The sequence below is a fragment of the Hymenobacter sediminis genome, assembly GCF_003231285.1.
In the GTDB taxonomy this organism is placed as follows: domain Bacteria; phylum Bacteroidota; class Bacteroidia; order Cytophagales; family Hymenobacteraceae; genus Hymenobacter; species Hymenobacter sediminis.
Window position 1 is genome coordinate 57,672 of the sequence record NZ_QKNS01000011.1, and the last position, 48,838, is coordinate 106,509.

At 55.4% G+C, this 48,838-nt stretch carries 44 protein-coding genes and 1 tRNA gene (1 of these 45 running past the window's edge); 18 read left to right on the forward strand and 27 right to left on the reverse strand.

Translation table 11 applies throughout. From position 1 onward, the window contains the following. Positions 1 to 63 carry the 3' end of a site-specific integrase gene (locus DNI29_RS22390; protein WP_110980430.1) on the forward strand. Its footprint begins 900 nt before the window's first position, so only the last 63 of its 963 coding nucleotides appear in the window; the start codon falls outside the window, past its left edge; it ends in the stop codon at positions 61 to 63. 81 nt (positions 64 to 144) lie between these two features. Here DNI29_RS22390 and DNI29_RS22395 read toward each other — a convergent pair whose 3' ends face one another. The 4 genes from DNI29_RS22395 to DNI29_RS22420 form a co-directional block, all read right to left on the reverse strand. Next, positions 145 to 2,775: a lanthionine synthetase LanC family protein gene (locus DNI29_RS22395; RefSeq protein ID WP_110980384.1), complete on the reverse strand. Its 2,631-nt coding sequence runs from the start codon at positions 2,773 to 2,775 to the stop codon at positions 145 to 147. Between the two features lie 246 nt (positions 2,776 to 3,021). Beyond that, the gene (locus tag DNI29_RS22400) at positions 3,022 to 3,381 is read right to left on the reverse strand and encodes a hypothetical protein (protein WP_110980385.1); all 360 of its coding nucleotides are present in this window, start codon (positions 3,379 to 3,381) and stop codon (positions 3,022 to 3,024) included. 649 nt (positions 3,382 to 4,030) lie between these two features. Further along, a tRNA-OTHER gene (locus DNI29_RS22415) sits at positions 4,031 to 4,101 on the reverse strand. A 16-nt stretch (positions 4,102 to 4,117) separates the two neighbouring features. Then, entirely contained in the window at positions 4,118 to 5,506 is a 1,389-nt protein-coding gene (locus tag DNI29_RS22420) for a hypothetical protein (RefSeq protein ID WP_110980387.1), read from the reverse strand. Between the two features lie 228 nt (positions 5,507 to 5,734). On the opposite strand from DNI29_RS22420, the gene DNI29_RS22425 reads away from it, so the two are divergent. After that, positions 5,735 to 6,721 (forward strand): alpha/beta hydrolase, encoded by a 987-nt coding sequence (locus DNI29_RS22425; RefSeq protein WP_110980388.1) that lies wholly within the window; start codon positions 5,735 to 5,737, stop codon positions 6,719 to 6,721. 177 nt (positions 6,722 to 6,898) lie between these two features. Here the strand turns inward: DNI29_RS22425 and DNI29_RS22430 are convergent, their stop codons facing one another. From DNI29_RS22430 to DNI29_RS22455, 6 genes are all read right to left on the reverse strand, one after another. Continuing rightward, on the reverse strand, positions 6,899 to 7,537 hold the full coding sequence (locus DNI29_RS22430; RefSeq protein WP_110980389.1) for a PM0109 family protein: 639 nt from the start codon (positions 7,535 to 7,537) through the stop codon (positions 6,899 to 6,901). Next, the gene (locus DNI29_RS22435) at positions 7,534 to 8,304 is read right to left on the reverse strand and encodes a hypothetical protein (protein WP_110980390.1); all 771 of its coding nucleotides are present in this window, start codon (positions 8,302 to 8,304) and stop codon (positions 7,534 to 7,536) included. Before DNI29_RS22435 ends, DNI29_RS22430 begins: the two co-directional genes overlap by 4 nt. A gap of 204 nt (positions 8,305 to 8,508) precedes the next feature. After that, complete coding sequence (hxsC, locus tag DNI29_RS22440; RefSeq protein ID WP_110980391.1) at positions 8,509 to 9,675, reverse strand: His-Xaa-Ser system radical SAM maturase HxsC; 1,167 nt, start codon at positions 9,673 to 9,675, stop codon at positions 8,509 to 8,511. Positions 9,676 to 9,682: 7 nt separating this feature from the next. Beyond that, entirely contained in the window at positions 9,683 to 11,173 is a 1,491-nt protein-coding gene (hxsB, locus tag DNI29_RS22445; protein ID WP_110980392.1) for a His-Xaa-Ser system radical SAM maturase HxsB, read from the reverse strand. After that, a complete protein-coding gene (gene hxsD, locus DNI29_RS22450) occupies positions 11,130 to 11,555 on the reverse strand; it encodes a His-Xaa-Ser system protein HxsD (RefSeq protein ID WP_162303718.1) in 426 nt (141 codons plus the stop codon). Before hxsD ends, hxsB begins: the two co-directional genes overlap by 44 nt. Before the next feature lies 1 nt (position 11,556). Continuing rightward, on the reverse strand, positions 11,557 to 12,267 hold the full coding sequence (locus DNI29_RS22455) for a peptidoglycan-binding domain-containing protein (RefSeq protein WP_123823390.1): 711 nt from the start codon (positions 12,265 to 12,267) through the stop codon (positions 11,557 to 11,559). Between the two features lie 387 nt (positions 12,268 to 12,654). Here DNI29_RS22455 and DNI29_RS22460 point away from each other — a divergent pair, with 387 nt between their 5' ends. The 3 genes from DNI29_RS22460 to DNI29_RS22470 all read left to right on the forward strand — a co-directional run bounded on the left by DNI29_RS22460 (position 12,655) and on the right by DNI29_RS22470 (position 19,151). Then, positions 12,655 to 13,902, forward strand: coding sequence for a DUF1036 domain-containing protein (locus tag DNI29_RS22460; RefSeq protein ID WP_110980395.1), 1,248 nt, complete (start codon positions 12,655 to 12,657; stop codon positions 13,900 to 13,902). Positions 13,903 to 14,142: 240 nt separating this feature from the next. Beyond that, complete coding sequence (locus DNI29_RS22465; RefSeq protein WP_110980396.1) at positions 14,143 to 15,795, forward strand: SNIPE associated domain-containing protein; 1,653 nt, start codon at positions 14,143 to 14,145, stop codon at positions 15,793 to 15,795. A 107-nt stretch (positions 15,796 to 15,902) separates the two neighbouring features. Next, entirely contained in the window at positions 15,903 to 19,151 is a 3,249-nt protein-coding gene (locus DNI29_RS22470; protein WP_110980397.1) for a DEAD/DEAH box helicase, read from the forward strand. Between the two features lie 79 nt (positions 19,152 to 19,230). Here DNI29_RS22470 and DNI29_RS22475 read toward each other — a convergent pair whose 3' ends face one another. Further along, complete coding sequence (locus DNI29_RS22475; RefSeq protein ID WP_110980398.1) at positions 19,231 to 19,764, reverse strand: hypothetical protein; 534 nt, start codon at positions 19,762 to 19,764, stop codon at positions 19,231 to 19,233. Between the two features lie 136 nt (positions 19,765 to 19,900). After that, positions 19,901 to 21,178 (reverse strand): hypothetical protein, encoded by a 1,278-nt coding sequence (locus DNI29_RS22480; RefSeq protein ID WP_110980399.1) that lies wholly within the window; start codon positions 21,176 to 21,178, stop codon positions 19,901 to 19,903. Positions 21,179 to 21,626: 448 nt separating this feature from the next. Here DNI29_RS22480 and DNI29_RS22485 point away from each other — a divergent pair, with 448 nt between their 5' ends. The 4 genes from DNI29_RS22485 (at position 21,627) to DNI29_RS22500 (ending at position 27,488) form a co-directional block, all read left to right on the forward strand. Then, positions 21,627 to 22,889 (forward strand): AAA family ATPase, encoded by a 1,263-nt coding sequence (locus tag DNI29_RS22485; RefSeq protein ID WP_110980400.1) that lies wholly within the window; start codon positions 21,627 to 21,629, stop codon positions 22,887 to 22,889. Next, a complete protein-coding gene (locus tag DNI29_RS22490) occupies positions 22,886 to 23,722 on the forward strand; it encodes an HNH endonuclease family protein (RefSeq protein WP_110980401.1) in 837 nt (278 codons plus the stop codon). Before DNI29_RS22485 ends, DNI29_RS22490 begins: the two co-directional genes overlap by 4 nt. A gap of 152 nt (positions 23,723 to 23,874) precedes the next feature. Further along, entirely contained in the window at positions 23,875 to 26,919 is a 3,045-nt protein-coding gene (locus tag DNI29_RS22495) for a DEAD/DEAH box helicase (protein WP_110980402.1), read from the forward strand. Beyond that, entirely contained in the window at positions 26,916 to 27,488 is a 573-nt protein-coding gene (locus DNI29_RS22500) for a hypothetical protein (RefSeq protein WP_123823391.1), read from the forward strand. The genes DNI29_RS22495 and DNI29_RS22500 overlap by 4 nt, the downstream gene beginning before the upstream one ends. Before the next feature lie 575 nt (positions 27,489 to 28,063). Here the strand turns inward: DNI29_RS22500 and DNI29_RS22505 are convergent. The 11 genes from DNI29_RS22505 to DNI29_RS22560 all read right to left on the reverse strand — a co-directional run bounded on the left by DNI29_RS22505 (position 28,064) and on the right by DNI29_RS22560 (position 38,368). Next, entirely contained in the window at positions 28,064 to 29,146 is a 1,083-nt protein-coding gene (locus tag DNI29_RS22505) for a sensor histidine kinase (RefSeq protein ID WP_110980404.1), read from the reverse strand. 107 nt (positions 29,147 to 29,253) lie between these two features. After that, positions 29,254 to 29,673 (reverse strand): hypothetical protein, encoded by a 420-nt coding sequence (locus DNI29_RS22510; RefSeq protein WP_110980405.1) that lies wholly within the window; start codon positions 29,671 to 29,673, stop codon positions 29,254 to 29,256. Positions 29,674 to 29,700: 27 nt separating this feature from the next. Next, positions 29,701 to 30,147, reverse strand: a complete 447-nt coding sequence (locus DNI29_RS22515; RefSeq protein ID WP_110980406.1) for a hypothetical protein — start codon at positions 30,145 to 30,147, stop codon at positions 29,701 to 29,703. Positions 30,148 to 30,445: 298 nt separating this feature from the next. Beyond that, positions 30,446 to 30,652: a hypothetical protein gene (locus tag DNI29_RS22520; protein ID WP_110980407.1), complete on the reverse strand. Its 207-nt coding sequence runs from the start codon at positions 30,650 to 30,652 to the stop codon at positions 30,446 to 30,448. Between the two features lie 441 nt (positions 30,653 to 31,093). Further along, positions 31,094 to 32,194: a PAS domain-containing sensor histidine kinase gene (locus DNI29_RS22530; RefSeq protein WP_162303720.1), complete on the reverse strand. Its 1,101-nt coding sequence runs from the start codon at positions 32,192 to 32,194 to the stop codon at positions 31,094 to 31,096. 62 nt (positions 32,195 to 32,256) lie between these two features. Then, positions 32,257 to 32,556 (reverse strand): hypothetical protein, encoded by a 300-nt coding sequence (locus DNI29_RS22535; protein WP_123823392.1) that lies wholly within the window; start codon positions 32,554 to 32,556, stop codon positions 32,257 to 32,259. A 191-nt stretch (positions 32,557 to 32,747) separates the two neighbouring features. Continuing rightward, entirely contained in the window at positions 32,748 to 33,362 is a 615-nt protein-coding gene (locus DNI29_RS22540) for a BLUF domain-containing protein (RefSeq protein WP_110980411.1), read from the reverse strand. A 206-nt stretch (positions 33,363 to 33,568) separates the two neighbouring features. Continuing rightward, positions 33,569 to 36,814 (reverse strand): PAS domain-containing protein, encoded by a 3,246-nt coding sequence (locus DNI29_RS22545; RefSeq protein ID WP_110980412.1) that lies wholly within the window; start codon positions 36,812 to 36,814, stop codon positions 33,569 to 33,571. Between the two features lie 436 nt (positions 36,815 to 37,250). Next, a complete protein-coding gene (locus DNI29_RS22550) occupies positions 37,251 to 37,490 on the reverse strand; it encodes a hypothetical protein (protein WP_110980413.1) in 240 nt (79 codons plus the stop codon). A 145-nt stretch (positions 37,491 to 37,635) separates the two neighbouring features. Beyond that, complete coding sequence (locus tag DNI29_RS22555; RefSeq protein WP_110980414.1) at positions 37,636 to 38,082, reverse strand: BLUF domain-containing protein; 447 nt, start codon at positions 38,080 to 38,082, stop codon at positions 37,636 to 37,638. A 70-nt stretch (positions 38,083 to 38,152) separates the two neighbouring features. Further along, positions 38,153 to 38,368 (reverse strand): hypothetical protein, encoded by a 216-nt coding sequence (locus tag DNI29_RS22560; RefSeq protein WP_110980415.1) that lies wholly within the window; start codon positions 38,366 to 38,368, stop codon positions 38,153 to 38,155. Between the two features lie 240 nt (positions 38,369 to 38,608). On the opposite strand from DNI29_RS22560, the gene DNI29_RS22565 reads away from it, so the two are divergent. After that, the gene (locus tag DNI29_RS22565) at positions 38,609 to 38,935 is read left to right on the forward strand and encodes a circadian clock KaiB family protein (protein ID WP_238388189.1); all 327 of its coding nucleotides are present in this window, start codon (positions 38,609 to 38,611) and stop codon (positions 38,933 to 38,935) included. Between the two features lie 67 nt (positions 38,936 to 39,002). Then, entirely contained in the window at positions 39,003 to 39,434 is a 432-nt protein-coding gene (locus DNI29_RS22570) for a hypothetical protein (RefSeq protein WP_110980417.1), read from the forward strand. A gap of 13 nt (positions 39,435 to 39,447) precedes the next feature. Here the strand turns inward: DNI29_RS22570 and DNI29_RS22575 are convergent, their stop codons facing one another. Together DNI29_RS22575 and DNI29_RS22580 are read right to left on the reverse strand one after the other, a co-directional pair. Further along, positions 39,448 to 39,864 (reverse strand): BLUF domain-containing protein, encoded by a 417-nt coding sequence (locus DNI29_RS22575; protein ID WP_162303721.1) that lies wholly within the window; start codon positions 39,862 to 39,864, stop codon positions 39,448 to 39,450. A 726-nt stretch (positions 39,865 to 40,590) separates the two neighbouring features. Further along, positions 40,591 to 41,022 carry a hypothetical protein gene (locus DNI29_RS22580; protein ID WP_110980419.1) on the reverse strand — a complete coding sequence of 144 codons (432 nt, stop codon included), beginning with the start codon at positions 41,020 to 41,022 and terminating at the stop codon, positions 40,591 to 40,593. Between the two features lie 104 nt (positions 41,023 to 41,126). Here DNI29_RS22580 and DNI29_RS22585 point away from each other — a divergent pair, with 104 nt between their 5' ends. Then, entirely contained in the window at positions 41,127 to 41,453 is a 327-nt protein-coding gene (locus DNI29_RS22585; protein ID WP_110980420.1) for a hypothetical protein, read from the forward strand. Positions 41,454 to 41,617: 164 nt separating this feature from the next. Here the strand turns inward: DNI29_RS22585 and DNI29_RS22590 are convergent, their stop codons facing one another. Beyond that, positions 41,618 to 41,977 carry a hypothetical protein gene (locus DNI29_RS22590; RefSeq protein WP_110980421.1) on the reverse strand — a complete coding sequence of 120 codons (360 nt, stop codon included), beginning with the start codon at positions 41,975 to 41,977 and terminating at the stop codon, positions 41,618 to 41,620. Between the two features lie 316 nt (positions 41,978 to 42,293). On the opposite strand from DNI29_RS22590, the gene DNI29_RS22595 reads away from it, so the two are divergent. Beyond that, positions 42,294 to 42,560 carry an STAS domain-containing protein gene (locus DNI29_RS22595; RefSeq protein ID WP_110980422.1) on the forward strand — a complete coding sequence of 89 codons (267 nt, stop codon included), beginning with the start codon at positions 42,294 to 42,296 and terminating at the stop codon, positions 42,558 to 42,560. Between the two features lie 81 nt (positions 42,561 to 42,641). On the opposite strand, the gene DNI29_RS22600 is transcribed toward DNI29_RS22595, so the two are convergent. Then, positions 42,642 to 43,250: a BLUF domain-containing protein gene (locus tag DNI29_RS22600; RefSeq protein WP_110980423.1), complete on the reverse strand. Its 609-nt coding sequence runs from the start codon at positions 43,248 to 43,250 to the stop codon at positions 42,642 to 42,644. A 257-nt stretch (positions 43,251 to 43,507) separates the two neighbouring features. Between DNI29_RS22600 and DNI29_RS22605 the strand changes: the two genes are divergently transcribed. From DNI29_RS22605 to DNI29_RS22630, 5 genes are all read left to right on the forward strand, one after another. Next, positions 43,508 to 44,710, forward strand: coding sequence for a PAS domain-containing sensor histidine kinase (locus DNI29_RS22605; RefSeq protein WP_110980424.1), 1,203 nt, complete (start codon positions 43,508 to 43,510; stop codon positions 44,708 to 44,710). Between the two features lie 535 nt (positions 44,711 to 45,245). Further along, positions 45,246 to 45,725 carry a MobV family relaxase gene (mobV, locus tag DNI29_RS22615; protein WP_162303722.1) on the forward strand — a complete coding sequence of 160 codons (480 nt, stop codon included), beginning with the start codon at positions 45,246 to 45,248 and terminating at the stop codon, positions 45,723 to 45,725. Between the two features lie 280 nt (positions 45,726 to 46,005). After that, positions 46,006 to 47,442 (forward strand): PAS domain-containing sensor histidine kinase, encoded by a 1,437-nt coding sequence (locus DNI29_RS22620; protein WP_162303723.1) that lies wholly within the window; start codon positions 46,006 to 46,008, stop codon positions 47,440 to 47,442. Continuing rightward, on the forward strand, positions 47,439 to 48,080 hold the full coding sequence (locus DNI29_RS22625; RefSeq protein ID WP_110980428.1) for a response regulator: 642 nt from the start codon (positions 47,439 to 47,441) through the stop codon (positions 48,078 to 48,080). Before DNI29_RS22620 ends, DNI29_RS22625 begins: the two co-directional genes overlap by 4 nt. Positions 48,081 to 48,287: 207 nt before the next feature. Then, positions 48,288 to 48,656, forward strand: a complete 369-nt coding sequence (locus DNI29_RS22630; protein WP_162303724.1) for a BLUF domain-containing protein — start codon at positions 48,288 to 48,290, stop codon at positions 48,654 to 48,656. The last annotated feature ends 182 nt before the right edge of the window (positions 48,657 to 48,838 follow it).

Genomic DNA, 48,838 nt, shown 5'->3' on the forward strand with positions numbered 1-48,838 from the left:
CGGCGCTATACTCGTCTGGATGATGTGCGGCAGCACAACGCAGCACAGAAGCTAGGACTATAATAATCGTTCGATTTTAAGGGTGCAAAACACTTATCTTTATTGTCTATCGACATCATGTTGATCATTAAGTAATATAAAAGATTAAGAATAATTACGAAGAGAGAGCAAATAACGCGAACTAAATAAGTTAAAGTCACGAGTACTTACTCTCAACAAGCAGCTTGCTACCCCGCTAAAGCCCACCATATAATCTGGTGTTAAGATAAAAGGATCCTCCGAAGGCCATAAAACACAACCGTCTTTTATCACCGATTTCATTTGTAAAACAACCGCAAGCTTGTTTATACTTTTTTTCCAATATTCATTACCAGTTATTTCGTATAAATCGAGAAGATATTCGATCGTTCCAGCAATTCCGTGACATTGCGTCACATTAAGCCAAGCACTGAAATTAGCCGCTAGCCTACCTGCCATTTCCGCCTTTATTAGAAATATTTGTTCTTTTAAAACCTCGTATAATGCTAAGTAGAACTTGCCTATACCCGTGCTACCATGACACCAGAACATACTGGTTATATTATCTTCGGTAATATTAGGCCAATTTAATCCATGCCCTTTATAAACTTTTTTTTCATACTTACTTAGCGTGTGGTGAATATCAATGCATACTTGCTTATAGTGGTCGTTTTTATTTATTGCGTGCAACTGAATAAGAAAATAGCCTATTCCCGCTATACCGTGGGCGAAGCCTAAAAACTTTTCTGTAGTTGCCGTAGGCCAATGTACTTCATCCTGTACTCGTATACAATGCTCTAGGATAAGGCCAGCGATTTGCTCTGCTTTTTCTAATGCTCTTACGTTTTTAGTCGCTTGATAAAGCAATAAAAAGTACATTCCAGCGCCAGACAACCCGTTGAATAAATCACACGCTGGTGCAGTGTCTAATACAAAATCGTCACAATAAGTTAGGCAGTAAGTCAGTAAAGCTTTCTCCTGCAACAGTAGCGCCACTTGGAGGATAGCCAGACGAACTCCAGCTTCTCCCACATACAATCCAAGCAGACTACTCTTCTCTGCCCTCATTAAGTACTGACAAGCATGGAGCAAGATATCTTTTGCCTTAGCGGAAGGCAGGTGTTTATATGATTGACAAAGAAATAGTATAATGCCCGCTGCTCCAATATTTATATCTATTCTTCCCACACCGGCATTGTAGGTATGGTTGCTTTCCCACATCACCCCGTTGTCACCTTGAAGGGCAGTTGCCAGCAAGTACTCCCGGACTTGCATAGATAATTGAAAGTACAGTAGTTGTCGTTTCTTGCCCATCCTAATCCTGAGGGGCAGCGGTACTTGAAGTTGAATAGCAGTTTGGGGTAAAGCATCAATCACTTCTTCTATGGTACGATAGCCGTTCAGCCAACAGGTATTGATAAGGACTTCATACCCGGGATGGATAGTGGGATGATAAACGAAAAGTGGAATTTCTTGTAAACTGTTGCTTCTAACAGCATTGGAAGGGTTGTGCCCAGTGATTAAACTATATAGAACAGAAGCAAACGCATATATGTCCTGTTGGAAGGGACTTTGCCGTGAGGTAACGGTACCAAACCCTCTAGTAGCAAGTTTATGTTGGTAACCATTAGAGGGGTTGTGAACTGCCGTTTCATAATCAACTAGATAAAGTCGTCCAGTATCACTTAGCAAAATGTTGGAGGTCTTTATGTCTCCATGTATAATGAATCTGCGATGAAGTTCCTGAATTATAGTAGCCAACTGCAAGGCTAGAATATTTAGTTTCTGGTTACTTAAGCGAACTCCATTTACCTGCAGTAATCTTATATATTGTTCTAGAGTAACTCCTTCAACGTATGTTGTTACAAGCTTATAGGTATCCTTATAACGGCTCAACTCTCGCTTTTTAGGCGCGAACATACAAGCAGTCAGCAAATCAAGAATAGCGGACTCATTTTGTATTAGATCATAGCTCGACACATTCTGAGCTACCTCGATACCATGGTTTGCTATTTTCAGGATGCATTTTTCAAAATCTTGATTTATATCCAAGGCTAAGTATACCCTGGTTTTAAAAGTAAAAGAAATATTATTTACAATTACATATCGATTATCAATAATAGAATTAATAATATCTCTGTTTTCTTCTACGCAAAACAAAGATGATTCTACAACCGGATCAGTAATATTGTCGGGCAGGATTGCGTATAAAGATCTTATATCTTCTATCACTTCATTTGTGACTGGGTCAATGATACTTTCTACGTACAACCCTAATTTGTTTTGTATTTTACGGGAAATAAATCCTCCGTAGCGATAGTATACTATGCTAGTTTCACCTATTGATCGATCCGAAAATATAGTTGGGGCATCAAAAGGACTGGTTATTTGCTGTAGTTCAACCAACAGGTTGATAAGAGATCTTTCGCTGCTTGGATATATTGTAATAAACTTTCCGATTTGAGATATTCCAAAATCTCCGTGGTTTAGTTTAATTAATTGTTGACTTGTGCCAACGTGTTTAAATGTTACTTGATTTCGAATTAATACGCCAAAAACTGCTGATAAAATTTTATAGGCGTTACTGTTTGTTGCCGCTATGTGAATTTTCCACCCTTGCGCCGGTAATGTTTGCGTTTTGCAATAGTATTGAATCCAGGCAAAGTTTTTATACTCATATTTTTCAGGCGCCAGTACTACATACTCGGTGGCTGTAGTTTGCGAGAGCAAATTTCTGCTTAGTTCGAAATAGTCCATTCGAATAAACGGTACGTGCTTTGAATATATTCGCGCTCACTTAGTCTAGTAAAAGTTACTTTTATTCAATACATCGTATGATTAGGTGCACTGGGTCCCGCGAACGATAAAGAAAACATACTCCTTAAGTTTCACAGGCATAGCTATATTATAGCCTTACTAATAGTATAAGGATAAAGTCAGCAATGCAAAAGATGCTATCGGTAATCAAAAAGGTGCAGCTCTTCTCAAGCTGCACCTTTTTGATTACCGATTTTTAACTGACAATACTTGCCATTTTTCGATTTCGTTAATCGCTGGTAAGCTATCCCAAAAATCCGCTCCGCAACTTACCGTAACAGAGCTACTGCAACAACAATCCGTGATTTTAGCGGCTGCCTCGCCTCTACCAACTCCGACAACTTTGGCCTTCGATTCAGCCATGATTCCAGCAGCAAGTTTAGCGCTAAGCCCAAACTGGGTCAGCATGCCAATTGGATTCTTTTTAAATGACTCCTGAAAGTCCGGATCGTTGGCAAGTAGATTCCGAACGTGAGCCGTGATAGCTTGGGTCTGTAACTTATTAATTTTTGTTACCCCTAAGTCTTTGAGTGAGATGGTTGGCATATAAGAACGGTTATGGTTAGTGCCCGTTTATTCAGATGAGCAAACCTCCTGGCACATAAGCATTTGCTTCACAGTGAAGATACATTGTCAAAAGAAAATATTCATCCGTTTTAATACCTATTTTTCACCTTTAACATCCTTGTAATGAAATCAGTAACGAAAAAAGCTCCCTTTCCCCTAAGCGAGACTTTTTCATGACTCGCTACATCGCCTACTTCCGCGTGAGTACCGCCCGCTAGGGCCAGTCCGGTCTCGGCCTTGAAACTCAGCAGGCCGCGCAGCTGGCGGTGCTGTTGCGGGCCACGAGGGTAATCTTGCGGGAGATTGCCGCTCGGCTCAATGAGTCGGGGTATCGGACGAGAAGAGGAAAGGTCTTTCACCCCATGGGCGTCAAGCGCTTGTTGCCCGTGTTAGATAAACTCAAACCTTCGCCTGATTCTTCCGGCAGCTAACTCGATGAAAATCTGAAACTAGTGAGTTGAAACGCGCATACTGTCTCTGTGCGAGTGCTATTGCCGCTACTACCCGGCCTACATTGGTTACGGCTAGCATTCTCTGTACCTCCATCAATGGCTCTGGTAGCAGGGCTCGAACCTGCGGCCACTCGGTCCTAGAGCCGAGCGCTCTTCCACTGAGCTATACCAGAGAGGGATAAGGGCAGGGATCGAACCTACGTCCACCCGGGTAGAGCCGGGCGCTCTGCCGCTGAGCTACCTTATCCAATACCGTACTTCACTCAATTCATGTCCGGCTGCACTGGCCGGTACGGCTTGCCGGAAAAGTACCGGTGCCGTTTCAAGACGGCCGCAAGATACGGGTTGGCCACCTCAACGCCATGCACCAGTTCCGGCGTGGGCCGAAACGCCACTACCCCGTGCGGCCGCGGCGCCAGCCAGCCGGACTTTTCCGGATCCAGGCCCACCCGCTGGCAGGCCGCGCGTACCTGAGTCCGCGTGCAGGTGGCCGTTCCCGTGAAGACCTCCCACGGCAACGGCAGGGCTGCCCAGACCTGGGTGTTGGGGTCCAGTCCCTGGCCGGCGCTCCGGTGCCAGGCGACCACATCGGCCGCCATCAGGCGCAGCGCTTTGCCCACACACAGCTCGTCCAGGACGAATTCCATGCCCAGGGCGTAGAGCAGATTGATCCACGCATCCCGCGCCTTGTTCCACGCCCCGGCAGCGGCATTCCACGTGGACGAGTCATCTCCCCGCTTGACGACCATGGACTCCCGCTGAAAGGTATTCCGGACCCAGACCTGCCGTAGATATAGGGCCATCTCGTGCAGCAAGCTGGTCCAGCGACCCAGCAGTTCGCCTTGCTGGGTGCTGCTCAGCTGCGCCAACACGTGGGGAGCGGGATACACGTGCGCAATAGCCCACCAGTTGGCTGTCGGGCTCGGGGGCTGAGTGGCCTTTCCCCACCACCGGGCCACGAGGGACGGCGTGTGGCCCGCACAGCGCTGGAAGAGCATATCCGCTACCTCATCATAGGGCCGCTGCTGCCCGGCGATGGTAAACTCGCTACGCACGTTGCAGCGGGCCGTGAAATAGGCAATAAAGGCCGCACTGTCCAGGTCTTGGGCAAATGCCTCGTAGCTGAGCTCCCGCACCAGCCCGTGCTTGGCCACTTGTTCGAACTCGATTTTGCGCTGCTGCTGGCGCATGGTTTCCAGCTTTTCCTCCAGGTGGCGAATCGTGCGGAAGCGCTTGTTGTATTTCCGCTTCGACAAGTCGAGCCCTGCCGCGGCGCGGGCCGCTCGATCCAGGCGATCGGTGCGGTAGTTGTGCTGGCCGGCCTGCTTGCCGAGCAAGGGATTCACCTGGTGCAGGAACTGTTCGACCTCGGCGGGGACGTCGCCATCCACCGGCGGCGTTACGGTCAGCTGAAAGATCTCCGCTGTTTTGTGCAGCTGACGATTCGCTCCGACTACCGTTCGAAAAGTGTTTGACATGGCTGAGTACTGCCAGCCATTACGGCGCAAGGAATGTGCCGCGGCGCGGCGCAGCATAGCCGTCTGGGCAGGCGTTAACTGCGGCTGTAGCAACAGGAGCAGCATCTCGGCGACATCTTCAGGACGAGGACGCTGATGCAGGGTTTGGTAAAGAGCAGCTAGCGATAGGGTCATGCCAAATAAACACAGTGGACTAGGCTCTAAACTAGAAGCTTTTTTCAGAAAGCTTTCAAGCGAAACCCCTTGGGCTAATAGTGGAAGAGTAACTAGACACTGTATCGCCTCTTAGTTCTGCTTTTTGAAACGATACAAGCGCCACGTTTATGATCCGTTACAAGATAGTTGGTGAAGCAACCCCTGCGCTGCGCGCGCCATCTACTGTGTATCCTTCAGCCCTTCTGTATGACGTTCGCTCACCGCCTATGCCTGCTGCTTTGCCAAGGAGTCGTGTTGCTGCTCGTCGCGGCAGTACCCCTCACCGCCCAAACCAAGCAGCAGCGCGTGTTTGCCGCCGACCCGACGCAGCTTTATCGCACGCGCAAGTATGCCCACGAGCTGTCTCTGCTGCTGCTACCGGCCAGCACCCCGGCCCCGCATGGGGTACTGCTGCTGCTGCCTGGGCTCGGGGAGCGGGCGGAGCACGTGTTTCAGGCGACCTCCCTGGGAGCGGAAGCGGCCCGAGCGGGCCTGGTGACCGTGGTGCCGACGCTTAATAATCGGCTGTACCTGGACTCGGCGGGCACCTATTTCCTCGACGAAGTCCTACGACGCGTCACCCAGCAGTACCCGAGCGTAGGCCGTAACCTGTTCCTCGGGGGCTTTTCCGCGGGCGGGCACCTGGCCCTGACCTATGCCGAAACCCTGGTCCGCGATACTGCCCGGCTTCCGTTACGGGTCACGGCGGTGTTTAGCGTGGACTCACCCGTGGATTTAGCTGCCTTCTGGCAGACGGGACAGCGACAAGTTGCGCAGAACTGTCATCCCCAGCTGGTGCAGGGAGGCCGGTCCACGATGGCTACGCTCACCCAGGCCTTCGGCGGCTCCCCCGACCAACGGCCCGCCACGTACCGCCGGTATTCGGCCTTTTCCAGCCGCGACCCCACGGGCGGCAACCTCGCCCTGCTCCGGGCTACGTCGGTGCGCGTATACTGTGAGCCCGACCTGAGCTTCTGGCGGCAGCACTACTGCCCCACCTGGCAATTAGAAGACCTGAATGCGGCCCTGCTCAAGACCCTGATCGACAACTTGCGTGGCCAGGGAAATACCCGGGCGGAGTATATGGAAACCTACGGCAAAGGCCGCCTGGGCAAGCGGCCCTTCCCCCATTCCTGGTCCATTGTCGATGCCCCCGAATGCATCCGGTGGTTGCAAGCACAGATGCAGGAGTAGCCAACAGGATCCCGGTCCCGAGGCCATCGCTTTCGGTGAGGAGGTCAGCCAGAGGCTAGGGTTAGCATGCAAACGTGCGTTTATGAAACGATATAACTACAGAGCGCATTAAAAGATCCTAGATGCTACCAAGCCGACGTGAGCTATGGAATAGATATAGGGGCGACTCCTAGTCTGCTACATTCCCGTACTCGAAGCCAATGCTAACTCTGGAATGCCGTGGGTATTACAATAGTTAGTAACCTCGATGAGTCGCTCTCGAATAGTAATCTCGTCGACAAATTCTTCTAAAAGAAATGATTTAACAATCAGGGTTCCTGATTTTCCATCCATTTGGCCCTCGAGTATGACGTAGTCATCACAAGCCTTAGAGCGCGTTTTGGCATATTCTGCCGCTACTGCGGGATGCCACAGATCTCGGCCTATCATAAATTGCAACCTCGTAACGGAAGCTTCTACCGAAGCAAACGTGGCCGGATTAGTTGGTTCAGCAGTAGGCTGGTCGTAAAAACCTGTGTCACTTTGCAAAATAACGGATACAGCAATCCGGTGCCCGTCTATTTCTCGAGAGCCTAAATGGAATTCGTAGTGATACATGTTCAGCCAATCCCAGGCCCAATTGTCTAAGCTGCCTTTGCCGTTGCGGGGTGCTACGTTGCTAAAGCTACTCCAGCCCCCAGCATAGCTTAATCCAAGCCTATCTACTATATATTGTACCGTGCCTAGTACTCGATCCTGATAGTAGTACAGCAAACGATATGCGGCGCGGACATCTACGAGTGTTCTTTGCAGTTGCTCTTTAGTTAGTCTAGTCATGAAAGAGGAGATAGTATAGAGCTGCTGGGCCACTGGTAAGTAGTACCCGAAAGTAGTGTCAGACCAAGTTGTTGACTGAGCAGATAATAGGGGGCAGGCAGGGTACTGAGTAATGAACGGGTGACATAGCCATGGACTCCAAAGCTGTGTATTATGTCGGTTAGAATATTTCCGAGGTGTTCTTGACCAGGTTCTAACTGCTGACGTAACAATTGAATAGTAGTTAGCAGGTTTAACCAGCGGCATTTGTATACGATAGCTAATCTGCCACTGCATTCAATAAGGGTAGGCTGCTCATCCCCCAAATAAATGCCACCCATTGCCAGTAATAACACCGGCTTCTTTGTCTCCTCCGGTCTGCCTTCCCCTTCCTCTGCATATTCATTGACATAGGCCTGCAGCTGATCGCGCCATTGCTGACTGTCCTGTTGATTATAGTCATAGCGTTTGGCTTCTACGATCAAGTCAAAGGCCGCGGTGCGGACAAAAACGTCTGGCTCCACCGTATACACGTTGCGGGTGTTTAAGGCATTCCACCGTGGCCAGAACTCGTAGCTCGTTACGACAGGCGTTTGCTCTCCTTCAGGCAGTTTAAAATAATGGGCCGCTTCCTTTAGTAACTGCCACAACAGGGTTGGAGGCAAGTAAAATAGGTGACCAAAAACAGAGGAGGTCAGCGAGTCCTCTGATGCTCCAAACAGGCTGCGCCAATCTACTTGATCACGAAAGTTGCGGCCTGCCTTATTATTCCGGATTGCATGAATCATAGTGCGTAGGAAGCATTGTAAAGCAATCCCGTTTGATCTGAAAAGAAACTGATAGGAGATGTTCTTTTACCTAAGTAAACAGCTATAATCCCACACCAGTTTTGAGCAAGGGTTGCTAGCAAGGACATGCTTTAAGTTATTGATTATCAATATACTACAAACAGTCAAACGCAACGTTATCAATGAATGGTTGAGTAGAGACAACTAGTTCAACACTAAGCTCGATTCAATACTGTGCTGAATGGTTATGGGCTTAATGTATTGACTATGGCGGTTGCCACAGGAAGCGAAAAAGCCTCCACATTGGCTTTGCACAGTGCAACCGCTGCAGGCATCCAAGTAGATGTTTTTCCAGTCTGAAATAGACTGTCGTGCAAACTGCCATAAAGAGGGCGGCAGAATGCAGAGTTGATGATTATAGATGGATACGTGGATGCGGAAAGCCGCCAAGAACTCTACTGCTTCCGTTAGCTCCTCCACGTAATCAGCTGGATCAATCCATAGCTTCTCAATATTATGGGGAGTGTACCCCGTGTTCTCGAGACCCATGAACGTGACGTGCTCTACAAAGGGCAAGTTCTTGTAAATGAAATGCGCCAGCTTCACAAGACGAGGAACCGACAGCTTGTGCAACACGATGCGGATCTCAACCCGCTGGTTCGCATAGGCTAAGTTGTGCAGTCCTCGTACCGTCTGATCAAATGCGCCGGAAGCCTGAACGATATAATCGTGCAACTGGTAATGATCCGCGTATAGTGGAATGCCCAGCATTAACTGGGTAAGCTCCAGCTCCCCTAAGCGTTCTGCGAAACGACGATTGGCAAAGGTCCGCCCGTTCGTTAAACAGTGCAGTTCTGTTGTAGGCAGGTGTTCTTTGCAGAGGGCGAGCAGTTCAAAGAATTGTTCGCCCAGTAAGGTCGGCTCCCCACCCGTTATCCCTAATTCAGGGCAGCTCTTTGGAATCAAGGGCAAAAGCTGGCGATGGATGTGCATTAAATACGGAACGTCGTCCCGATCCTTGGGAGGTTGCGAGCACATTAAGCAGTTGCTATTGCAGCGCTCAGTGGCTAGCAAAAAGTTGTGCTGGGAGTTAACCCGATATTGGGTATTGATGCTGCCGCTCGTATCTAGGGATACAAGGTCTCCTTCCTCAAGATGATGCAGGGACATGATACCGTATACAATAGGCATGCGCAGGGAAGCTGGCACGGCTAGCGTTGTGCTGAGAACGGCACCAAACCCCAGGACGTCGACATCAGGGGTACCCTCTGTAAGCAGGAAGTGGTGGGGAGCGCTATTAAAAGGGTCGCGCGTGACCCGGCCTACCAGAGGGGAGTGTAAGCCCTGCGCAATGCCGCGGGTACGAAGCATAGAAATGTTAGTTAGAATCGGCAACCCAACTCCGGAAGATGCGCTCGATCTGCGGGTCGGCGTCCATAAGCTCGAAGAGATAGCGGATGATCTCCATATTCTTTTGGCAGAATACGCTCGTTGGTCGGTAGCCGTACATATCACCTTGCGTGGCGTGATGCAGCACAGGATCCGCGCCGCAGTACGTCTGAAAGGCGCATTCCGAGCAGCCTGCTAGAGATTCATTGGACCACACCTCCGCAATTTGCTTGGCCTTGCTGCCGTAGAAAATTTGCTCATAGGAATGCGTATCCAAATGGCCGAGCCGGAATTCATAATCCTGCATTTCAGCTAGCATTCTTGCTTCATCGGACGCATATACTTGGCCATCGTAGTTGAACACCACAACACCGTTAATAAGCCCCGCTGGCGATTGTAGATCCACGTAACCAATCGGGAAGGGAGTCAAGATTTTACGAAGAATGATCGTGGCGTAATCCTCCCGAAAGAATTGTCCTTTAAAATTGCAATCCAGTATGTGGCCCAGTGCAGTTTTATAAAACTCGAGGAAGCGCTCCGTCTGATACTTATTCTTCTTATCACTACGGAGGGCAAAACCATAGGGAGAAATAGGACGAAGAAAGATGCTATTGAATCCTTGCCGTATGTATTCGTCTACAATAGCTATCGGGTGCTCCAACGAAAGAGTAGAGGTCGTCATTAACGCCGATACGCGCTCGTGTCCCAGTACCGCTCGGGCCTGTGCGATACCTTCCACCGTGAGCTGATAACTGTTGCGCTTCGGCCGGTGGCGGTTGGCATTGTGTAAAAACTCAGGGCCATCCAAAGAGGTGGAGATCAAAATCTGGTTCTGATCACAATACGCCAGGATTTCTGGGGTAACAACGGCTAAGTTGGTGCAGATCACAAAGGTGATTTGCTTCCCATGCATCTGGGCTTGCACTCGGGCTTGCTCGACTGCATACACAATCGTATCAAAAGCGAGCAGTGCTTCCCCTCCCTGAAATTCCATCGTGACGTGGGGATTCGGCGACTGCATCATGAGGGCAATCCCCTTATCAATATGCGCCCGAGACATAGTGAAGGCTTGGTTATCCGCGGTTACCCGAGAGACTTGACAGTAGTGACAGGTATGCTCACAGCGGAGAGTGACAACGAAAATGTGCAGGGCGGTGAAGGCATCCAAAAACGACTTTTTGGTTCGATACCTGGTCGCCATCACATCGAGCAATGGCACTTCTGCCGCGTCGCTGATAATAAAATTTGCTAACAGATCGGCATATAATTCTGCATCCTGCACGCGGTCCAACTCCCGAGATACCAATCGCAGAACTGTTCCCCGGGGCACTAGTAGCCAATCGCCTACCTCGCTTACGATCACTTCCTTTTCCGGCGTTACCTCGTGAAAGCGGAAAGGAAGCAAACGATAGGGAGTAAGATCTACCTGATATTCGTTACTCGCCTTGAACTTGCGGGAGGGCTTGGTAATTACTGACATAACTAGATGGTTCACCCTCCGGAAAATGAAAGCCTACGGGGTCTGATACTGGAGTCAGGAGCGGCTGCTCCGTGTCGTAGTTGGCAAACGCCTTTGCTACTAGCAGCTCTCGGATCGTTTGGGTTTCTTGTCCGATGAGCTCGCGTAGTTTAAAATCTACTAAATCATTTTGGATACGGCTCAGCAGTGCTTCATCAGTAGTGTTCGGGGCGGTGGTTTTGCCTTCTGGCAGGCTCAGTCGTACAATGATACTATCCGCTTGGGGCTCTATGTGAACATCATACTCGCCCCCATACCAATAGAAGCATTTGTAAATAACTGCTTCGCTGTACGTCGCGCGGTCCAACCGAAGCTCGATGGGCGTAAAAGAGTCTAATGGCATATTAATAGGGGCTGCGCAGAGCCGTAATTGTTTGGCTGCCGACGATACCATCGTCCGTAAAGCCCTTACTTACTTGGAAAAGCTTAACCGCTGCCTGGGTGATCAGATCGAACGTGCCACTTGCTTTTACGCCAGGATATGATCGATCAATGAGTAGCTGCTGCAGCGCGGCAACGTCGCTGCCACGGTCACCTAATTTTAGGACCCGCTCCCCTAAAATGTAGGAGGGCAATATGGGGGTAGAGTAGCCGCCTGATCCAGAGTAACTGGAAGATGACTTAGATGCTGGTGGGCTGCTAGGAGTACTCGGAGAGGATGAGGGCGTATAAGAAGGACTGGGAGTATAACTTGGAGAGGGTGTATAGGAGGAGCCGGAGGAAGAAGGCGTGTAGCTGGAGGAAGAATAATGAGAACTGTGAGAGGAGTGGGAACTATGGGAACGGTGGGAGCTGTGCGAGCGGTGGGACGTATGCATCATGGCTTTGCTCCGGCTCGGATCCGCCATGTTCAGTTTAAGTACTAATTGAGATTTGCGCTTGGTAGTGCGGAGCCGCTCAATAAAGTCGTTCTCTAAAGGAATAGTGGTTGATTCTCCAGTCGCTGCTGCTTCCACCCGGGTACTACTGAAGGCAATCAGGCCAGTATAGAGAACCATAAAGGTTTTGGCCATCAGGGCCATAAAACCATCTTCTTGCTTGTAATCGTCGGCCATATACAACTGAATAAAGGAGTATGCGAAGCTAACAATACTTATCAATGATATACAATGTATTGCTGAGCTAATTTGGACTAAGTTAATTCGTAGCAAGCAGGTTGGCTAACGATCTTATCTGCCAAGCCGCCCTGCTTACTACTGAGAAACGGCAGTGCATAGCCAATCTGACACAGAGAGCGACTGCTCAGGTAAGAGGCGAAAGATCTACTAAAAAGCTTACTGCCGTGCTGCTTGTCTGGTAGACGAGGAGCACTTATCTTTCATGCCAGTTTTTACACTTCTACTCTATTTGTTCGCCTGATTCCTATTCTGTAAGATTTTGCATCGCAACTCTGTGCGCTTGTAGCACCCTATTTTCCTTTTTTTTCCTCTTACCCATTTTCTATGAAGCTACGGCTACTGCTTGTACTTATCCTGCTCTATTCTACCTCTTGCTTCGCCCAGCTAACCATGGTTAATCCCACGGACCAACCGGTATCCGTGGCCGTTGGGTTCTATGTGGAGAAAGGATTATTTAAAGGCTGGAATACGAAGGGCTGGCTGCCCATCGCTCCCCATGACTCCATTACCCTATTGCCCACTGGCATTGCGGGCGGCTCTTTCTACTACCATGGCGTAAGTGCGCTCTGTGACCAAGGCTATGCCGGTAACTATGCCCTGTTTGTGCACCCATCGGAAGCCTTTGCCATTGCCAATGCCGGCACTGACGCTCCCGTTACTCTCAATAAGGATGTCAAGAAAGCGGGATTCGTTAAAGTCGATCTTCCCGCTGGCCAGCGCTCCTACCGGCTACGGCTGCCGGCCCTTAACTGCACTCAGCAAGGGCGTCGCACCGGGGAGTGGACAGTGTACCTGGATCGAGACAAAGAGGAAGTGCGCAAGCCAGAGCAGGCTACCTATGTCCGTCGCATCAGCTATCAACAGGGCGTACCCACGGGCCTGGTGCGGGACTACTATTATCCCAGTAACGTCTTACAATGGGATGGCAAGCTGCTCAGCGAGCATCCGGCCGTGCCGCAGGGTACCTGCATTACTTACGATGAAACGGGCCGCAAGCGGGAAGAGCTGGTTTATCAGAACGGCCGCGTGACGGGTTCCACTCGGCGCTGGGACGCGGCCGGGAAAGAAATGGTCATCACCAGGAAGTACCGAACCGTCAAGATACTGGAGCCGCAGCAGGGCTATCTGGTCAGTTACTATAACCCCGGCAAGAGCCGCACGGTGATTCCGGTTACGCTGCCGCCAAATACGGTTTCCTGGTATTATGAATTCACCGCTTTCCGCAATGAAGCCCAACTGCAGGCGGCGCGCACTCAGTTTAAACTCATGTCGGAGCTCTCGCGGCTCGTCGACCAAACGGGCGCGTTGAAGTTCGCCCTCACGGCCCTGAGTACCCCGCCCGGCGGCAGCATCTGTAACGTGTTCTTACTGGGCAGCCCCGAGCAAACCGACCTATTTCAGGCTAAACAGGAGTTCTCGTACGTGCGCGAGGGCACCCGCAGTAGTCTGACGTCCGCAGTCGTGCCGGTATCGCAACCTGTCAGCCAGCAGGTATACCTGGGCCTGCACAACCCGGACAACCTCTATGGGATTCATTATGCGCTGGAAGTCGTGGCCATCGTCGAGGAATAACGGTCCGGTTATCACCGGTCCCGCCCACGCCCAGTTGGCTTCTGAGGCTCACGGCCCAAAGAAGTAGTGACGGCCGCAATCTTCTAGAGACTTGCTACTTACCAGCGATACGGACTAGCGAATGCCTTTCTAGCGCTACGTAGGGACCATAAGTCGACCTCTCTACCAGCAATATGTCCATCACTTGTTCTCGTCACCCAATCGGGTTGACTATCTCTTCGCCCTCATTCCTATTCTCTTATGACGGAATTATTACTCGCCCTGCTAATTGCCGCAGTGGTCTTCCTGTTGTTCCAACGCCGGAAAGCTAAAACGACCGAGCAAGCACTCGTTCAATTACGTGTTACTGCCGAGCAGCAAGCCGCGGCGGCGCGCGCACGGGAAGCCCAACTGCAGCAGGAACTGGACCAACTCTCGCCCTACCGCCCGATCCTGGATGCCACGCAGCATGCCCGGCAGGTTCGCTCAGCGGCGGACAATGAAGCGATCGATATCCGGACGCAGGCCCAACAGGAAGCCGCGGACCTACGGGCCGCAGCAGCCACAGAGCTGCAGCAGGCCCGCGCGGCTGGAAAAGAGCTGCGCGAGCAGGCAGGTGTCAAGGCGCGGGCGCTGCAAACGCAGGCTGACAGCCTCCTGCTGAATGCTACAACGGAAGCGGCTCGCATCGTGGCCAGCGCCAACCAGCGGGCCGAGGAGATTGCCGGCGAGGCCTTGGCGGCCGCTCGCAATGCCGCCAGCTTGGAAAAGACGGTGCAGGCGCTCAAGAATACGATCAGCGGCTACGGCGACCAGTATTTAGTACCCTCCTACTCATTGCTGGATGAGCTAGCCGAGGCCTTCGGGCATGCGCAAGCGGGCCAGGAATTGAAAAATGTGCGGGAGCGGACCCGGTTACTGGTGCGCACCGCTACAGCGGCTCAGTGCGATTATGTGGAAGCCGTCCGCAAGACTACGGCCGTCAACTTCGTGACGGATGCCTTCAACGGCAAAGTCGATTCGATTCTGGCCAACGTGAAGCACGATAACTACGGTACGTTGGCTCAGCAGATCAAAGATGCCTACGCCCTGGTCAATAACTTAGGCAAGCCTTTCAAAGAAGCTCGGATCACGCCCGAGTACTTGGAAGCGCGTCTAGAGGAGCTCCGTTGGGCCACGATTGCCCATGAGCTCAAGCTCAAGGAGCGGGAGGAGCAGCGTCTGATCAAAGAGCAGATCCGGGAAGAGGAGAAAGCACGCCGAGACTTTGAGAAAGCGCAGCGCGAGGCACTCAAGCAGGAAGACACCTTGCAGAAGGCGATCGACAAGATGCAGCAGCAAGCAGCCAAAGCGTCCGCTGAGCAGCGGGAGGCATTTGAGCAGCAGCTGCGGGACCTTGAAGGACGCCTGCAGGCCGCGCAGGAGAAAAATCAGCGAGCTTTGTCGATGGCTCAGCAAACCAAATCGGGCCACGTCTATATCATCTCCAACATTGGCTCCTTCGGTGAGCACGTGTATAAGATCGGCATGACCCGTCGTCTGGAGCCCTTGGACCGCGTGCGGGAATTAGGTGACGCCTCGGTTCCCTTTGAATTCGACGTCCATGCTTTGCTCTTTAGCGAGGATGCACCGGCCCTGGAGCGAGACTTACACCGTCATTTTCTGCGCCAACAGGTCAACAAAGCCAATCCCCGCAAAGAGTTCTTCCGCGTGGACTTGGCTCAAATTCGCGGCGAGATCGAGCGACTGGGCATCGAAACCACCTGGACCTTGTCGGCGACGGCCCGGGAGTACCGGGAGAGCTTGGCGATTGAGCAGGCCCTAGCTAACAATACGCTGGACCAGGCCGAGTGGGAGCGGTTTCAACTGGAGAATGCCTCCACCGAGCTGCAAGCCGAAGAACAAGAACTGTAAGCCAATTTTGACTTCTCATACGCCGATCAAGCTACTCCTCCCTTTGCAGGGCTTAATAACCTTCTGTCGATAACGGTATCCTTCCTCCCTTTTATCTGCTCCACGTAATGTATTTACAGTTACCCGAATTGCGCACTACCATTATCTCGGTGCCAAAATCCAAGAATACCGTAACTAAGCTTGTAAGTAAAGCCAGCCTACTTAAGGAGGTGTCGGCAGTTGAGCACTTAAAGGGTTTGCTGGTCAGCAGCAAGGAGCGGTCAGTTTATATAACGGATAAGGCAAAGGATATTCCCGAGGACCAAGAATATGTTGCGCATTGCGAAAAGTTGCCCACAATGGCAGCATTCAATAATCAAGAATTAGTCATTAAAAAATGGCTTAAGTCCCCGAACGGCTTCAATAGTCCAGGTGAGGTGGCGACTTCGTGGCGGGGAAAACTGTCCTTTCTGGAGGAGGACCGGGATGCTGGAATTAATGGGTTGCGTCAGCCACAGATAGGAGCCCTTTATTGCATACTAGGGCATCTCAAGCTGGCGACCGAGGCTGGTGTGGTGGTATTGCCAACAGGCACTGGTAAGACGGAAACGATGCTGGCATCCTTAGTAGCCAACCAGTGCCAGCGGCTGCTGGTGGTGGTACCATCTGATGCTCTACGTACTCAAATAAGTGAGAAGTTTATTACGCTTGGATTGCTGAAAGAATTCAAGGTCTTAGCAGATGACACCGCTTACCCAGCTGTTGGAGTTATTCGAAACGGGTTTGCCAGTGCTGAAGAGTTTAAGCTTTTTGTGGCCAATAGTAATGTAGTCGTAGCTACTATGGCTATTTTGAAGAACCTTTCCGGTGAAAACTTGGAGCATTTGGCGGCGGAATGCTCGCACGTGTTTATTGACGAGGCCCACCACGTGAAGGCCAAGTCTTGGGAATACGTGAAGCAACATTTCGACAACAAGAAGATTATTCAGTTTACCGCAACACCGTTTCGCAATGATGGGCAGCGACTAGAAGGTAAAGTACTATTCAATTTTCCCCTGCGCGAGGCACAAAGTCAAGGCTATTACAAGAAAATTGAATTCTTGGCAGTCAGCGTACCTAAGCTGAAAGAGGCAGACAAAGTTATCGCGGATACAGCTATTGCTCGACTTCGTGCCGATTTAAAACAGCACAACCATATCCTCATGGCTCGTTGCGCCACGAAAGAGCGGGCCGACGAAATATTTAAGCTGTATGAGCAGGAAAAAGATTTGCAACCTGTCCTGCTCTATTCCGGTGCGCCGCAGGCTAAAGAAAACTATCAGAAAATTCTCAAAAAGCAGGCCCGCATTATAGTATGCGTAGATATGCTAGGCGAAGGCTTTGACTTACCGGAACTTAAAATTGCCGCATTTCATGACATTCGAAAAAGCCTACCCATCACGTTGCAGTTGGCGGGGCGTTTCACGCGCACGAAGTTTGACGAGGAGTTAGGAGATGCTTGTTTCATTGCCAACATAGCAGACCCAAACGTAACCGACGAATTGGAGGACCTGTACGCTCGCAACCCAGATTGGAACAAGTTGCTGGCGAACATGAGTCATGGACGGATTGAGGAGGAGGTAGATTTTAAGAAACTGCTGGCCGGCTTTCCCAAGTTCGCAGATGCACCGCTACCGCTTAATAACATCAAGATTAAGATGAGCGCTGTGGCGTACCAGAACAAAACAGATACTTGGAATCCAAGGAATTTTAAGAAAGGCCTACCCGATTATGAGAAGGCATTCTACAAGTTTGATGATCTCAACTCAGAGGAGCAATTACTTATTATCATTACTGCTGACCAGAGCGGTGTAGAATGGTTAGAAGCCAAAGAAGTATATCAGCTCACCTGGCGGATAATTGTTGTGTATTGGGAAACGCGCAACAACTTACTCTTTATTCACAGCTCGGATAATTCCTCTTTATACGAAGACCTAGCCGCGGCTGTCACCGACAATGGAGCACAGCTGATCAAGGGAATGGATGTTTTTAAAACATTCGATGGCATGCACCGCATTTTATTGCAAAATGTAGGTTTACGCAACTGGGTAGGAAAAGATCTGCAGTTCCGAATGATGATGGGCCGTGACCTAGAACAGGCCATCAGCATGATTGAGAAGCAAAAGGGCGAGAAAGCCTTTGTGATGGGAACTGGCTACGAGAATGGTAAAAAACGAAGCCACGGTGCCTCTTATAAGGGGCGTATCTGGATGAAGCGGGATAACGATTTAAGCGTATTCCGGAAATGGTGTAAGAAGATTGGAGGTCAACTATTGGACCCAAAAATTGACCCGAATAAATTCCTGAAGGAAACGCTGATTCCTACGACGATTGATAAATTTCCGAAGAGCATAGCGCCCGTGTGGATAGATTGGCACGAAAAGCTATACGATGAGCGGGAAACCTATTACAAGTTTACCCTAGGGAAAGAAACCGTCGACTTATCGGCGTTAGCAATTGAGATAGGAGATGATGCGACTGAAACAGCTTTAACATTTAGTATCGCCACTGATACTCAAGAGACTATATTTCAGTTCGCGTTTGTAAGCGGCAAACGAGGAAATGATACATTTTCAGATTACCAGATTACGCGATTATCAGGGCCTGACGTACTGGTGAGCTACGGAAAGAGCTCCCTCTCAGGCATCGATTTTTTTAAGCGTTATCCCCCGACCTTTCGGCTGGCTGATGGGGCCTCGGTTAGTGGCAACGATTACCTGCAGATCAAGCACCCTATCGGGACATTTGATAAATCAGCTATTGAGGCTTGGAGTTGGACGGGCGTGGACACGAGCAAAGAATCGCAGCGGGTGGAGCCTCGCAAAGACTCGGTGCAGTATCACGTTATCCAGCAGCTGCTAAAACAGGACTATGACTACATTTATGACGACGATGGGTCGGGTGAGATGGCGGACATTGTAACGTTGAAGGTGCTGGCTGACCGAATACAGGTAGAGCTATACCACCTGAAATACGCTAAGAAAGGCAAAGTCAGCAAAGGAGTAGGGAACTTCTACGAAGTGTGTGGGCAAGCGCAACGGTCGACCCACTGGAAGCATAAGAGTGGGGATGCTTTAATCCTGCACCTATTGCGGCGCAATCCGAAGACAGAAGGTGGCATAAAGCGAGACCGCTTGGAAAAAGGCGATTTGCTAGAGCTGGAGGGCCTAAAGCTACAAGCGAAGAGGCAGTTGCCACTAGAGTTTAGTATCATCGTTGTGCAGCCGTCTTTAAGCAAAGCGGGAGCGCCAGAGGAGATTCTCAAGCTGCTAGGTGTAACGCAGAATTTTGCACAAGAGCTGGCTGGAGCCTCTTTTCGGGTAATAGGCAGCAAGTGATCGATGACAAACGTAACTACTTAGTATTCATTTTAGTCTGATTTCTCCTTGGCATGGAGCGAAAATATTGCTCCGCATATCACCTGCGTACTGGTACTGCAGTCAGGCGAACACTTAGGCCGGAGTTGGACCCAGCAGGCATACCATTTCCTCGTTTGCTACTATCCAAACTGTTCTTGATGAGCAGTAGAACTCGTCGAGGATCCTCGAGATTACCCTCTATCAGTTGTGAGGCGTTGCGAGGAGAGCCAGCCGCTTTGGCCCGATAGATTTCCACCATGTGTCCTTCCCCAAAGGCCCGGTGACAAACCCCACGCATGTAAAAGTTATTGAACTCTCCTTCAGCAAAGGTCAGCGGTGCGTTAGCAGGCACCTTCCGCATGACAGCACCCTGCTTTTCATGCGTGTGGAAACACTTTTGCTCTTGTAACGCGGCAGCCAATGTTTGCTCATTACCACGTTGTACAGCTTCTATCAGCAGTTGTGGGTATAGTTCAATGCCTAGTTCATTCAACCGCTTGCTATAGTAGAGCTGGCTGTTCTTAATGGCTTCCTCTACTTCAATAAGCATATACTGCCGCGTTTTCTGATCTAAGTTCTCGAAATTGAACATCCTCTTTCGTTTAGAAAACTTGAAATTATAGCTGTCAATCTGACTGGGCTAACTACTTGGACTTACCCGCTTGGTATTCACTTACCAACAACTAGGCGTAGCTGTCATCAGGAGATCTTTTGAAGTACGGACCTAATTACAGCTGGCTCACCCTTTCCTCATTGAGCAAGTTCATCACGTATTGGAGCACCTGTACGTGTTTCCCCGTGGTCTGCTTGCTTTCTGGGGTCCAGTAATTCGTATGGCTTAGGAAGCCTCCCCATAAGGTAGTTGTCACAGGACAGTCACGGATTCCACGCCCAAAGACGCCTTGCAGGGGCCCTCCAACAATATCTCCGTGCACGATGGCCCGGGCAGGGAAATACACGTTGGACCACCGGGTAGGGCCAAAGACCGCGGCGTAGTGCAGCCTACGCATCTTACTAGCAGCAGGATAGGAAAAGTGCGAGGCCTCTAGTTGCGGCGGGCAGGTTGGCAATTCGCGCTCGGCTTGTTTGCTTTCCAAGTCCTCGCGGTCTTTCGCCATCAGCACTTCCGCGTGCGTTAACGGACTGCCCATGGTGATGAAATCCGTTACCAGCCACGGGCAGCCATTGGCGCGCAGCTCATGTCCCAATGCTGCTTGCCCTTGTTGAAACGCGTCAATATCTAGAGGAGACTCGTGCACGAGAGCCTCTACCTGATCCAACACCGGGTGGGTTTGGGAAGGCAATTGCGCGGCGTAGGCTGGCCAGGCATGCGTCAGGATGTCGTACCCGATGACGCTTCCCAAACTGTGTCCTGCGAGGATGATTCGCTGGTAGTCACCCGAAGCGTGCAGTTTGTTGAGCACTTCCACGCCCTTGGCGCGAATTTCTTGCCGACGGTGGATGTTGACGGGCAACGGCGTTAAGTAGCGGGCGGCATCGCCCACAAACTTTTTGAGCACCGGGGCCAGGGCCAGGGTAGCCAGCAAGCCAACCGCCCCGCTGATCCACTTGGGCAGGTGCCAAAAGCGCCACGCTTCCGGGAGGACGGTTAGCAATCCGAAGAACGCGGCGATGAGCACCATGCCGGAGAGCACCCACCATGCACTTTGCAGGGCCCGGGGCAAACTGCCGGGACGGCGCAACAGCAAATGCCGTAACCACGGCAGTACGTGGCCCATTGTGGTATCCTCCATCATATGAGCCCAATAAAACTCGAAAAAATCGGTGCGCACGCCGTTGCGGTCTTGGGTGGTCGTGAGCCGGCGCAATTCGAAGCTACCTGAAATGTCGTCGGGCTTGCTAAACACGCCTGTAGTAGCGTAGGGATGGTGTACCTCTGGATTGCGCTTCCAGACCGTGTCCACGAACCCCCGCAACGTATCCATGGGGCGTTGCTCCCCAATTCCGTGAATCAATAAAACAGCTTGCTTAGGAATTTGACTCATGTAGCCTTAAAGGTGTATCCTAGGAAATAACCGCACTTAAATTGCGAAAACTAATCTGAAGAGCTAGTACTTAGCCTAAGCGCTATGCAGAAACCCGCAGGTTCCTTCCTCGTTCCGTCGTCTGCACTAATTACGCGTTATGGGTAAAGGCTAAGAGGTACTCACTAGTTGTTCAGGGGTAAGAGGCACGCATGTGGAGCAGCGGAGGGTTTTCTAAAACGTACCACACGTTCAGATGATGTGTATCAACTCCATTTTTCCTTTTGCTGAGCTGGTCTCCCATTCCCCCGATAAGAGCGACCCTCATCGACCATTCGTGTATATTCGTTGAGGGGCACCCCAGGTAGGCACATGCCTTCCTTTTCTATTCCGTTGCCTGTACGTATAGCAGGTTTGAGGGCAATAGAAGCTTGTTGCTCATTCTAAGCACTGCATTTCCGCCGCGACCATGTTTTTGAAAAAGCTCGTTCTTAAGAATTTCAAGTGCCTCTCGGATTTTGAAATATCCTTTGAGGATAAGGCATCCAGTAATCGCAAATGGACGCTTATTCTGGGCGAGAACGGCACGGGGAAAAGCAATCTGCTTAAAGCGATTGCTTTGATCACCTGTGGCAGCAACGCGCTGGGCGAAATTGTGGGCAATACGGATAGCTGGATCACCCTGCAGCAACCTAACTGCAGCATCACCGCCTGGCTGACTACCAAAAAAGGGGAAGAAAGAGAGATATCGCTCAAAATTAAGCGGGGTGATACTCTCACGAATCTTATTTCCAATAACCTGGAGGATCTCCACCTTATTGATGGAGCTATTGAGAATGCTGAGCGCAACTACTTCGTGGTGGCCTATGGGGCCAGTAGGCGGCTAGCTAATGACTCATTTGCCAGCAGTTCACAAGCGAATAGCTTTGGGAATCGCTCCGGAAACATTCGGAACCTGTTTGACGGCGGGGCGACGCTGAATCCGCTGACTTCCTGGGTACTTGATCTCGACTACCGGGCGGGCGAAAGCGGCCTCGCCGTGATCAAAGAAGCGTTGAATGGCTTTTTGCCGGGCGTCACGTTTCACGCCATTGACAAGAATAAAAAGCAGGTCATTTTCCAAACCATTGATGGGCTGGTCCCGCTGGAGCAACTCAGCGACGGCTATCAGAACATGGCCGCATGGATTGGGGACTTACTCTACCGTATCACGGAAACATTCAAGGACCGGAAAAACCCCTTGCACGCACGGGGGTTGCTGCTCATTGATGAGATTGACCTGCACCTGCACCCCAAGTGGCAACGCAATCTGTACGACTTCATCAGCGACAAGCTTCCCAATTTTCAAGTCATCGCTACGACCCATTCCCCTCTCACGGCTCAACAAGCAGGGGAAGGCGAGTTATTTGCGTTAAAGCGCAATACCAAGCAGCGAGTAGAACTGATCCCGTTCATTGGATCACCGAAAACCCTATTGGTGAATCAATTGCTTATGTCGCCCATGTTTGGGTTAACGACCGATGAGAGCACCGAAGTAGAGGTTGCCAAGCAGCAGTACGCGAGCCTGAAAGTGAAAGGGCGCGGCTTAACTATCCCGGAGCAAAAGCAACTCTCAAAAGTGAAAGAAAAGCTTGCGCAAGAACTACCCCAACGCAATACTCAACTGGTCAGCGATCCGGAAATGGAGCTTCTACAGCGGATTGAGCAGAACCTGAATGCCCAGCAAGCATGATCCCGTTGCAGAGAGAACGAACTGTAAAGGCTGTTAGCACGAAGTTTCGTGGGCCCAAAAAGAGTGCAAAAGACAAGGAGTTGTTACTCGCCCAACGGGATTTCTTACGAGGCCTGTCTGCTGAAGTGCCCTTCCAATCTACCTTCTGGAAAACGGCCAAAACTCAGCTCAAAAAAGAAAGTGGTGGAAAGTGCGCGTACTGCGAAGCCAACACCGAAATCGTGGCGCACGGAGACGTAGAGCATTACCGCCCGAAGAGCGTGTACTGGTGGCTAGCCTATACTTATGACAACTACTTGTACGCCTGTCAGATATGCAACCAAGTGTACAAGAGCGATAACTTCCCCATTGCCGGTACAGCACTCTTACAAGGCCCCACAATCTCGGCAACTACCACGGATGCTGAAATTGATCAGTTAGTTGGCCAGATTTCTCCTGATCCACTCGCCGTGGACACCGAGTATACCCTAGCCTCCTATGTCGCGGAACATCGGAAGGAGATGGCCTTCTTACTGAACCCCTACTTCGATGATCCTAGTGAGTATTTAGCCTATGAGGCGGATGATGCTACCAAAGAAGTGAGGGTTATTCCAACCAAGCCAGAATATGCTGGCCATGTAAAAGCTGCCGAGGATTATTATGGCTTGAACAGGATTGAACTTAGAAACTATCGCTATAAGACGTACAAAACGTATCAGTTATTCAAACGCTCTCTATCAAGGCTTACCGATGAAAGGCTAAAAGCAGACGTGTTAGAGCAACTTAAAGAAATGCGTGCTGATGACTACTTGTTTGCTGGGATGAACCGGTATTTCGATGTCCAGTCCTCTTAACAATCAGTGGGAGTCTATAATACAAGACTTGTAGAAAGGTGATGGCTAAATATTCGGGATTCTTGCGATATATACCTCACCACACGGCGTTAACCCCAACTACTTTGGGTAGCCTTGGTCTTATCTAATAGCAGGAAATATCTTAAGAATTTATGGCCGCCCGTTTTTTATCCGGATTTATTGGTATTAATCGCCATTCCGACCAAGCGATTGACGACCTCAATTGCGCCCGCCGAGATGCTACAGCCTTGTGGGCTCTCTGGCAGGACACTCTTCCTGCTACCCGTCCAGTATTGCTCGTGGATGAGCAAGCTACTCAGTCCTGCATCAATGAGTTACTCACGCAAACGTTAGATGCTGCGACCGAAGAAGACGTAGTTCTACTGACTTTTTCTGGCCATGGCACCCATAATCACCGCTTGGTAGCTCACGATACGGATCTAGAGAACTTAGCGGAGACAACCATTCCCATGTCAGACTTGGCTGAACGGTTCCGCCAGAGCAAAGCTCGCCATATTTTATTAGTCCTTGATTGCTGCTTCAGCGGTGGGGCACCGGCCAAAGTAATTGAAGACGGCTTACAGTCACGTGGTACCGGATTTTCTATGGAATCTGCTTTCTCCGGGCGTGGCCGCATTCTCCTTGCTGCGGCCAATGTGGATGAAGAGGCCTGGGAGGCTGCAGGTCATGGCCTATTAACATCGGCTCTGACCGATGCCTTACAGGCTGCTACTGGCCCTGTAGAGGTGGGAGGTCTGATGGCCGATGTAGCCGGGCGTGTACGCACTGAAGCGCAACGCCTAGGGCTGACCCAAACGCCGAAATGGGTAGGGGATATAGATGGGGGCTTCACTATTCCTCCGCTGCAGGCCGGACAACATTATTACCAAGCGTTTCCTGAGTTGACTGGGCTAAAGGTCTCGGCGAACATCCAAGAATTGTCAGGGTTCGGTTTGCCTGTAGAAGTCATTCAACTTTGGGACCAGCAGTTTCCCCAGGGGCTCAACGTACTGCAGTTGGCTGCGGTCAACGACTATCGGATACTAGATGGCGAGTCCTTATTAGTTGTAGCCCCGACTAGCAGCGGCAAAACGTTTATTGGAGAACTTGCCGCTGTCAAAGCTGCTATCAACACCCAGCGGGCTGTTTTCCTAGTGCCATATAAGGCCTTAGCTAACGAGAAGTATGAGCAATTCTCTGCCTTGTATGGTACGCAGTTAAGCCTACGCGTAATTCGGTGTACTGGTGACTACCAAGATGATACCAATGCGTTTGTGCGGGGCAAATACGACATTGCCGTGCTTACCTATGAGATGTTTCTCAATTTAGTGGTGAAAAACCAGGGCACCCTGAACCGCATCGGAGTTGTCATCTTAGACGAGGCCCAGTTCATCACGGACCCTAGTCGGGGTATTAACGTTGAACTATTACTTACTTATATTCTGTCGGCGCGCGAACGAGGCATTACTCCGCAGTTGGTGGCGCTATCAGCGGTCATCGGCAACACGAATGGCTTCGAGCAGTGGTTGCGCTGCCAAGCCCTGATTACCACTCGTCGGCCTGTACCATTAGAAGAGGGTGTCATTGACCGTTCGGGCGTATTTGAGTATGTAGATCCGGAAACGGGACTGGCGCAGACCCGGCAACTGCTGCCCTCGCATACCGTGCGCATCCGTCGCGATAAACCCAGCACTCAAGACGTGATCGTGCCTCTAACTCAGGCCCTGCTAGCGCAGCAGCCAACGGCGAAGCTCATCGTATTTCGCAACATTCGCGGTAAAGCCGAGGGCGTCGCGGGTTACTTGGCTACAGACTTAGGTCTGCCCAGTGCGGATGCGTTGATAGCAGCCTTGCCTGCTCAGGACCGCTCCTCAACTTCTGCTAAACTACGAAACTGTCTAAGGGGCGGCACAGCCTTTCACAATAGCAACCTATCCCGGGAGGAACGGGAGGTTGTTGAACGGGCCTTTCGTGACCAACAGGGGCCGGTACGGGTGCTGGGGGCTACTACAACGGTCGCGGCTGGCATTAATACGCCGGCCTCAGCAGTTATTCTAGGCGAAACGGAATTCCTTGGAGAGGACCAGAAACCTTTTACTATTGCCGAATACAAAAACATGGTGGGCCGGGCTGGTCGGCTGGGCTATAATGAGCGCGGCCAATCGTTCATCATCGCCAATACTCCCATGGAGCGCCGGCAACTGTTTCGGCACTATGTTTTGGGGCAGCCAGAAGCCATGCGTTCTTCCTTTACAGGCGGCAATTTGTCCACCTGGGTATTACGCCTACTGGCCCAGATTTCGCGGGTGGATCGCCGGGAGGTAACTACCCTACTGGCCAATACCTACGGGGGGTATGTGGAAGGCCGCAGCAATCCGAGTTGGCGTTCCCAGATGGATGCGCAAGTGGAAAATATTATCATCTCGCTAATTCGGGCAGGCATCGCTGAGCAGGAAGACTCTATGCTTCAGTTAACCTTACTGGGGTTTGCTTGCGCCAACTCTTCGCTGTCCTTTGAATCTATCCTGCGCCTGCTGCACTTACTGCAGCTGCTGAATCCAGCTACCATAACACTGGAACGAATGTTAGCCCTGACCCAAGCCTTGCCGGAACTCGACGACACCTATACTCCGCTTTTGAAGAATGGGAACAAGGAGAAGACTTGGCCCTACCTTGCTGCGCAGAAAGTCGGTAACGATCTAATTCAGCTCTACCAACGCTCCCTACCAGACCAGTTGGCCCATTTACGCCGGGCCAAGCGAGCCTTGCTGGTAGAGGCTTGGCTAGAGGGCGATACTTTGGAGAGTCTTGAACAAGCGTACACTAACTCACCATACGTGCCGATAAGCTACGGAGATGTACGTCGCATTGTGGATGCAACGCGCTACCATTTCCGCTCCGTTGTGCCTATTGTCCAGGCTCTGCACCCTATGATGCCTCTGGAAGATGAGGCCCTAAATTTATTAACTGCACGTCTGGAGGTAGGGTTACCGGCTTCCGCGCTTTCCTTGTTGAAAGTACCTACTTTGAATCGCGGGGAAATGCTATTGCTTGTACGCGATGGCATAGTTGATCCTTCGCTTGCGTGGGCTGCTGTTGAACCCTCTGTAATTAGGCTATTCGGTTTAGAAAGAAGCCAAGCATTAGCACCTATGTGGGAAAAGCAACGTCTCACAAACTTGGTCAAGAAAGCATGATGGAACCAGTTGATTTCTCCCCCTCGTGGCAACGCTTAGCTGCTTTGCCTGAAGAACGTACAATATGGGATTTTGACGCATACTATGAACGTGTTCATTCTTTGGTACCCAACGTACCCAAAGCAGTACTGAAGCAGTGGATTCATGGACTACAGGATGAGTACGTTACCCGCCGAAACTATGCTTGGCTGGATTACGACCACCTGCATTTTGGCTTAGAGCAGTGGCCTACGCAAGATTTACTGAATCTGTATGTAGTAGAAGAATACCGGGATTGCATAGAGACTCGGGCGCGCTGCCAGGGCTACGATGAGTTTTGCTGTACTAAACGGGACTTGACGCATTGGAAAGTGCACGGCACTTGGCAGACTCCACCGGTGGTACTGGACGTGACTTCACTGGGCACGTTGCCTCCAGAGAAGGAACTGGTGGCTCCTTACCAATTGGTTGAAGGACACAATCGGCTTGGTTACCTCCACGCTATGAACGGCATGGAGCAGCAGGGTAAGGCTGAACTGGCAGTTAAGCACGAGGTATGGGTATTACGGTGCTTAGAGTCTACCCAGTAGAGTCCCTGGTTCTGGTACCTAGCGGACTAGTTGGTTGGCTATGTTGTTGCAACGTAACGGAATCGTGTTAGCTGCCATCACAGCAAAACTCAACGCATGAGATTATTTCATGTGCCAAGCCAAGGAGATAAAATATTACACTACTGCATCTCTCCTATGGTTCTATCTCATTCGACTCTATAGAACTAGGTGTGGCAACAAGAGCAATAACATTGGTGCGGAAAGTACAATTTATCCGTCACCGCACGCTGTTTTCTAAACTTTGATTACTGAACAAGTTTTGTGAACTGATTAACGGCCTTTTAACCACTTTCTTCCTCCCTATTGCCCATTGCCTAAGTTGTACAGCAAAAGGAGCATTTCATTCTTCACCCATGGTGCTACGTTTGGACAGATCGTCGGAGCCGTTTCGTCTTGCATGGCGGGCAAGGAGAGTACGGCACCGTCAGGACTCTGTTCACCAAGCGCATCCGCCCCTCTGCGGGCAAGAGCTAGTTGTCCAGGCGCAGCACTTATCCGCGTCCAGAACAATACCGCAAGCCAGGCTTGCCAAGAAATTACCTGCCTTCCGTTGCTTACTCTCCGATGGGTAGCTCGATGAAGAAGGTCGCCCCTTCTCCCTGCTGGCTTTCAAACCAGATGCGCCCCTCGTGCAGCTCCACGATGGTCTTGATGATGGACATGCCCAGGCCCGTCGTCTTTTCTCCCCGTAGGCCGGGCCGCCGCGCCTTGGTGAAGCGCTCGAACAGGATCGGATGCAGCGCATCGGCAATGCCAATGCCGTTGTCACTGACCGTCAGCCGTAACCGATCCGCCTGCTGCTCCACGGCCAAGCGGATCGTCCCCCCATCGGGGGTGAACTTGATGGCGTTGCTGATCAGGTTGTTGATGACCTGTTGAAACTTGTTCTCGTCCAGGTGAACGTAGATCGGCCGCTGGGTTGGCTCATAGAGAAATTGCTTTCCTAAGTGAGCGGCCGAGCGCTGATACTCTTCCATGAGCTGGCTCAGCTTCTGGGCAATATCTATCCGCTCGCGCTTGAGCTCAATGTTGACCGACTGCATGAACTCGTCATCGACAAAGTCGCGGATCAGGTTGACCGAGTCGGCGCAGGTGGTCTGCATCACCCCCAACAGCTCATTGAGCTCCGGGTCCTGCAGGGCCTGCACCCGCTCGAGCAGGTAGTCGCTCATCTGCAGCAGCAGAGTGAAGGGCCCGGCCAGATCGTGGGAGAGAATCTCCAGGGTGGCGTTCTTCTTCGTGTTGAACTTGCGGGCGTTGATTTCCTGGTGTTTGGTAACGGTGATATCCGTCAGCCACCCGCCCACCTGGCCTCCGCCGGCGGGCGAAAGCTGGACGTGCGGCGTGAGGCAGAGCCACTGCTCCCGGCCCTGGGGCGTGCACAGGCGAAACGCCACTTCTTCCACCGCCTGTCCCTGGCGCCACTGCTGCCAGCGCTGCTGCAGATAGGGCGCATCTTCCGGGTGCAGACGGGCCAGCAGGGCGGGCAATTCCTCGTTGACCTGGTCGGGGGTGCCTCCCAGCACGGCGGCATACGCCGGGTTGACGTACGTGACCTGGCCCAGGACCAGATCATAGACAAAGAATACCTGACGGGCCTCGTGAATCAGCCCCTGGAAGAAGAGAGGAAAGGACATACAGAAGATGCGGCAGCAACCAGCCGAAATGGTACCAGGAAATAACGCGTGCTCGCCGCCGAGCACGCAAGCTACCAACTATCGACCAGAGCACCCACGCGAATCCTTTACGGAAGCTCCCCCGTAGGCTGGCACGTGCTGCCCGGCAGAACACGGAGCCTGCGCAAAAAGGCCACCCCCTGCTCGGTGAGCGGTAACTCGATGAGCCCGGCCAGGGGGAGCTGCTGCAGCTGCTCCAGCAGGAAGAGAGGGATTGGTGCGTGATGCGTGGCTACGACCGGCACGTTGGGTAGCACAGGCTGACAGGGGCGTCCATCCCTTCCGATAGGCTGGTGCAGCTCGACTAGCAGCAGGCAGGGCGGCAGCGGGGCAGCCCCGTCCGGATGGGACAGGAGGGCCAGGACCTCGTCCATGCTCGCCGCCGTAAGCACCTGTTCAGCCAGGTGGGCGCGCTGCAGCCAGAGGGGAAGTAAAAAGGCGGTGGCGGGATTGCGGTTCACCACCACTACCCGGGAGGGGGAAGTCATGCCCACTGGAAAAAACAAGCCGTTGAGTTAGGCGTTGGGATGCAGGTGCTCATAGAACAAGGCGGCGGCCGCTTCCAGCAGAGGTACATCCGAGAGACGGGGCTGGCAGCGGTCCAGGTCGTAGTGGCAGAGCGTGCCGAAAGGCCGTCCCTGCGCGTCCTGCACCAAGACCCCACAGTAGGAGACCACCGGCGTGGGCACGCCCTGCGCCCGGGCATCGGTGGTGGCATCGTGGATGGCCAACGGGGCCTGCTGCCGGCCGACCAGGGCGCAGTAGGTTGCGCTCAGGGGTGCATCCTCTCCGCGCTGCCGGGTGGGGTCGGCCCGGTCATACAAGGCCACGTTGCGCAACATATTGCCTTCAAAGCGCCAGAGGCCCGTGTAGCGGTGGGGCGTACGGGCGTTCAGGTAGTGTAAGGCCGTGGGCAGCCCCTGCTGCAAGGCTACCCTGAGTTCCAGTAATTCGTGGTGCATAGGAGGCAGGTGTGGCGCGTGCTACGCTTCCATTTTCTGTAAAAACCCTAAAGATACCAACTCCCCCAACGCCCCCCCAACGCGAACGGGTTGCCCTTCCTGGTACTGGGTAGCTACGCGTGGCCCAGCCACTTGGCTGTCCCCTCCATGCGCCCGCCACTGGCGTGCTTGACCCCGCACCGGACCATATGGAGGCCCAAGTCCGCGCCCATCCACTCAGGTAGGGTGCTCCGCACGCAATGAGCTTAGCACCGACGCTACCCTCCGATGCTCGTAAGAAAAGACATCACGCTGCCCGTTAGGGAAGATACATGGGGGCGTCGCGCAGCGCGCACAGCTCGGACCAACTCACCTGTCCGGTGGCATACTGCTCCTCCAGCCACTGCAGGCGGGCACGGTGGCCGGGGCTACTGGTAGGGGCCGGTGGCATGAGCGGGGTAGGGGCATTGCTCGACGCAGGCAGGGAAAAATTCACCGGCCGCATGGAGGGGTTGAGGTGTTTCATCAGCACAGGGACAGCTACAGGACAACAGCAGAAGATGTGTGGTAGTAGACGGGCAAAGTAGGTCGCTGGTCAGGAAGGAAAACACGGATTTTCAGTCGGGAGACTACGTAAACACAGGGTTCACTTCTTCCCCCTCTTTCCCTGGCGGAGCCGTTGTGTAGAAACCAGTCACGATGAACCCCTACTATACCCACCGCCTGCAGCTGCTGCGGGCCGAGCTGGACACGGTTGCCCGCTCTACGGTCGGCTTGAGCGTCTTGTTCTTGATTCGACGCGAGCTCACGCGCTTGCTACGAGCTATCCCTACGGCGGTGCTTTCCTCGCTGCCGGATGCGCAGTGGGCACTGCTGCAGCAGTGCTTGGCCGAGTTGACCGCCCCGGCCGGCTTCCCCGCCCTGGGGCAGCGCGTGCTCACCGCACAGACTCATCCCGCGGGGCGGCTTACGAGCTGTCGCCGTCTACCAGAGCCGGCAGTTCGATCGTGAATACGGTCCCGTGTTCTTCCGTGCTTACGAAACGAATCGTGCCGTGGTGCAGCTCCACGATGGTTTTGATTACGGACATGCCCAGGCCCGTCGTTTTCTCCCCGCGCAGGCCAGGGCGGCGGGCCTGCGTGAACTTATCAAACAAAATCGGCTGAAGCGGGGCGGGAATGCCGACCCCCGTGTCGGAAACGGTGATACTAGCCTGGTTTGTGCGCTGCTCCAGGCGTAAGTGAATGGAGCCTCCGGCCGGCGTAAACTTGATGGCGTTGGAGAACAGGTTGTTGATGACCTGCTGAAACTTGTTGATGTCGAGTTCCGCGTAAATGGGATGTGGTGGCCCGTGAAACGCAAAGTGCAAGTGCATATGGCGCCCCGAACGCTGGTACTCTTCCACGATGAGGCGCAGCCACGCTCCCAGGTCGGTGCGCTCCTGTTTCAGCACCACACTGGCCGACTCCAGGAATTCATTGTCTACGAAGTCGCGAATCAGGTTGATGCCTTGCTGGCAGGTGCGCTCCATCAGTTGCAACAACTCGTGCGTGAACGCGGTCGCGCTCGGCTGGGATTCCGCTCGCAATTCCGTCGTCAATTGCTGCATCAGGGCCAGGGGAGCAGCCAGATCGTGCGACAGGATCTCGAGGGTGGCGTCTTTCTTGGTGTTAAACTTCTGCGCGTTGATAGCCGTCGCCTTCGAACGGGTCATGTCGCGAACGGTCCCGCTCAGGCACGGCTTCCCGTCGGCCATGTGCGAGCGGCACACCGTGGCGCAGAGCCATTGGGTATCCCCTGAGGGGCGGGCCACGCGCAGCTCCACGTCTTCGACCAGCTCTCCCAGCCCGGCCTGCTCCACCTGCTGGCACAGGTGCTGCCAGTCATCGGGGTGCACCCGGGCTAGCCAGCCCGGCACGGCCTGGTTGACGTACTCGGCGGGCTCGCCCGTCAGGCGCGCATAGGCTGCACTAACGTAGACGACCCGCTGGGTAGCTAACTCGTAGACGAAATGCACCGCTTTGCTGCGGGCAATGAAGGGCAAGAAGGGGAGTAAATCAGGGCTCATGCAGCTGCTATACGGAACAATAACATGAAGGGGGGTAGGCAGGACAAGATCCGCCAGCAGCATTAGAGCAGCAGCAGCACGAGTACCAACAGGGCCCGGTGCTGGTCGGCGGGCTCGGCGGGCAAGTGCCCCAGTTGGTGTAACACGTGGTCCGGCGACGGGACCGGATGCCCCTGCCGGGAGTGAGTGGGCCAAGGAAGTCCCGCCCAGGTCTGTACGATGAAGGTAAGCTGCTCTGTTAAGCGACGCAAGCGGGCTGCCCGGTAGGGCAAATCGACCGAAACGCTGCCCAGCTCAAAGCGCACGGTGCGCAGCATGGCCGCGGTCGTCAAGGAAGGGGAAGCAGGAGCAGGGTGGGCCATCGCAGCAGCAATACACTACGCCCTCTACTTCCCAACAGAAGGAAAAGATGCGCCCCGGCCTTGCTTGCGGTGTAAGCGAATTCCCCCTGTGGGTACTCCCGAACGGTTGAGCGACGAAAACACAGGGTTCATCCCCCGCAACGGGGCGTTGAGCCTGACGCGGCCGCCGCTAAAAAAAGACGGGGCTGGCGTTAGCTATCCCACGGCCCCGGCACTTCCACTGTCAGCGGGTGGGGAGTGAACGCGTCCAGCAAGGCGCGCAGGTGCGCGTCTTCCACCTGTTCATCGGCCTGCACCGTCGCCGACTCCGGCGCAGCCAGCACCCGTTCCAGGTCGGCCCGCTCGACGTAGCCCAAGCCCATACGCCAGTCGGCAAAGCGCCGGTGCGGCCCCGGCCCCTGGCAGACGGTGACGACCTGCTGGTGGCGCGGATCCCGCTGAATGCGCGCGTACACGGTGCGCACGTCCGCCTCCCGGCCTTCGAGCACCTGCACGTAGCGACCGTGGCTGTAGAGCAGCAAGCCCGTGAGCTGGTGGCGGGCGTTGTAAGCGCGGGCCTGCTCGAGCAACTGCAGCAGCTCCACGTCACTAGGCGAATGGCTAGCGCGGCTGTGGTAGAGCACTTGGTAGCTGCCCAAGTCCAGCAAGTCCCCCACTTCGGGCAGCGTGAGCTGGCCACGTTGGAACAGGGCCAGCAGGTAGTACTCATAGCCTTGCGGGGCCAGGGGCGCGCCGCTGGCCAGCGCCACGGCTAGGGCCACGGCGCGCCGCCGCTGCTCGGGGGTATGCAGGAGAGAAGAAGCCATAGAGGGATGTACGAGCAGGCAGGGGCGTAGATACGCGGAAAATAACGGCTACAAGTACGTAAAAACCGCTTTCTCCTGCCTCCCGGTGTGCGCTTGCGCGAGTGGTAGGGGTCGTGCAGGGAAGCCAGCGGACGGGACCACTGCGAGCCGGTCGCCTGGGCAGTACTCGCTCTGCTGAGCATGGCCCGAGGGCTTCTCCGCCGGCGTCAGAGCCGGAAATACACGCGGAAAACGGACCCCTGACCCACCTGACTCTCAACCTCAATGTAGCCCCCGGCATTTTCCACCATTTTCTTGACCATGTAGAGCCCGATGCCCGTGCCCTCCACGTGGGTATGCAAACGCTGAAACATGGCAAACAGCTTGTCCTGCCCCTGCGAAAGATCTAAGCCAAGGCCATTGTCCTGCACTTCCAGCACCTGGTAGTCCCCCTGCGGGTAGTAGCGTAGGCGCACATAGGGCACGCGGTCCGGGTGACGGTACTTGAGCGCGTTGCTGAGTAGATTATACACCACCGAGCGCAGGGTCTTTTCCGAAGAAGTCAGCAACAACGCCGGGGGGACCTGTACCTCGAGTTGGGCCTGGGTTTGCTGGAGCAGAGGCACCAGGTCGAGCCGCACCGCCTCGATAACGGCAGCTAGCGGCACCTGTTCGCTGGTCGGGCTGTGCTCATGTTGCAGGCGGGCCACCTCCGTTAGGTGCAGGATAGTGCGTTTGAAGCGTTCCGTGGCATCCTGCATCATCCCGAGCATAACCGGCACGTGGCCGACGCGGCCAGCAGCGGGTAGTTCATGCTCTAGGGCCAGCAGCAGGCCCTCAATGTTGGAGATGGGCGCTTTCAGGTCGTGGGAGGCCGTGTAGATAAAGTTGTCCAAATCCACATTGGTGCGGGTGAGCTGCGTGTTGCTGTGACTCAGTTCCGCATTGGTCACGGTCAGGGTTTGGTTGAGCTGTTCCACCTGCTGGCGGGCTTGCACCTGCTCGGTGACGTCGGTCACCAGCGTGTAAAAGCCTTGCACGATGCCCTGCTGCACGTCGGGGATATAGCTGGTACGGATGTGCTTGGTAAAACCTTCCCGGTAGGGCATGGTGGCCTCGAAGTGGAGCTGCTCGCCGGCCAGGGCCCGGTCCATGTAGCTGGCCACAGCGGCGTAGGCATGTTCGCCCACCACCTCGCGCACCGGTCGCCCGAGCAGCGCGGCCGGGTCCTGATGAAACCAGGTGCGGTACGCTTCGTTGGCGAACTGGTAGCGCCGCTCACGGTCGAGGTAGCCGATGAGCACGGGCAACGCGTCGGTGATGAGCCGCAGCCGGTGCGTACTGGCGGCGGTGGCCTGCCGGGTGCGGACCTGCTCGGTTACGTCGTGGGCAAAGACGCTCACGCCATCAATCCGCCCGTCGGGCGTGCGCCGGGCCTGGTAGGTGAACGTCCAGTAAATTTCCTCCGGAGTCTGCCCCTCGTGGCGGGCCATCAGCAGGGGGAGTTCATGCACCGTCACCGACTCGCCGGTCTGGTACACGCGCTGAAACAGGTCTGGGATGGGGGTGCCGACCAGTTCCGGCAGCGCTTCCAGCAGGGGCTTCCCCGCCAGCTCGCGGCCCGGGAAGATGCGCTGGTACGCCGGGTTGACCAGTTGAAACACCAGGGACGGCCCATCGAGAATGACGATGGGCGTCGGCGCTTGCATGAACAACTGCTCTAATTCTCGCTGCTGGAGTAGTTGCTGCTGGCGGGTACGGACCTGCTCGGCCACGTTGTAGGCAAAGGTGGTGATGCCCACAATCTCCCCGTTTTCGCGCAAGGCTTGGTAGGTGAAGGTAAAGTACAGCTGCTGCGGCGGTCCCTCCGGCTGAGCCATGAGCAGGGGCAACTCGACGCCGGAGTACGTTTCGCCCGTCTCGTACACCCGGTCGAGCAGGGCAAGTACACCACTTCCCACGGTTTCGGGTAGAACCTCTGCCACGGGTCGGCCCAACAGCTTCCGGCCCGGGAAAAAGGCTTCATACGCCGGATTCACGTACTCGTAGCGGTGCTCGGGGCCGCGCTGAATACAGATCGCGGCGGGGGTTTCCTCGAATACCCGGTAGAACGTTTCGCGCTCCTGCACCTGCCGCTGGGCCGCGGCCAGCAGGTCGGCCTGCAGGGCGATGGTCCGCTCGCGGGTTTGCACTTTCTCGGTCACGTCCAGCACAAAGACCAGGATGCCGGTGGTCTGGTTCCGCTCGTCGGTCAGGGGCTGGTAGATGTAGTCCAGGTAGCGCTGCTCCAGCTGGTCAGAAACATCCTCGTGCAGTTGTACTGCCATTTCAGTGGCAATAAATACTTGGCCGGTAGCATATACCTTGTCTAATATGCCCACGACCCCTTGCACCACCACTTCGGGGTGGGCCTCGGCCACCGAGCGACCCACCTGGAGCCGGCCCGTGGCCATGGCTCGGTAGCGGTCGTTGAAGAAGGTATAGCGGTGCTCAGGACCGGTGAGCGTGCCGATGGCGGCGGGTACCTGCCCTAGAATCTGCTGCAGGAGGGCCTGCTGCTGGCTCAGCTGCTCCGTGCGGGCCCGCACGCGAGCTTCTAACTCCTGGTTCAGTTGCTCGACCTGCTGGCGGGCCCGCACCTGCTCAGTCACCTCCGTACCAACCGATATAATGCCGCTGATGCGGCCATCGGGCTGCCGTTCCGCCTGAAAGACGAAGTTCCAGTACACCACCTCCGGGCGCCCATGGCGGACAATGGTGGTGGGCAATTCGTGGGCCGTGTAGGGCGTGCCGGTCGCGAATACGTGGTCAAAGAGGGCCACAATAGGAGGAGCGGCCGCCTCGGGCAGCACTTCGAACACGGGCCGGTACTGCACGTCGGCCCACGAGCGGTCCCAGATGGTCAGGGCTGCGGCATTGGCCAGCGTCACCCGATGCTGCGGCCCTTGGTAAAGCACCACCGCCACAGGCGCCTGCTGCACGTAGCCCCATAGTTCCCGGCGTTGGTGGTCGGCTTTGGCGCGGGCGGCTTGCTCGTCGGCTTGTGTCGCGCGTAGGGCTACTTCCACGGCGCTGCGATTCTGGTTGCTGGTATCAGCAAAGCTGACGACGAGCCACTCGCTGCTCCGGCGGGCGGCCAAGCGGAAGTAGTTGTCGAGCCCGTCGGCCTGATAGTTGACCTCGTACTCATCGGTAGCCTCGGCTTCGTACACACGCCGGTAATAGTCCAAAATGCCCGCGGCGATGGCGTGGGGGAAATGGGTGAGCAGCGGGCCGCCGGGCCGCTCCGCGAGGCCGAGCAGGCGCTGGCCGACGGGGTTGAGGTACTCGATGGTAAAATCCACCAGCTCGCCGGCCGGGTCATATACCGGGCGCAGCACCTTTAGGCCGGTGAGCGAAACAGCCAGCAGGTCCAGGAGCAAGCCCTCGGGCTGAAAGGGAGTAGCAGATACAACAGGAGCACCAGATGCCATGAACAAACAAGCGGGAACCAGCGGAAAAGAAGATAGGCAACGAAAGTGCACGTATAAACGCGCCCCTAAGGCTGTTTACGTAACGCTCCTCGAAAGCGATGGACAAGGAGTCTGGTGCGGCCCGCCGGAGTGTTTGCCGGTTATAACCAGAATGTCCGGCTCGGAAGCACTATACCGACCAACCTATAAAGTACGCAGCTGTCTGGTAACACACGGGGGGGTAGGCTAAAACCGGAGTGGTAGTTGCCTCCTGTAAGTCACTCTCTGCAGTGCTAAGGCAGAGAAAGCGTGACCCTGCGCACAGCAGTAGGTCCCTTCTGGAGCAAGCGTCAGCACATCGCCGCACTGCGGGCACCGAAGAGGAGGCAAGGGCAGAGACAGCTTCATAGAACATTTCTTACGAAGTGAAAGTGTAGACGGGCTAGCGCGCGTCGTTCTACTCACCCACCTGCTTTTCCTCGTTGAATTTCTTTGCTTCGTAGGCGAGCTGGTGCTCAGAGGGATCGCACACTGGCTGATCTCGCTCGTCCAGCCAGGCCAGGATCTGTTCCAGCGAGTACGTGCCCAAGCGATACTGCTCCAGCAAATGCTGCTCATAGGCATCCGGTTCCAAGCGGGTGCCCTGCGTTAGGGCGCGTGCCCAGGTGACATAGTAGGTACGGCGGCTGACACTCATGCCTTGTGTATACGAAAGGCGTAACCGGCATGACGTAATAGAAAAAACGGAATTTACCGGTGGGAAACACGGAGAACGCTGGGCGATCTCTCAGGAGCAGGTGACCCGTACGCAAAACGAAGAAGGCCAGGGGACGAACCCAGTGCTAGAACCGTAGGGCGTCACGCAGATGGTAAGGCAGCGCTTGCAGGGCAAAGGCGTGCAGGGGTTCCAGCTCGGGGTGCAAGGGTGCCCACGTTTGGCAGCGTTCCACCAGCCTCTGGTTCAGGGGTAGAAAGCTGCGGGGCCAGTCTACGGGCTCACGCAGAGAGTAATAGGCCATAGCCCAGGCCGGGAAGCAGCGCTGCCCTCCCTCATGCGCTCGCAACGTGGTGACCTGCTCGTGGCGGGTATCAGCTTGAATGCGCGCATAGAGGGCTTGCACGGTAGAGGCCTCTCCTTCCAACAATTGCATAAAGTGCCCTTGTCCGTGTAGCAGTAGCCCCGTGATGGTGTGCTGACGATTGTAGTCGCGGGACTGGGCCAGCAAGGCCAGCAGGTCGGCTTCGCTGATCTCCCGGCTCAGGGTACTGAGGTAAAGAATCTGATGCATGCGTAAAAAGAGGCAAGCTAAGAACCGTTGCGACGGTAACCATTCGCCCTATTGTAATGAGTCCCGCAAGTTAAGCTCGCGCCAAGGGGCGACAGGGCTTCACGGGGCGTTTAAAACCGGGGAACGCCCAGTAGTCCAGCAGTTGCTGTAGGGTCGAGAACGAGTGCAAGGGCTTCCCCTCCAGGTGTACCCAATACTGGGTGGCGGTCATGGTCAGCACGATGGGATAGGTGTGGCCAGGCTGGAGTTGAGCCGTGGCCGGGCCGAAATAGCGGAGAGCATGCATGCGTGGGAATAGGAGAGCGGGATAGTGCCACAAGTTAATATGATATGGCATAATTCCTATTCCAAAAAAGGTTATTCTGATAATCAACCCAGAGGCTCTTACAGGAGGCGTAGCAGGAAGGGACAAAATGGAGCTACTCAACCAGTTTGTTATAGGCCAGGCAGTGGCTCGGGTATGACAAGTGCAAGGAGAACCAGGATTTGTCGTAGGTTTACTTCCCCCTTTTGCTTCGCTTCTCTTTTGTCGGTCCCTGCTGCTCCCGAGCTTACCCCAGCGTCCAGCGCTACGAAGTCTACCTACGAGCTCTTCTTATTTATCGCGGGCTCCTCGCCCCGCTCAATGGTTGCTTGGCGCAACGTAGAAGCAATCTGTCAGCAGCACTTAGCCGGCCGCTATACGCTCACCATCGTCGATGTAGCGCAACACCCGGCCCGGGCAGCTGAAGAGGGCTTGCTCGGCTTGCCCTGCCTGATCAAAAAGCACCCCGGGCTGGTGCGCCGACTCGTGGGAGACTTCTCTGACCAACAACGGGTCCTAAAGGCTTTAGGACTACCCGCCGGTCAGTAAGCAATGGTAGCACAGGGCAAGCGGCCCGCTAATTGCGTTCTGTTGCCCCTGATCGTACTTTTGTCCTATGTCCTCTTCGTACCGCATCTACTATGAAAATGCTGTCGGCCGCGCGGTAGATGACCCGCTGGGGTTTGCCCGCCTGACCTATCAGCCCGGGCTGCGCGAGCCGGACACGTTCTCGTCCCTGCTGGGGCACGTGACCCGCCTGCTGGCCCGGCGCGGGGACGGGGGCCTGCTGGTCGACCAGCGGCGCATGTCGCCCTTTACGGCGGCCGAGCAGCGCTTGGTCATTGAGCAGTGGCTGCCGCGGGCCGTGGCTGAAGGTGGCTACCGCTTCGGGGCCGTCATCCTGGCCGAGGATGCCTTTGCCCGACTGGCCACGCGCACGGTCACCACGGCCGTGCGGGAGATGCCCATGCGCTACCAGTACTTCGAGCAGGAGGCCGACGCCATTACCTGGCTGCTGCAACAGACGAAAGAAGACACTCGCCGGTAGCCACGCCGCGCACTCACGCTGCGCGGAGCAGTGTCTCTAGTGCCTTACGCAAATCCGGTTCGGGAATGGGGATCTTCGGCAGCAGCAACCGGTGCTGTTGGGTTTCCAAGTAATCCAGCAGCCAGTAGAACTCCTCGGCACCCGGCTCGGCGAAGGCCATGCTCCAGCCGGTGAATACGCGTTGCGTACTGGTTCCTTGATACAAGGTCGTTACCTGCCCATGGCGGGCGTCCTGCTGAATGCGGGCGTAGAGGGGTTCCAGCTCCGTGGCACAGCCTTCCAAGAATTGCACGAACTGTCCCTCAAAATAGAAGAGGAGTCCTGTCAGCCCATGCTGCTGGTTATGGGCGCGGGCCTGCTCCAGCAGAGCGACTAAGTGCGGCTCAGACACGTTCGTGCGGGCCTGACTGCGATAAACCAGTTGGTGCAAGCGGGTGCCGGAGGGATCACAGGTACTACGCATCGCCACGTCAGGGGCCGAGGTGCCTCGCAGCCGGTGCGCTACTACGGGTAGGGGTAAGTGCGCCGTGCAGGCAGCCAGACGCAGCAGCGCCTCGTGGCGCTGAATAGAAGGCAGGTTAGTTTCTACACATTCTTCGCTTCCCTGTCGCTAACGAGCGGCGACAGCCAAGGTTATGGAAGAGCTGCGCGCGATGCTCCCTTTGGGTTGGGCTGCGGGTACTTAAAGCACGTGGTGAATAGGGTAGTAAAGACCATGTGCTTTAATAGTGCATTATATTGATAACGTGCAGTTTGCGCTAAAAATCCGTATTTAATCGGATGCGGGCTGTTGCGGTTCAGGTTGCCTTGGTGAGATGGATACATCAATTCGGGAAAGGCAAGTGAAATGGGTGTTAGCCTTGACCTGTGACACCTGCATCTATCCCTGTGCCTATGAGCAGCAGTTCTTGTAGGAATATGTGTAGGGGCTCCACACCCTGGAGCAGTTCGGTGTGCATGAGAGGTGTTAGCGAGTGAGGTAGAATACCCAAAGGTATTCTACCTATCAGGCATAGTGCCAAACCAAAAGCCCCCGAATTGTAAATGGAGCCTAACCAAGGCAAAGTTGACTAGTAACGGGATGACTACTCCTTATTGCTGTGAATCGGCCTTTTTTCTGCTGCCAATGTTTCCAAACAACCCGCTACCAGACCATTCAGGCATTCGGCTGCTGCTGACAAATCCACTCGATTGCTTGCTCGAGGGAAGCTGCTACATAGAAACGCACTCCCTGACGGCGCACCTGACCGAGGAAGTCCGCAAAGCTTATGTGCGCAAATAGCTGTTGGGGCGGGATTATGGCATAGCACCAGCCACCGGCGGCTTGTGCCCTGGGCAGCCAGTCGTAGAGCAGCCAGGTATGATACTCCAGTGGGAACGATGCGAGCGGGGCCTGTTTAAAAATCACCTTGCCCCAGCCTGTGCGCTGCATGCAGTGGATCACCTGGTTCATCACCATCTGCCCGGCCGGCAAGCTCCACTCTTTCGAGCGCCAGATAACCAGCAAATACTGCCCCTGCTCCTCTTCCAAAATGACGGCTAAACTATTCTCGAAACAGACAGCTGGGGTAGCAGGCGAGGGAAGCATGTTCAGAAGGGAAAGAGCGGGGGAAGGATAGGGCAAAGTACAACAAACGGCTGAGCTTATGCAATATAGCTATATAGCTAATAGCCTGATAATTCAATACTTTCATGTCAGATCATAGAACTGTCAGTGGAACCATTCACATCACCGCCTATCGCGACGGTCGGGTCCGCCTGACCAAGGCCGCGGCCATCTACTTCAACACCGGGCCCAAAGCCGAGTTCCGTCCCGGCTCTGCTACCGAACCCTGGTGGCTGGACTTACGCTCCGACGCCCCGCCGCCTGTGAGTGAGAGCCGCGCTACCTGGCAGTTCCGGAGCGGCTACCGCTTGGAGCGCGTCTTCCCGCATAACTCCCCCAAACAGAAGATCATGTTGGCCCCTGCCCAGTGGCCCCAACTTTTACAAAGCTTGCTGGAGCAGTCGACGCATTGATAACCGGAAGAACGCTCCCCCTCTCCAAGTGCGATACTCCTGAAGAATAAGTAAATAGAAAAGCCTCACTCGTTTCCGGGTGAGGCTTGGTTGTTGCAATAGGAGCGGCTCTACTGCTCCGGGACACACACCTGTAAACCCGGAGCAAGCGCGGCAAACCTACTTCAGGTAGTGTACTCCTGCAAGGTGAACGGTTGCAGCCACAGGCTGGCTTCTTCGGTGGTGGTGAAAAAGTGGGTGAGAATGCCGTAGCGCTGCTGGCCCTCGGTGCACACGTCCACCGCTTGCAGGCGTAGCTCAAGGGGCTTGGCGGCTACGATGGCGACCTGAGCCAGGAGTCGGTCAGCACCCACCCGCGAGAGCCAGCTGGACAGCAGCCACCCCATATACTCCTCCGTGGCCGTGGCCCGCCGTCGTTGATCGGTCAGCAGCTTGCGGTAGCCCGTTGCCTGCAGCCGCCGCAGCACCTCCTCGAACAAGGCTTTTGCGGCCTGCGAGTCCTGGGAGCCTGAGCCCCAAATCAAGTGGAGATAAGTGGAGATAGCCTTCCGGCCTCACCCATAGTTCATCTGCCGGTAACCCCTGATACGTATTCATTCGCAAAAGCCCCTTCCGTAAATAGTCTCGTTTTACAATATGGGCCAGCGCATGAAAGATCCGTGTTTTCACGAAGTAAATCCGGATTTATCCTGACAGTTGACAGAACATGAGCCTGGTACTTTTGCGTTATTAAATGGGATATAAAGTGCCTGTTGGCTGATGATACCCTCTTTTACGATTGAATCCACGAAACACCGGGGGGATATGGGAATGCGGTTGCAAGGTCGCTGCTGCACCCCCATGGATGCCGTCTACTTGGTCGATAGGGCTCAGCAGCTTCTGCGGCGCTGCGTCTCCACGCTCTGGATCGATTGTCAGCAGGTACAGGTCCTGGACCGGTGTGGACAGGCGGCCATTCTGCAGATTGAGCGCTTGGCCGCCCAGGCCCGAATAGTGGTCTACTGGCAGGGCTTTTCGGAATCGGTGGTGCAACAGCTTTCCGAGACAGGGCTGTACTTGCTCTTGCGTCACTCCCCCATGGCCCGCCGCGAGAAGTACTTCGATTAGCACTCACTACTCTGCATGCGTCGGACCAGGCGCTGCCCCGACAGCTGTTTGGCCTAGAAGATCCGTCGGCGGCCTTTGCTTTCAGCAAGCGCTGGGGTTATACGGCACGTGCAGATGGCGGAAAGCCTGCAGCAAGGTCAGCAGCCGCGGATCGGTGATGGGCAGCTGCGGCAGGCTGAGGGCGCTGCCGCGGGGGGAGAGGTGACTCACCAGCCAGAAGTACTCCAGCGGGGACGCTTCCGTGAAGGCCATGTTCCACTGGGCAAACCAGCGCTCCGTGCCCGGCTCATCCCACAGGGTGGTGACGCCGTGATGCCGCCGGTCGCGCCGGATCTTGGCGTACAACTCGTGCACGGCCGCCCGGCTGCCTTCCAGCAACTGCACGAAGCCGCCCTCGCTGGCGCAGAGCAGGCCCGTGATGCCCCGCTCCGCGTTGTAGGGCTGGGATTCCTGCACAATAGCTTCCAGGTCGGCGTAGGTGAGCCCGGCCCGGGCCTGACTGCAGTAAAGTACATGGTGCACCGGCGTAGTGAGCAGGGCGTCTACTTGCGTCAACGTTAGCTCGCCCGAGGCAAAGCGTTCCAGGAGCAGGCGCTCCTGCTCCGTGGGCTCCAGACGAGTGCCTTGGGCAAACGAGAGGGCCCAGGCAATGGCGCGGCGGCGGTCGGCTTCTGAATACTGCTCATTCATAGAGTTCCGTACTAAGCTAGCTTACTATACTGAGTATCGGCCGAAATACGGGCGTTTTTCAGAGGTAAGCAAGCTGATCAGGTACACTTTCGGGAAGAAAGTCATATTCGGAAGAGGTTGTGCCCCGACGGTTATTCAAAACCTTACCTTGCCAATTAAAAATCTGTATCGTCCTATAAAAAGCGTATTTTTGGGCCAGGAACCGCATTCCGTCAGCTGCCAGGGGTAGTCTGTCTTCTCCTTCCATTGAAGTTACTATGCCCCTTCCCCCGACCAAGTCCCCCTCCCTGGAAACGCAGAACGCGGCCCTCCGCGAAGAGAATCAGGCGTTGCGCGCCGAGCGAACCGTCGCCCAGGTTCAGCAAGCGGCATCTGATCAGCGGGAGCAGCAGCAGGCCCGCTTCCACACCATATTTGAAAACGCTCCGTTCGGGCAGATCATCATCACCCCGGACCTGATCATCCGGCAGGCCAACCCGGCCGTGCTGGCCCTACTGGGCGCTGCCCGCTTGGAGCAGGTGGTCGGCCACCAGATCTTGGCGTTTGCCCACCCCGACCACCAGGCAGACTGGCGCTTTCTACACGACCGGCTCTGGCACGGCAAGCTGCCGACCTTTACGCTGGAAACCGTGCTGGTCCGCGCCGATGGCTCCTCGTTCTGGTGCCAGGTCACCTCTATTCTCTTTCCCGATGCCGGCCAGGAGCTGGGCTACACCCAGCTCGAGGACATCAGTGAGCGCAAAGCCCTGGCGGGATCGCTCAAGCGCCTCTACGACGCGCAGGAAACCATCCTGCACCTGATCTCGCACGATCTAAAGACGCTCATTGCCCACATTCAGCTGCTGACCGACCTGCTCCAGCGCCAGGCCGACGCGGCCACGCTGGCCACGGACAACGCGCCGGACACGGCGCGCTACCTGGCCTTGATTCGCCAGGCCTGCGCCGACGCCCACCGGTTGTTGCAGGACGTGCTGCTGGTGGGGTCGCTCGACGAGGCCAGCTTAAAGCGGCACCCCACTGACCTGGGCGCCTTGCTGGAAAGCCGGCTGGCCGCCCACCGCCTGGTCGCGGCAGAAAAGAACTTGACGCTGGCGCTGGAGAGGCCGCCCCAGCCGGTGCCGGCCAACCTGCACGCCGACGTCTTCGGGCGGGTAGTGGATAATCTGGTAAGCAACGCGCTGAAGTTTACCCCGGCTGGGGGCCGGGTGACGGTGGCGCTGCGAGAGCAGGCCGGGCGGGTGTTGCTGACGGTGTGCGACACGGGCATTGGCATCCCCAAGGCGCTGCAGGCCGACCTGTTTGAGAAGTTCAGCCCTTCGGCCCGCTCAGGCGTGAGCGGCGAGCCGAGCACGGGGCTGGGCCTGTTCATCACCCGCCAGATTGTGCAGCTGCACCGCGGCCAGCTCTGGGTGGAAAGCCAGGAAGGGCAAGGCAGCTGCTTTTTTGTGCAGCTCTCGTAAGCAAGCCCGCCGCCGCCTCATAACCCGTCCGGCGGGGCGGTCACATCCCGGGACAGCGTGGCCAGGATCTGCTGGGCGAGCTGGAGAGGCGAGTCGACGGGAGGGGTATAGAGCCCTAGCGGCTGACGTCTGGCGATCAACGTCTGCTGCTCCTGCAGCTGACGGATGACGTGCTGCAGACTAAGGTGGATTTGCTGCTGGAGAGCCGCATCCAGTTCGTGGGCGGAGTACTCGTGCGCCAGCGCACAGTGATAGGACTCAGGTGAGGAAGGGATGAGCTGCAGGCGACCACCGCATTCGGGGCAGCTGAGAGGGACAGGCACAGGCAATAAGGGCATAGGTCTCCCCAACGAAGGTCGTTGGCCAGAGATTCGGTTTGAATACACTTCCTGCGGAAGAGGATAGCAATAGAACTAGGAGGTGACACGTTCCAATAGCGCAGGCGAAATCGTCCGATGTATAACTCACTACACATTGGATGAGAAGAGGCCTGCTCCGTGTTCGTATTCCAGCCCTCTATCGACTTCCATTTCCTATGGCCTACGCTATACTCCGCGTGACCAAGATTGCCAGCCGCGAGCAGGCCGTAAGCGTTGCGCACCACAACTACCGCACGCAGGAAACTCCCAACGCCGACCCGGCTCTGCGGCATCTGAACCAGGAACTGATCAACCACGCGCAGCGCAGCTACTGGGAGCTGGCCAATGAGCGCATCGCCGAGCGGCAGCTGCTTTGTCTGCGCAAGGATGCCGTGCGGTGCGTGGAGGTGCTGCTGACAGCCAGCGGAGAACGGTTCGATAAGGACCCTGTGACCGGGGGGCGAACCGATATCCGGGAGCTGTCCTGGGTACGAGCTAATCTGGCCTTTTTACGGAAGCGCTACGGAGTAGAGAACGTGATCGGGTGCATGCTTCACCAAGACGAGAGTACTTCGCTCCTGCCCGGTTGGTCGGCAACCTTGATCCGCAGAGCGCAGCTTTTCAACAAGCCTTACGTGGCAGTCAGGATGCGCTGATCCACGACTTGCTGGCGCAGTTCTTCTCCCAGCAGTCTGACGAGTTGACCTGGTGGGCCCAGTACGGCTCCACTAGGCAACTGCAAACGGCGTAACCAAGAGCCAGTCCGCTTATCGAAAGCAGTGCGCTCTACCTCGACGGTGCCCCTCGCATGTTTCCTCAACGCCAGCGGCGCAACTCGACGGCTAGCCGGACAGTACAGCTACGTATTCCTGTTCCGTTCGTATCCTATTCCTATCGTCTATGCCCGGTGCTGCTGATTCCTCCACTCCCCCTGGTATGCCCGGTCATCAGACGCCGGTCGACCTGCTGCAAGCCATCTATGATACCAGCTTGCTGAGCATGTCCGTGCTGCAGGCCGTGCGCGACGCTCACGGCCGCGTGCAGGACTTTCGCATCGTGACCGTCAACCGGGAGCTGGAGCGGGAAACCGGCCGCACGGATCTGGTCGGCCAGCTCTACGCCCAGCAGTATCCCGGCATCATCCCCAGCGGCTTGTTTGCTCTGATGCTGCAGGCCCTGGAAACCGGCCAGCCCCAGCAAACCGAATACTTTTATCCGTATGACGGTTTTACCAAGTGGTTTTCCTGCCAGTTCGTCAAGCTCGGCGACGGCCTCGTCGCCACCAACCTCGACGTCACCGCCCGCAAGCAGGCCGAGGAGCAGCGGCTGCAGCACCTGCGCATCATCCAGCAATTCGAGGAGATCGCGCACCTGGGCAGCTGGGAGTATGATGTGCGGGGCCGGAGCCTGTACTGGAGCGCGGGCATGTACCACGCCTTTGACGTCCCCCTGGGCAGCCCCGTGCGCCCCGAAACCTACCGGGACCAGGTTATGGGCGAGGACCGGGCGGTAGCCCAGCGCCTGGTGGAGGCCATTACCGCGGGGCGGGCCGTGGACGAGGTGCTGCGCGTGCACCTGCGCGGGGCCAGCCGCACGCTCCACCTCAAAGCCCTGGTGCTGCGCGATGCCCAGCATCAGCCCGTGCGCCTGATGGGGGTGGCCCTGGACGTGAGCCAGGTGCAGCGCCTGGAGCAGGAAAACCTGCGTCTGCGCCAGCAGCAGCAACAGGCCTTGTTTTACGCCGTGCTGGAAGCGCAGGAAGCCGAGCGCAAACGCGTGGCCGAAGCCCTGCACAACGGGGTGGGCCAACTGCTCTATGCCACCAAACTGCACTTGGAGCAACTGGATCTTGTCCTGCGGGAGCAGCCCGCGTTGCGGCCCCCCTACCAAGAGGCCCAGCTTCACCTGACTGAGGCCATCGAAGAAACGCGAAACCTGGCCCACGAACTCCGGCCCGTGGTGCTGGAGAAGTTTGGCCTGGGGGCCGCCCTGCGCAGCATCTGTCGCGGCCTGAGCACCCCGGCCTTGCCGCTGCACTGCGAGCTGCTGGAGGAGTCGGGGCAGTCGCTGCCGGCTGCCCTGGAGCTGGCCCTCTACCGCATGGCCCAGGAGCTGGCCCACAACATCGTCAAGCACGCGCGCGGGGCCACCGAAGCCCGGCTGGAGGTGGAGACCATGCCCGGCTGGGTGCTGCTGCGGGCGGAAGACAACGGAGCCGGGTTTGCCGCCGACCCGCCCCCCGGCAGCGGCCTGGGGCTGCGCTCCATTCGCGACCAGGTGCAGCTGCTGGGCGGCACGCTGCAGCTGGGCTCCTCCCAGGCCGAAGGCACTTATGTTCGATTGCGTATTCCACTTCCCCAGCCGGCCGCATGATTCGCTTATTCCTGGTTGATGACCACACCATGCTGCGGGCTGGCCTGCGTTCCTTATTAGCGCTGGAGCCGGGGCTGCTGGTGGTGGGCGAGGCCGAGCACGGGCAGCACCTGCTCGACCAACTGGCCGAGACGCCCGCCGACGTGGTGTTGCTGGACCTGCACATGCCCGGGCTCGACGGGCTGGCCACCACCAGGCGCCTGCGGGTCGAGTACCCCGACGTGCGGGTGCTGATCCTGTCGATGGTGGACAACGAGCTGCCGATTGCCCAGCTGCTGGAAGCGGGCGCGACGGGCTACGTGCTCAAGAACGCGAGCAAAAAAGAATTGGTCGTGGCCATTCACACGGTGGCCGCGGGCCAGCCCTTTCTCTGCTCGGAGCTGGGCTTGTTGTTCCTGCACAAGCTCGTGGCCCGGGAGGGAGTCCCGGCCATCGCCCCCGGGGGCGAGCTTACCCCACGCGAGCGGGAAGTGCTGCGCTTGCTGGGGGCGGGCTTCACCACGGGGGAAATAGCCGAGCAGCTGTTTACCAGCCCGCGCACGGTAGAAAAGCACCGTCAACTGATCCTGGAGAAGACCGGGGCTAAAAACACGGCGGCCCTGATCCGGTATGCCATGACGCAGGGCTGGTTAAAGTGAGCTGGCCGCTCGGCTAGCCTAGTCACTGTGAGGTAGCTGTTGCAGAGTCCTTCATTGCATTAAACCGGCAGTTAGGCTACTTTGTCGCGCACTAAAACTCGTCTGTCGCATCCTGGCGGGGGAGGTAGCCGTAGGGTTGGGTTCCGCTTAATCACGCCGGCAAACTCGCTTTCCCAAGAGAGCACCGGCCTTCTTATCTCACCGCCCTTGGACGCGGCTTCCTCGGCAGCAAGCACCTACTACCTGCTCTATCGCAGCCAGGCGACCGAGGGCTTGTCTGTTCGCGACATCCTGGCCTTGCTGGCGCAGGCCCAGGCGTATAATCGCCACGCGGGCATCACGGGCCTGCTGTGTTACAGCGGGGGGCTGTTGGTGCAGCTGCTGGAAAGCCCGGTAGAGGCCGTGCACAGCCTCTACACCCGGATTCAACAGGACCCGCGCCGGGGTAGCTGCACAGCGCTGCTTTCCACAGTGGAGCATGGCCTTTACCGAGCCTTCCCCCCTGGAATGTTACGGGCTCATCCATCAGCTGCAGGCCCACCCCAGGCGGCAGGAGGCCACGCAGGAACTCATTAATAACCCCTTGGTGCTGACGTTGCTAACCACTTTTCGCTAGCCGGAGCGTCCCGCGACGTAGGGTACGAGCTCGGCGCTGAGAATCTTTACCGGGGTAGGCGGGGGCGGCGCTTTCGCTCGGGACTGGGTTGTGCCGCTACGCTGGCCGGAGCCTGTGGTGGAGGCAGGGGAGCCGGGTCGGA

Bases quoted from the DNA above. Each gene is read 5' to 3' on its own strand.
- DNI29_RS22395 (WP_110980384.1), bottom strand. From the start codon at position 2,775: ATGGACTATTTCGAACTAAGCAGAAATTTGCTCTCGCAAACTACAGCC.
- DNI29_RS22400 (WP_110980385.1), bottom strand. From the start codon at position 3,381: ATGCCAACCATCTCACTCAAAGACTTAGGGGTAACAAAAATTAATAAG.
- DNI29_RS22420 (WP_110980387.1), bottom strand. From the start codon at position 5,506: ATGACCCTATCGCTAGCTGCTCTTTACCAAACCCTGCATCAGCGTCCT.
- DNI29_RS22425 (WP_110980388.1), top strand. From the start codon at position 5,735: ATGACGTTCGCTCACCGCCTATGCCTGCTGCTTTGCCAAGGAGTCGTG.
- DNI29_RS22430 (WP_110980389.1), bottom strand. From the start codon at position 7,537: ATGACTAGACTAACTAAAGAGCAACTGCAAAGAACACTCGTAGATGTC.
- DNI29_RS22435 (WP_110980390.1), bottom strand. From the start codon at position 8,304: ATGATTCATGCAATCCGGAATAATAAGGCAGGCCGCAACTTTCGTGAT.
- hxsC (WP_110980391.1), bottom strand. From the start codon at position 9,675: ATGCTTCGTACCCGCGGCATTGCGCAGGGCTTACACTCCCCTCTGGTA.
- hxsB (WP_110980392.1), bottom strand. From the start codon at position 11,173: ATGTCAGTAATTACCAAGCCCTCCCGCAAGTTCAAGGCGAGTAACGAA.
- hxsD (WP_162303718.1), bottom strand. From the start codon at position 11,555: ATGCCATTAGACTCTTTTACGCCCATCGAGCTTCGGTTGGACCGCGCG.
- DNI29_RS22455 (WP_123823390.1), bottom strand. From the start codon at position 12,267: ATGGCCGACGATTACAAGCAAGAAGATGGTTTTATGGCCCTGATGGCC.
- DNI29_RS22460 (WP_110980395.1), top strand. From the start codon at position 12,655: ATGAAGCTACGGCTACTGCTTGTACTTATCCTGCTCTATTCTACCTCT.
- DNI29_RS22465 (WP_110980396.1), top strand. From the start codon at position 14,143: ATGACGGAATTATTACTCGCCCTGCTAATTGCCGCAGTGGTCTTCCTG.
- DNI29_RS22470 (WP_110980397.1), top strand. From the start codon at position 15,903: ATGTATTTACAGTTACCCGAATTGCGCACTACCATTATCTCGGTGCCA.
- DNI29_RS22475 (WP_110980398.1), bottom strand. From the start codon at position 19,764: ATGTTCAATTTCGAGAACTTAGATCAGAAAACGCGGCAGTATATGCTT.
- DNI29_RS22480 (WP_110980399.1), bottom strand. From the start codon at position 21,178: ATGAGTCAAATTCCTAAGCAAGCTGTTTTATTGATTCACGGAATTGGG.
- DNI29_RS22485 (WP_110980400.1), top strand. From the start codon at position 21,627: ATGTTTTTGAAAAAGCTCGTTCTTAAGAATTTCAAGTGCCTCTCGGAT.
- DNI29_RS22490 (WP_110980401.1), top strand. From the start codon at position 22,886: ATGATCCCGTTGCAGAGAGAACGAACTGTAAAGGCTGTTAGCACGAAG.
- DNI29_RS22495 (WP_110980402.1), top strand. From the start codon at position 23,875: ATGGCCGCCCGTTTTTTATCCGGATTTATTGGTATTAATCGCCATTCC.
- DNI29_RS22500 (WP_123823391.1), top strand. From the start codon at position 26,916: ATGATGGAACCAGTTGATTTCTCCCCCTCGTGGCAACGCTTAGCTGCT.
- DNI29_RS22505 (WP_110980404.1), bottom strand. From the start codon at position 29,146: ATGTCCTTTCCTCTCTTCTTCCAGGGGCTGATTCACGAGGCCCGTCAG.
- DNI29_RS22510 (WP_110980405.1), bottom strand. From the start codon at position 29,673: ATGACTTCCCCCTCCCGGGTAGTGGTGGTGAACCGCAATCCCGCCACC.
- DNI29_RS22515 (WP_110980406.1), bottom strand. From the start codon at position 30,147: ATGCACCACGAATTACTGGAACTCAGGGTAGCCTTGCAGCAGGGGCTG.
- DNI29_RS22520 (WP_110980407.1), bottom strand. From the start codon at position 30,652: ATGAAACACCTCAACCCCTCCATGCGGCCGGTGAATTTTTCCCTGCCT.
- DNI29_RS22530 (WP_162303720.1), bottom strand. From the start codon at position 32,194: ATGAGCCCTGATTTACTCCCCTTCTTGCCCTTCATTGCCCGCAGCAAA.
- DNI29_RS22535 (WP_123823392.1), bottom strand. From the start codon at position 32,556: ATGGCCCACCCTGCTCCTGCTTCCCCTTCCTTGACGACCGCGGCCATG.
- DNI29_RS22540 (WP_110980411.1), bottom strand. From the start codon at position 33,362: ATGGCTTCTTCTCTCCTGCATACCCCCGAGCAGCGGCGGCGCGCCGTG.
- DNI29_RS22545 (WP_110980412.1), bottom strand. From the start codon at position 36,814: ATGGCATCTGGTGCTCCTGTTGTATCTGCTACTCCCTTTCAGCCCGAG.
- DNI29_RS22550 (WP_110980413.1), bottom strand. From the start codon at position 37,490: ATGAGTGTCAGCCGCCGTACCTACTATGTCACCTGGGCACGCGCCCTA.
- DNI29_RS22555 (WP_110980414.1), bottom strand. From the start codon at position 38,082: ATGCATCAGATTCTTTACCTCAGTACCCTGAGCCGGGAGATCAGCGAA.
- DNI29_RS22560 (WP_110980415.1), bottom strand. From the start codon at position 38,368: ATGCATGCTCTCCGCTATTTCGGCCCGGCCACGGCTCAACTCCAGCCT.
- DNI29_RS22570 (WP_110980417.1), top strand. From the start codon at position 39,003: ATGTCCTCTTCGTACCGCATCTACTATGAAAATGCTGTCGGCCGCGCG.
- DNI29_RS22580 (WP_110980419.1), bottom strand. From the start codon at position 41,022: ATGCTTCCCTCGCCTGCTACCCCAGCTGTCTGTTTCGAGAATAGTTTA.
- DNI29_RS22585 (WP_110980420.1), top strand. From the start codon at position 41,127: ATGTCAGATCATAGAACTGTCAGTGGAACCATTCACATCACCGCCTAT.
- DNI29_RS22595 (WP_110980422.1), top strand. From the start codon at position 42,294: ATGGATGCCGTCTACTTGGTCGATAGGGCTCAGCAGCTTCTGCGGCGC.
- DNI29_RS22600 (WP_110980423.1), bottom strand. From the start codon at position 43,250: ATGAATGAGCAGTATTCAGAAGCCGACCGCCGCCGCGCCATTGCCTGG.
- DNI29_RS22605 (WP_110980424.1), top strand. From the start codon at position 43,508: ATGCCCCTTCCCCCGACCAAGTCCCCCTCCCTGGAAACGCAGAACGCG.
- mobV (WP_162303722.1), top strand. From the start codon at position 45,246: ATGGCCTACGCTATACTCCGCGTGACCAAGATTGCCAGCCGCGAGCAG.
- DNI29_RS22620 (WP_162303723.1), top strand. From the start codon at position 46,006: ATGCCCGGTCATCAGACGCCGGTCGACCTGCTGCAAGCCATCTATGAT.
- DNI29_RS22625 (WP_110980428.1), top strand. From the start codon at position 47,439: ATGATTCGCTTATTCCTGGTTGATGACCACACCATGCTGCGGGCTGGC.